This window comes from Aliiglaciecola aliphaticivorans (genome assembly GCF_054782055.1).
The window spans coordinates 1-57,671 of record NZ_BAAGTF010000003.1; the positions used below are offsets into that span (position 1 = coordinate 1).

Annotated in this window: 37 protein-coding genes and 3 pseudogenes (1 of these 40 running past the window's edge); 16 read left to right on the forward strand and 24 right to left on the reverse strand. The window is 41.0% G+C overall.

Features of this window, described 5'->3' with window-relative positions:
* From ACYVIL_RS01120 to ACYVIL_RS01140, 5 genes and pseudogenes are all read left to right on the forward strand, one after another.
* Positions 1 to 91 (forward strand): annotated as a pseudogene (locus ACYVIL_RS01120) (IS5/IS1182 family transposase); the annotation flags it as partial.
* A gap of 33 nt (positions 92 to 124) precedes the next feature.
* Positions 125 to 1,057 (forward strand): annotated as a pseudogene (locus ACYVIL_RS01125) (TonB-dependent receptor domain-containing protein); the annotation flags it as partial.
* An 86-nt stretch (positions 1,058 to 1,143) separates the two neighbouring features.
* Positions 1,144 to 2,718: a tryptophan halogenase family protein gene (locus ACYVIL_RS01130; RefSeq protein ID WP_460311268.1), complete on the forward strand. Its 1,575-nt coding sequence runs from the start codon at positions 1,144 to 1,146 to the stop codon at positions 2,716 to 2,718.
* A gap of 69 nt (positions 2,719 to 2,787) precedes the next feature.
* Positions 2,788 to 3,510 (forward strand): SapC family protein, encoded by a 723-nt coding sequence (locus ACYVIL_RS01135; protein WP_303474508.1) that lies wholly within the window; start codon positions 2,788 to 2,790, stop codon positions 3,508 to 3,510.
* 6 nt (positions 3,511 to 3,516) lie between these two features.
* Positions 3,517 to 4,533, forward strand: a complete 1,017-nt coding sequence (locus tag ACYVIL_RS01140; RefSeq protein ID WP_460311269.1) for a cupin-like domain-containing protein — start codon at positions 3,517 to 3,519, stop codon at positions 4,531 to 4,533.
* Positions 4,534 to 4,546: 13 nt separating this feature from the next.
* Here ACYVIL_RS01140 and ACYVIL_RS01145 read toward each other — a convergent pair whose 3' ends face one another.
* Positions 4,547 to 6,007, reverse strand: coding sequence for an MFS transporter (locus ACYVIL_RS01145; protein ID WP_460311270.1), 1,461 nt, complete (start codon positions 6,005 to 6,007; stop codon positions 4,547 to 4,549).
* A gap of 350 nt (positions 6,008 to 6,357) precedes the next feature.
* Here ACYVIL_RS01145 and ACYVIL_RS01150 point away from each other — a divergent pair, with 350 nt between their 5' ends.
* Entirely contained in the window at positions 6,358 to 8,592 is a 2,235-nt protein-coding gene (locus tag ACYVIL_RS01150) for a glycoside hydrolase family 3 N-terminal domain-containing protein (RefSeq protein ID WP_460311271.1), read from the forward strand.
* A 137-nt stretch (positions 8,593 to 8,729) separates the two neighbouring features.
* Here the strand turns inward: ACYVIL_RS01150 and ACYVIL_RS01155 are convergent.
* The 6 genes and pseudogenes from ACYVIL_RS01155 to ACYVIL_RS01180 all read right to left on the reverse strand — a co-directional run bounded on the left by ACYVIL_RS01155 (position 8,730) and on the right by ACYVIL_RS01180 (position 17,596).
* Positions 8,730 to 10,033, reverse strand: a pseudogene (locus ACYVIL_RS01155) (methyl-accepting chemotaxis protein).
* A 342-nt stretch (positions 10,034 to 10,375) separates the two neighbouring features.
* Complete coding sequence (locus ACYVIL_RS01160) at positions 10,376 to 11,368, reverse strand: response regulator (protein ID WP_303474513.1); 993 nt, start codon at positions 11,366 to 11,368, stop codon at positions 10,376 to 10,378.
* Between the two features lie 15 nt (positions 11,369 to 11,383).
* Positions 11,384 to 14,722, reverse strand: a complete 3,339-nt coding sequence (locus tag ACYVIL_RS01165) for an MHYT domain-containing protein (RefSeq protein WP_460311272.1) — start codon at positions 14,720 to 14,722, stop codon at positions 11,384 to 11,386.
* Positions 14,723 to 15,165: 443 nt separating this feature from the next.
* Positions 15,166 to 15,471 carry a DUF2845 domain-containing protein gene (locus ACYVIL_RS01170; RefSeq protein ID WP_303474515.1) on the reverse strand — a complete coding sequence of 102 codons (306 nt, stop codon included), beginning with the start codon at positions 15,469 to 15,471 and terminating at the stop codon, positions 15,166 to 15,168.
* Positions 15,472 to 15,575: 104 nt separating this feature from the next.
* Entirely contained in the window at positions 15,576 to 16,409 is an 834-nt protein-coding gene (locus ACYVIL_RS01175) for a nitrate- and nitrite sensing domain-containing protein (RefSeq protein WP_303474516.1), read from the reverse strand.
* Positions 16,410 to 16,867: 458 nt separating this feature from the next.
* Positions 16,868 to 17,596, reverse strand: coding sequence for a hypothetical protein (locus ACYVIL_RS01180; protein ID WP_460311273.1), 729 nt, complete (start codon positions 17,594 to 17,596; stop codon positions 16,868 to 16,870).
* Between the two features lie 334 nt (positions 17,597 to 17,930).
* Between ACYVIL_RS01180 and ACYVIL_RS01185 the strand changes: the two genes are divergently transcribed.
* From ACYVIL_RS01185 to ACYVIL_RS01205, 5 genes are all read left to right on the forward strand, one after another.
* Complete coding sequence (locus ACYVIL_RS01185) at positions 17,931 to 18,938, forward strand: 5'-methylthioadenosine/S-adenosylhomocysteine nucleosidase family protein (protein WP_303474518.1); 1,008 nt, start codon at positions 17,931 to 17,933, stop codon at positions 18,936 to 18,938.
* Positions 18,939 to 19,249: 311 nt separating this feature from the next.
* Positions 19,250 to 19,849: a PepSY-associated TM helix domain-containing protein gene (locus ACYVIL_RS01190; protein WP_303474519.1), complete on the forward strand. Its 600-nt coding sequence runs from the start codon at positions 19,250 to 19,252 to the stop codon at positions 19,847 to 19,849.
* Positions 19,850 to 19,861: 12 nt separating this feature from the next.
* On the forward strand, positions 19,862 to 20,392 hold the full coding sequence (locus ACYVIL_RS01195) for a DUF2271 domain-containing protein (RefSeq protein WP_460311274.1): 531 nt from the start codon (positions 19,862 to 19,864) through the stop codon (positions 20,390 to 20,392).
* 21 nt (positions 20,393 to 20,413) lie between these two features.
* Positions 20,414 to 21,247 carry a DUF4198 domain-containing protein gene (locus ACYVIL_RS01200; protein ID WP_460311275.1) on the forward strand — a complete coding sequence of 278 codons (834 nt, stop codon included), beginning with the start codon at positions 20,414 to 20,416 and terminating at the stop codon, positions 21,245 to 21,247.
* A 21-nt stretch (positions 21,248 to 21,268) separates the two neighbouring features.
* The gene (locus tag ACYVIL_RS01205; protein WP_460311276.1) at positions 21,269 to 22,726 is read left to right on the forward strand and encodes an NADPH cytochrome P450 oxidoreductase family protein; all 1,458 of its coding nucleotides are present in this window, start codon (positions 21,269 to 21,271) and stop codon (positions 22,724 to 22,726) included.
* A 242-nt stretch (positions 22,727 to 22,968) separates the two neighbouring features.
* On the opposite strand, the gene ACYVIL_RS01210 is transcribed toward ACYVIL_RS01205, so the two are convergent.
* From ACYVIL_RS01210 to ACYVIL_RS01225, 4 genes are all read right to left on the reverse strand, one after another.
* Positions 22,969 to 24,363 carry an NAD(P)(+) transhydrogenase (Re/Si-specific) subunit beta gene (locus ACYVIL_RS01210; RefSeq protein ID WP_303474523.1) on the reverse strand — a complete coding sequence of 465 codons (1,395 nt, stop codon included), beginning with the start codon at positions 24,361 to 24,363 and terminating at the stop codon, positions 22,969 to 22,971.
* A 29-nt stretch (positions 24,364 to 24,392) separates the two neighbouring features.
* Positions 24,393 to 24,674 (reverse strand): NAD(P) transhydrogenase subunit alpha part 2, encoded by a 282-nt coding sequence (locus tag ACYVIL_RS01215; protein ID WP_303474524.1) that lies wholly within the window; start codon positions 24,672 to 24,674, stop codon positions 24,393 to 24,395.
* Positions 24,674 to 25,837: an NAD(P) transhydrogenase subunit alpha gene (locus tag ACYVIL_RS01220; RefSeq protein WP_303474525.1), complete on the reverse strand. Its 1,164-nt coding sequence runs from the start codon at positions 25,835 to 25,837 to the stop codon at positions 24,674 to 24,676. The genes ACYVIL_RS01215 and ACYVIL_RS01220 overlap by 1 nt, the downstream gene beginning before the upstream one ends.
* Positions 25,838 to 26,142: 305 nt before the next feature.
* Entirely contained in the window at positions 26,143 to 26,739 is a 597-nt protein-coding gene (locus tag ACYVIL_RS01225) for a YigZ family protein (RefSeq protein ID WP_460311277.1), read from the reverse strand.
* Positions 26,740 to 27,229: 490 nt separating this feature from the next.
* Between ACYVIL_RS01225 and ACYVIL_RS01230 the strand changes: the two genes are divergently transcribed.
* Positions 27,230 to 29,134, forward strand: a complete 1,905-nt coding sequence (locus ACYVIL_RS01230; protein WP_460311278.1) for a propionyl-CoA synthetase — start codon at positions 27,230 to 27,232, stop codon at positions 29,132 to 29,134.
* A 225-nt stretch (positions 29,135 to 29,359) separates the two neighbouring features.
* On the opposite strand, the gene ACYVIL_RS01235 is transcribed toward ACYVIL_RS01230, so the two are convergent.
* From ACYVIL_RS01235 to ACYVIL_RS01245, 3 genes are all read right to left on the reverse strand, one after another.
* Positions 29,360 to 31,291: a putative bifunctional diguanylate cyclase/phosphodiesterase gene (locus ACYVIL_RS01235; protein ID WP_460311279.1), complete on the reverse strand. Its 1,932-nt coding sequence runs from the start codon at positions 31,289 to 31,291 to the stop codon at positions 29,360 to 29,362.
* Between the two features lie 222 nt (positions 31,292 to 31,513).
* Positions 31,514 to 32,383: a tetratricopeptide repeat protein gene (locus ACYVIL_RS01240; protein WP_460311280.1), complete on the reverse strand. Its 870-nt coding sequence runs from the start codon at positions 32,381 to 32,383 to the stop codon at positions 31,514 to 31,516.
* Positions 32,384 to 32,580: 197 nt separating this feature from the next.
* Positions 32,581 to 35,259: a bifunctional acetate--CoA ligase family protein/GNAT family N-acetyltransferase gene (locus ACYVIL_RS01245; protein ID WP_460311281.1), complete on the reverse strand. Its 2,679-nt coding sequence runs from the start codon at positions 35,257 to 35,259 to the stop codon at positions 32,581 to 32,583.
* A 69-nt stretch (positions 35,260 to 35,328) separates the two neighbouring features.
* Here ACYVIL_RS01245 and ACYVIL_RS01250 point away from each other — a divergent pair, with 69 nt between their 5' ends.
* The gene (locus ACYVIL_RS01250) at positions 35,329 to 36,258 is read left to right on the forward strand and encodes a histone deacetylase family protein (RefSeq protein WP_303474531.1); all 930 of its coding nucleotides are present in this window, start codon (positions 35,329 to 35,331) and stop codon (positions 36,256 to 36,258) included.
* Positions 36,259 to 36,341: 83 nt separating this feature from the next.
* On the opposite strand, the gene ACYVIL_RS01255 is transcribed toward ACYVIL_RS01250, so the two are convergent.
* The 3 genes from ACYVIL_RS01255 to ACYVIL_RS01265 form a co-directional block, all read right to left on the reverse strand.
* Positions 36,342 to 37,289: a carbohydrate kinase family protein gene (locus ACYVIL_RS01255; protein WP_303474532.1), complete on the reverse strand. Its 948-nt coding sequence runs from the start codon at positions 37,287 to 37,289 to the stop codon at positions 36,342 to 36,344.
* Between the two features lie 84 nt (positions 37,290 to 37,373).
* Positions 37,374 to 38,888 carry a mannitol dehydrogenase family protein gene (locus ACYVIL_RS01260; protein ID WP_460311282.1) on the reverse strand — a complete coding sequence of 505 codons (1,515 nt, stop codon included), beginning with the start codon at positions 38,886 to 38,888 and terminating at the stop codon, positions 37,374 to 37,376.
* 10 nt (positions 38,889 to 38,898) lie between these two features.
* On the reverse strand, positions 38,899 to 40,623 hold the full coding sequence (locus tag ACYVIL_RS01265; RefSeq protein WP_460311283.1) for a purine-cytosine permease family protein: 1,725 nt from the start codon (positions 40,621 to 40,623) through the stop codon (positions 38,899 to 38,901).
* Positions 40,624 to 41,251: 628 nt separating this feature from the next.
* Here ACYVIL_RS01265 and ACYVIL_RS01270 point away from each other — a divergent pair.
* Positions 41,252 to 42,256, forward strand: coding sequence for a YHYH protein (locus ACYVIL_RS01270; protein ID WP_460311284.1), 1,005 nt, complete (start codon positions 41,252 to 41,254; stop codon positions 42,254 to 42,256).
* A gap of 1 nt (position 42,257) precedes the next feature.
* The gene (locus ACYVIL_RS01275; protein ID WP_460311285.1) at positions 42,258 to 42,824 is read left to right on the forward strand and encodes a hypothetical protein; all 567 of its coding nucleotides are present in this window, start codon (positions 42,258 to 42,260) and stop codon (positions 42,822 to 42,824) included.
* 86 nt (positions 42,825 to 42,910) lie between these two features.
* Here the strand turns inward: ACYVIL_RS01275 and ACYVIL_RS01280 are convergent, their stop codons facing one another.
* Together ACYVIL_RS01280 and ACYVIL_RS01285 are read right to left on the reverse strand one after the other, a co-directional pair.
* Complete coding sequence (locus ACYVIL_RS01280) at positions 42,911 to 45,316, reverse strand: efflux RND transporter permease subunit (RefSeq protein ID WP_460311286.1); 2,406 nt, start codon at positions 45,314 to 45,316, stop codon at positions 42,911 to 42,913.
* Complete coding sequence (locus tag ACYVIL_RS01285) at positions 45,306 to 46,214, reverse strand: MlaA family lipoprotein (RefSeq protein WP_303474538.1); 909 nt, start codon at positions 46,212 to 46,214, stop codon at positions 45,306 to 45,308. Before ACYVIL_RS01285 ends, ACYVIL_RS01280 begins: the two co-directional genes overlap by 11 nt.
* Before the next feature lie 625 nt (positions 46,215 to 46,839).
* Between ACYVIL_RS01285 and ACYVIL_RS01290 the strand changes: the two genes are divergently transcribed.
* Positions 46,840 to 48,909: a response regulator gene (locus ACYVIL_RS01290; protein WP_460311449.1), complete on the forward strand. Its 2,070-nt coding sequence runs from the start codon at positions 46,840 to 46,842 to the stop codon at positions 48,907 to 48,909.
* A gap of 6 nt (positions 48,910 to 48,915) precedes the next feature.
* Here the strand turns inward: ACYVIL_RS01290 and ACYVIL_RS01295 are convergent, their stop codons facing one another.
* The 5 genes in view from ACYVIL_RS01295 to ACYVIL_RS01315 are tightly spaced (at most 11 nt apart) and all read right to left on the reverse strand, a layout consistent with a single transcriptional unit that may run on beyond the window.
* Positions 48,916 to 51,945 carry a sigma 54-interacting transcriptional regulator gene (locus tag ACYVIL_RS01295; protein WP_460311287.1) on the reverse strand — a complete coding sequence of 1,010 codons (3,030 nt, stop codon included), beginning with the start codon at positions 51,943 to 51,945 and terminating at the stop codon, positions 48,916 to 48,918.
* A gap of 11 nt (positions 51,946 to 51,956) precedes the next feature.
* A complete protein-coding gene (locus tag ACYVIL_RS01300; protein WP_460311288.1) occupies positions 51,957 to 53,252 on the reverse strand; it encodes a putative bifunctional diguanylate cyclase/phosphodiesterase in 1,296 nt (431 codons plus the stop codon).
* Positions 53,253 to 53,258: 6 nt separating this feature from the next.
* On the reverse strand, positions 53,259 to 53,726 hold the full coding sequence (locus tag ACYVIL_RS01305; RefSeq protein WP_460311289.1) for a response regulator: 468 nt from the start codon (positions 53,724 to 53,726) through the stop codon (positions 53,259 to 53,261).
* Entirely contained in the window at positions 53,716 to 56,307 is a 2,592-nt protein-coding gene (locus ACYVIL_RS01310) for an ATP-binding protein (RefSeq protein WP_460311290.1), read from the reverse strand. Before ACYVIL_RS01310 ends, ACYVIL_RS01305 begins: the two co-directional genes overlap by 11 nt.
* Positions 56,223 to 57,671: the 3' portion of a ligand-binding sensor domain-containing protein gene (locus ACYVIL_RS01315; protein WP_460311291.1), read on the reverse strand. Its footprint extends 597 nt past the window's final position; only the last 1,449 of its 2,046 coding nucleotides appear in the window; its start codon lies off the right edge, out of view — the gene reads right to left on this strand; its stop codon occupies positions 56,223 to 56,225. The genes ACYVIL_RS01310 and ACYVIL_RS01315 overlap by 85 nt, the downstream gene beginning before the upstream one ends.

Genomic DNA, 57,671 nt, shown 5'->3' on the forward strand with positions numbered 1-57,671 from the left:
AATATCAACGAGGTATGAAAAGTTAGCAAGGAATTATGCCAGTATGGTTTCACTGGCATTTTCGATGATGTGGTTGCCGATGTATTGCTGAGTGAAATATGTACAGCAAAGATCAACAGGCCTTAGATTCTCAGCAAGTAAAACCATCACTCGAGCCCCTCTTGGTAACTTAATAGGCGCAAGATCACTATCTGGCAGCCCCAAACCTGGTGGGCGCACAGGCTCTTCGGGAAATACTAATTTACTACCGTTTGAATCTACCAACTTAGATGTCAGTTTTGAATACTACTATGATGAAGGCAGTTACACCTCCATTGGTTACTTCCGTAAAGATGTGAAAAACTTTATCCAAAACACCTTCACCACTATCACAGTAGATGGCTTACGTGACCCCTATATTGGTCCTAGAGCGATCCAAGCAGAAGCGGACTTAGTGGCTGCAGGCATACAAGCGACAGATGGTGCGATTTGGCAACAAATTATTGATAATGGTGGCGGTATAGATGATGATTGTTGCGAAACTCAAATTGTACGTCAAAGCGATGATGATCCCCTTGTTGAATGGCTAGTCAGCCAGCCTTCAAATGGTGAGAAAAAGATGGTGGACGGGATTGAATTCGCTATTCAACACTTGTTTGGAGAAAGTGGTTTTGGCGCTGGCTTCAACATGACCTTGGTTGACGGTGATGTGAATTACGACACTGAAAACTTCTCGGTACAGTCTCCGTTAAACGGACTCAGTGATTCTGCAAACGTACAAATTTTCTATGAAAAAGACGGTTTGTCAGCAAAACTCACTTATGCTTGGCGCGATTCGTACTTAATTGGGGTTGGTCAAGACCAAGGCACCGCTGAAGCGCCTCCTCAATTTTTTAAAGAATATGAGCAGTATGATTTAAGCATTAACTACGATGTAAACGACAATCTCACGGTATTCTTTGAAGGGTTAAACCTAACCAATGAAACTGAAGAGGGTTACGGACGTTACGAAGAGCAATTCTTATTTGCTCGTCAATACGGTACACGTTATAACTTTGGCGCGCGCTATTCATTTTAAGCGCCAGCCCGAACAAAAGCCGCTTTATTAGCGGCTTTTTGTTATTATTTTGTAAATTAAGTTCTAGAATATAAATCAATGGGAAAATGGCAGGAGGTAAGGTGTCAGATAATCCAATTCGTAATATTGTCATTGTAGGAGGTGGAACCGCTGGGTGGCTCACCGCTGGCGTCATTGCGGCTGAACACATGGCCCATTCGAAACACGGCATATCTGTTACCCTAATTGAATCTCCAGATGTGAAACCTATTGGCGTTGGCGAGGGTACATGGCCGACTATGCGTGGCACTTTGCGTAAAATGGGGGTCACCGAGACCGATTTTATTCGTTGTTGCGATGCAACCTTCAAGCAAGGCGCTAAATTTGCTAAATGGGTGACAGGGGCAAAAGACGATGCCTATTACCATCCCTTGGTTTTACCCCAAGGTTACGAGCAAATCAACTTAGCACCATTTTGGCAGCAACAAGCCGATCATATCCCCTTTGCCGATGCAGTCTCATTCCAAGGTCAAATATGTGAACGTGACTTAGCACCGAAACAAAACACCACGCCAGAATTCGCCCATGTAGCCAACTACGCATACCATTTAGATGCAGGTAAATTCGCCGCTTTCTTGCAACAACATTGTACTGAAAAGCTGGGCGTGAAACACATACTTGATACCGTTATTGCCATTAATAGCCATGATAGTGGCGATATATGCAGCCTTTCAACGAAACAACACGATGAAATAAATGGCGATTTATTCATCGACTGCAGTGGATTTCATGCATTATTAATTGGTAAACATTACCAAATTCCCTTTATCAACAAAAAACACATTTTATTTAACGATGCCGCCTTAGCGGTGCAGGTTCCCTATTCTGATCCCCAAAGCCCCATTGCCTCTCACACTATTTCTACCGGACAAAGTGCTGGCTGGATTTGGGATATAGGTTTACCTACACGGCGCGGCGTAGGCCATGTTTATTCCTCGGCCCATATTAGTGACGACCAAGCTGAAATGGAACTACGTCAATATATTCGTGATAGCATAGGCGATAAGGTGGACGACCTTAAGGTACGTAAAATTCCCATAGAGCCTGGACATCGAGAAACGTTTTGGCATAAAAACTGTGTAGCCGTTGGTTTATCTGCTGGATTCTTAGAGCCTCTAGAAGCCTCTGCATTGGTATTAGTAGAATTGTCGGCGGCCATGATCAGCGAACAGCTTCCGGCAACACGCAAAATCATGGATATAGTCGCAAAACGATTCAATGATAAATTCCGTTACCGCTGGGATAGAATCATCGATTTTCTCAAATTACACTATGTGCTAACCCAGCGCACGGATTCCGACTATTGGCTTGATAACTGCCAAACAGAGACGATTCCAGACGGCCTCACTGAGCTATTGGAGTTATGGCAACACCATTCTCCCTGGCACAGCGATTTCACTCAAACCGATGAAGTCTTCCCATCGGCGAGTTATCAATATGTGTTATATGGAATGGGCTTTAAAACCCAGCAGCCAAAGACCAGTAGACGCTCAAACAATCAAAATATAGCCTTGGAAAACTTCAGAAAAAACCAGCAAATGACCGAAAAGTTGCTCAGGGGATTACCCACTAACCGAGAGCTGATTAATAAAATTCAGCAGTTCGGGTTACAACGAATTTAAGGGTGATTTCATTGCTGAAAACTCAACAACTTTATACATTTATAATTAGCAACTTATTAGGAACTCCCCATGCCCAACCATCAATTACTGGATAACATTACTCACAAAGATTTACAGGTGATCACTGATTTCCTGCCCAATCTTGGGGATGATATAAGTTTTACCAATGTATTTGTATCTGAGTTTCGTGAAGCTCAGGGCTTGTATCCGTTATTTTTTCACAAACACACGGAAACTGGAAAGTTTGAAGCTATCGCACTGTTCGGCTTTGCGCCATTTGAAAATCTCTATTTAAATGACTCAGGCTGGCAAGGGAATTATATTCCGTTAACCATTCGCAGACGCCCTTTCCTTATTGGTTTTCAAAATGTTCAGGTTGATGGTGTTTTAACACAAGATCCAGTGGTGTTCGTAGACATGGACAGCCCACGAGTGAGTCAAACCACTGGCGAGAAAGTCTTTCTTGAACAAGGGGGCCAGAGTGATTACCTGCAGAATATCAACTCAATCTTGCAGACCATACATCAGGGGCATAGGCAAACTGACGAATTTATCGATACCATTCTTCAACACAATTTGGTTGAACAAGTCAGTATTAAAGTTCAGTTGAAAGACGGCTCAAATCATGAATTAAACAGCCTTTATACCGTCAATGAAGAAAAAGTAGCAGCATTGCACGGAGATGTTCTGCAAAGCTTGCATCAACAAGGATACTTACAGATGATGCATATGATGGAGGCATCCATGTCGAACTTGTCGCTGCTTATTGAAAAGAAAAATGCCACCCTATAAGCCTTTATGAATTTACCATTTACCTCAAACAACAACATAAAAGAAATACGTAACAGTACAGTCGCAGACTTAAACCAAGGGCAATTATCTAGTTCTCATCCCTGTGTTTTTAGAGGCTTAGTGTCTCATTGGCCAATTGTTCACGCTGCAGAACAGTCAACTAAGGTGGCGGTTGACTATTTACAGCAATGGGCTAATGATAACCCAGTACAAGCATTTGAGGCTCCTGCAGAAGTGGCAGGCCGTTTTTTCTATAATGATAACCTCCAAGGGTTTAACTTCCACCCCAAAACAACGACCTTTAATGGGGTGATGAAACAGTTAATTGAACTTAAGCATCACCAAAAGCCACCATCTGTTTACCTAGGTTCAACCTCAATTAACCACATTCTCCCTGGGTTTAGACAGCATAATGATTTAGAGGCTTTGCAGGACGCACCATTAGTGAGTATTTGGGCCGGTAACCGTTCCCGAATAGCTGCCCATTATGACATTCCAGACAACCTTGCATGTAATGTGGCAGGCAGGCGTAGATTCACCTTATTCCCTCCGGATCAACTTGCTAACCTTTACATAGGTCCGTTAGATTATACGCCCGCAGGACAATCAGCTAGTTTAGTGGATTTCCAGCAACCGGATTTCACTAAATTCCCGCAATTTGCTGAGGCAATTAAACACTGTTTCATTGTAGAACTTGAGCCTGGAGATGCTATTTTTATTCCTAGCATGTGGTGGCATCATGTTGAAGGACTTACAGATTTTAACGTTCTGGTGAATTATTGGTGGCGTCAAGTACCTGATTTTATGGGCACACCTCTGGATGCTCTCAATCACGCCATATTAGCCATCCGAGATTTACCTGAGTCTCAACGCAAAGTCTGGCAGGATGTGTTTCAACATTATGTTTTTGCCCCTGCAGACAACGCCCATATTCCAGCTTCTAAAAAAGGAATTTTAAATCCCTTAGATGAGCGTTTAGCACGACAGCTTCGCAGTCAGTTACTAAATAAACTAAACCGATAGGCCAAAGACGCAGCTAAACTTTACCTCTACGGGTTTCTAACTGGTCTCTAACTTCCCGGGCCGTCCCTTCAGTAATCGGGTAGATAACAATTAACCCTATTGCAATAAATGAACATATAATGGGGATACCCACATCAGCTAAGCGCATCAGGGTGATAGTGGACTCTGATTGTTCTCCACCAAGGGCGACGTCAAATCCAGTCCCATTAAGGATAAAGCCACCAGCAGCGAGCGCCACAGCCATGCCTAACTTAACGACCCACCAATAAATAGAACCAAACATGCCTTCCCGGCGCGCAAAGGTCTTTAATTCGTCAAAATCACATACATCAGCGATCATCGACCCCATCAGGGTAAATAACCCACCTAAACCAAAGGAAATAAATGGCACAGGGAGCAAAATTAACCAAGGATTTTCTGGGGAATAACAAAACCACTTTAATCCGTAACCCACAATGGATAACCCAATGGCGATAAAAAATGCATGACGTTTACCATATAAAGTAGAAAGTTTTGCGGTGATAAATATGACACAAAAAGTTGAAAATGCGGAGAGGGTTCCTGCCCAGCCCGCATATTCTGAACCAAGGTCGGTATCCCCCGCAAAAACGTAATAAATAATCACGTAAAATTGGAAAGACGACACCATCATAAAGCCGTTAAACACCAAAAAAGTCGCGCCACATAATGATAAAAAAGGTTTATTTTTTAAAGCCTCAGCAAACCCTTGAAAGAAACCTTTTAAACCTGGACTGAGGGTTTCAGTGTCAGTTGTCGCCGGTTTATCCAAAATCGCTAAATTTGGCTCTTTGAGAAATATCGCCGGTAAAATACCCACGAAAATAGTGAAGGCACCAATGATGATAGCTAACCAGCCTGCACCTTGAATCATGTCATCGAAGAAGTTATCGTTTTGCATGAACCATAAAAACCAGGGTGCTAATAAGTAAGCCATTTGCCCCATGAAATTTTGCACCGCCATCAGGCGAGTTCGTTCATGGTAGTCTGGAGTTAATTCATAGCCTAGGGCAATGTAAGGCGTGGCAAATACGGTATAAGCCAAATAAAAAAACAATGAACCAATAAGAAAAAACCAAAAGTAGAACATTTCACTTTGTTCTCTTGGTAGTTGCCAAATCAAAGCATAAATAATTCCAGCAGCAATAGCCCCCCAAAAAATATAAGGTCGCCGACGTCCCCATTTGGTTTTTGTATTATCGCTGATATACCCCATAAGCGGGTCAGTTAGGGCATCCGTTAACCGCGGCAATGCGCTAATTAATCCAACCAAGGCAGGATTCATTGCCAATCCCAGGTTTAACACTATGACCATGCCGCCAATTGCCGCACCTAACAAGTTATTAACCAAAGCGCCTAAACCATAAATGAATTTCCGCGATAACGGAATTTTGTCGTGTTCAGCAGTGACCTGCGTCGGATTTTGCTCACAAGTTACGACATTACTCTTGGTCATTTATAGGATTCCGCTGTTTACCAGGTAAAAATAAGCGCTGTATTTAACGCGCAACATGAAACTAATTAACAACAAAGTTACATTTTATTGGCAAGCAGACAAACCAAAAACGATAAGTTGTGACATTACACACGGTAAAGCGGTCAGTAGGTAAATCATCTGGGGTTAAATCAGTGTAAATACGAAAATATCTGTCTGCCCTATTTAACTCTTACCAAGTCCACTTTAGCTTGTTTAATTTGAATTGTGATATCTGGACGTTAAGGTTAATAGCGAAGGTTTAATGAATATTCCTCAAGGGATAATAGTATCTCAACTACGAATATTGCTTTACAGGATCACGCTAATTTATGTTTACCTCAGAACACGCTCACTCACTTAATTCCGTGCCACCTCGTTATTCAGACAGAATTAATCACCTGTTATCTAAAATGCATCTAGTCGAAAAGGTGGGTCAGCTTAGTCAGGTCATGGGCAATAATAGTGAGGAATTAGAACAGGATGTTAGGCAAGGTCTTGTTGGTTCAGTGATTAATGAGGTAGATGTAAACACACTGGCTAAACTGCAGCACATAGCCACACACCAAAGTCGATTAGGAATTCCGCTGCTGGTGGGGCGGGATGTTATCCACGGTTTCAAAACCATATTTCCTATTCCCTTAGGTCAGGCAGCAAGTTGGGATCCTGAATTAGTTAAAAAAGCAGCAAAAATTGCCGGTAAAGAAGCGTCGTTTGTTGGAATAAATTGGACCTTTGCGCCTATGATCGACATTAGCCGTGATCCTCGCTGGGGACGTATTGCCGAAAGTTTTGGTGAAGATCCTGTGCTGTCTTCAATTATGGGGGTTGCAATGGTTGAAGGTTTTCAGGGCGACAACTTTCAAAACCCTAGTGGTATAGCAGCCTGCGCTAAACACTTTGTTGGCTATGGTGCGTCTGAAAGTGGCAGAGATTATTGCACCACCAATATCCCTGAAAACGAATTGCGTAATATTTATTTACCCCCCTTTAAGGCCCTAGCTGATGCTGGGGTAGCAACCTTTATGTCATCTTTTAGTGACCTTGATGGTTTACCAGCCAGTGGCAACAAATGGCTAATGGATTCAATCCTTCGAAAAGAATGGAATTACCAAGGTTTTGTGGTGAGTGATTGGGAATCCATTGCTCAACTGCAAATACATGGTCTTACCGAAAGCCCAGAACACTCAGCGTTGACTGCTTTCGATGCAGGTATTGATATGGAAATGGTTAGCACCACCTATCGGCAAAACCTTGCAACATTGGTTGAAAACAAGCAACTAAGTGAACATGAGATTGATCAAAGTGTATTGCGAATACTCCATTTGAAAGAAAAGTTAGGGTTATTCGATATTGATTACCCAATAGAAGATGGGCAATCGTCGGATGCTCGTAAGCAGGCATTTTACGCCAATGAAGATCTAGACGTGGCTAAACAACTAGCGTTAAAAAGTTGTGTGTTACTGCAAAATAAAAACCGGACTCTCCCCCTCAATTCTGAAGCTTTAAACGCTATAGGATTAATCGGGCCTTTGGCGGATGATGGCTATGAACAATTGGGAACATGGATCTTTGATGGTGAAGAAGAAGCGAGCATCACCCTGAAACAGGCCCTTCAAAATGACTTAGGTAAATCAGTCACACTAAATTATGCCAAAGGGTTACAAAATACTCGAACCGACAACACTGATTTAGTAGAAGAAGCTATACAGGTGGCTCAAAGCTCTGATGTGGTTGTCTTGTGTTTAGGCGAAGAGTCTTTTTTATCAGGGGAAGCGCACTGCCGTGCAGAGCTGGACTTACCCGGTAAACAGCATTGGTTAATCGAACAAATCGCAGCCACAGGCAAACCTATTGTGTTGGTCATTATGGCTGGCAGGCCACTCACTTTAGAACCTATTCTAAATATGGTCGATAGTGTACTCTATGCTTGGCACCCAGGTACTATGGGCGGACCCGCTATAGCTGATTTGATTTTAGGTAAATCATCTCCTTCAGGTAAATTGCCAGTCACCTTTCCGCGTAAAGTGGGACAAATTCCAATTTATTACAATCAAAAGCATACTGGTAAACCGGCAACAGAAGAACAATGTATCCATATGGATGACGTACCTGAGCGTTCCCCACAGACATCTTTGGGTATGGCTGCCACCCATTTAGATACCCACTTCTCTCCCCTTTATGAATTTGGATTCGGTTTATCCTACGGAGAATTTGAATACACCCATTTAGTTCTCGATAAACATAGCTACGCACCAGGTGAGTCCATCAACGTCAAAGTGACCATTAAAAATGTTGGACGTTACGACGCAGAGGAAGTTATACAGCTTTATATTCGCGACTTAGTAGGTAGTGTTACTCGCCCGGTAAAAGAATTAAAACAGTTCAAACGAGTTTTGATATGCGCAGGTAAAGAAGCGGTGATCTATTTTAAGTTAGAGCAATCTGAGCTGGCATTTTACAATCGCAATATGCAATTAGAGGTAGAAGCAGGGACCTTTCATGTATGGGTTTCAGGCAGTTCAAAATCGAACTTAACAACCGAATTCATCGTTACTAAATCCTAAATCACCTAGTAAATATAGTCAGTCGCTAGTTCGTCGTTTAATGGGCGACAATTTGAGTTACAAAAAATATCGAGGAAATACCTCGATACTCAAAAAATGAAAAACAGCGCCAAATTTAGGTTGATGGGTAAATAAAACTATTGGGTATTGCTGGATAAACCAGCGACTGAATTAGATACATTTTCAGCTCCCAGCTTAATTTCTTGGATGGATATTTCAACTTCCTGCAGCAAGTCTGAACCTTTTTTAGCGGTATCGGACACCGAGGATATATGCTTAGTCACGTCATCCGTTAATTCTTGGTTAAGACGCACTACGTCACCAATTTCATTGGTGGAATTACTAGTCCGAGCGGCGAGTTGACGAACCTCATCGGCAACCACTGCGAACCCTCTGCCAGTATCACCCGCTCTTGCTGCTTCTATTGCAGCATTGAGGGCCAATAGGTTAGTTTGGTCTGCTATGGAACTGATAGTCGAAACAATAGTACCGATCAAGTTAGATTGTTTACCCAGATCTTCGATTAATGCAACAGATTCAACTACCAACTTCTCAATTGCACTAGCGTTTTGCACCGCATCTTTGAGTCTATCTGTGCCTTGTACTGCTATTGATGCGGTCTGCAACGCAGTGGAGTAAGCAACTTCAGCAGCTTCAGAAACGGCCATATTTTGCTTTACTCTATCTGAGATATCAGCAGCAAACTTAATGACTTTAATGACTTCCCCTGTTTCAGATTTAATGGGATTATAAGACGCTTCTAGCCAAACCTCTTTACCAGTAAGCGATTTTCTCACAAACATACCTGAGGTAAGTTTCCCGCTTTCTAACTCAGCCCAGAAGTTAGGATGCTCTTGATAGAACCTGTCTGAGCAAAATATTTTATGATGTTTCCCTCTGATCTCATCGAGGGTGCACCCAATGGTGTGCAAAAAATTCTCATTTGCATATAAAATGTCGCCTTGAGGCGAAAACTCAATGACAGCCATGGATAAACTTAAGGCTTTGCTAATGGCAAGTTGAGTTTGCAATGACACATACTTTTGGGTGACATCTGTCGCTATTTTAACTATTTTGGTAACTTTTCCGTTGTGCATAATTGGAAAATAGGTAGCATCTAACCAAAGTAATTCACCCCTTTTATTTAAACGCGCGAAAGTTCCTGAAAAACTCTCCCCTGATTGTAGCTTCTGCCAAAACTCGTAATACTCCCTTGAATTAACATACTCCGGGCACAAAAAATACGATGATGTTGGCCGCTAATTTCCTGACTAGTAAATTGAACGACGGAGAGAAACAACGAGTTGGCGGTTAAAATAATACCTTCAGGGGTAAATTCGATGTAAGCGACATTGTTTTTAATTGAATCCACTAAAGAAATTTGCTCTTGTAGTGACTCTTCTAATTCTAGTACTTTTTGTTTTAAATTTCGGTTAAACATTACAACTTCTCTTTTTTTAACTATCAATATGACAGTCGACAGCCCGCTTTTAAAACGGAGTTAGCTGTATAGCCAGATTAAGTAAGAGTTTTGATTCTGTCCATCTATGAAATTCAATCACCTCGATAAATCATTACATTCTATATAAAAAGTAAGACTTATTAATACCACTATACAATTTGTGTTACTCAAATAAAGTTAACATAAAAACCACGTGAAAAAACGCTAAAAACACCAAAAAGAGCAAAATATGACGCCAACTTTCTACATTGGTAAGGAAAAGTGCCTTGGCCAGATAGAGAGAACAATTCCCAATTCCCAAGTCCCGTTGTCTTCCAGCACTTAATCTTCTTGGAAGCGATTTTTTACTTCTAACATCTGATCAAGGTTTTGTTGAAATAACTCCACAATTTTAGGGTCAAAGTGTTTGCCCTTCTGTTCTTGCAAAAACCCCATGGTTTTATCAATTGACCATGCCTCTTTATAAGGACGCTTACTGGTTAGGGCATCAAAAACATCTGCTAGGGCAACAATACGACCGTGAATAGGAATATCTTCCCCGGCTAACCCTTTAGGATAACCACTACCATCCCACTTTTCGTGATGAGTTAACGAAACAACTTTTGCCAAATCGATAAGCTCAGAGTCCGATTCCCCTAAAATTTCAGCACCAATTTCAGGGTGCTTTTTCATAATTTCGAACTCTTCGGGGGTCAATCGCGCAGGTTTAAGCATAATATTATCTGGAATTCCGATTTTTCCAATATCATGCATTGGGGCAGCGTGAAATAAATCATCAGCTGCGCACTCTGAAAAGCCATAAGCCAAAGCGAGCAATCTAGAGTAATGGCTCATACGCACCACGTGCATGCCAGTTTCGTTGTCTTTGTATTCTGAAGCTCGCCCGAGACGTTGAATAACCTGCAACCGGGTGCGACGCAGTTCGTCTGCGTCAACCAATGATAAATGAGTGGCAACGCGGGCCTTCACCACAGCAGGAGAGATGGGTTTTGAAATATAGTCAACTGCACCTACCTCAAATCCCTTAGCTTCATCTGTGGCATCGGCAAGAGCAGTGACAAAAATAACCGGTATTTGCTTGCTCAGCTTATTTGATTTTAGGGTGCTACATACTTCATAGCCAGTCATGCCAGGCATCATTACATCCAATAATATCAAGTCTGGTTTGATTTTTTGCACCAACTCTAGCGCTTCGACTCCACTTTTCGCAAAAGTAAGAGAATAATGCTCCCTGAGAACTTGGTTTAGCACTCTTAAATTGGTTGGTTCATCATCTACCACGAGTAGCTTTTGCCGTTTAATTGTTTTATTCATGGCCTATAGCCTTCCCTAACTGTCTCGCAATTCAGTTTGCAACTTCTCAATTAAACCCAGGGTTTTCTCAAACTCGAAATCGTTTAAGGCTTCGACTATTTCAATCATTTTTGAAAACAGTGGATGATTGGTCTGTGTTGACAATTTATCTATCAATGATTCATCAAATTCATTTTTTCTAACATATTCGGCTAATTCATCTAATAGTAACAATACAGAATCATTACTTAATAATGGGTCTTCTGAAATTAAACTTTGGTTTAATGATTGATTTCGCATACCTATAATTTTAGCGATCTTATGTAGCTCTTCTTTCAACAGCTGAATCATAGTTAACACACTTGTCGCAGGGTGTTGTTCAAGGTTTTTTTCTAATTCAGCCGCAATACTAGCGAATCGAGCTAGGGATAAATTGCTGGCCACACCTTTTAATGCATGCACACTGTTTTCTAGTTCTGACCACTCTTCAATTTCAACAAAAAAAGTCAACTGTTCTAATTTAGCTTCACAGTCTCGAATAAATTCACCAACTTGTTTAAATAAAGTCGTTTTTGACCCCCACATATTAGTGCCGTTTTCTATGTCTATTGATAACAAATGCTCAACTTTTTCTGCCACGGACTTGTTCGCATCTTCAGCTCGGTGCAATTTAAGCACTTTAGCAATTTCAAATGAGAGCAGGTCAATATCGACTGGCTTGTTGGCAAAGCCCTCCATTCCTGCTTCCAATGCCGATAAACGGTCTTTTTCCAACACGCTAGCGGTTAATGCAACGATGGGAATATGTGGCAGCTTTTCTGTTTGCTCTTGTTCTCTGCGTTTTTGCGCAGCACTGAGTCCATCCATAACGGGCATCTGAATGTCCATTAACACCACATCTGGTTGATCATTGCGCATTCGAATGAGTGCCTGCTCGCCGTCTCGAGCAGCAAAGACAGTATGTTCTGCTCTGGTTAGAAGAATAGTCAACAAATCTATATTTTGTTGTAAATCATCCACCACTAAAATACGCAACTTGGGAAGTTTGGTTGGAGCGCGTTTTTCCGACTTTTGGCTGTTGCTCTCTACTTTTTTGAGAGGAAGAATAAAACAAAAAGTTGATCCTATATTAAGTTGGCTGGTTGCATAAATGCTGCCCCCCATTAACTCAACTAACTGTTTACTGATTGTAGTACCTAGGCCAGTGCCACCAAATCGGCGACTCATTGACTCATCCGCTTGCTCAAAGGCTTCAAAAACATTTTCCAGCTGGACATTAGACATCCCGATACCGGTATCTCTAATTTCAAATCGAACCATATCGTCGGCATGTTTAGACAACTTAATGGTTATATTTCCTTTTTCTGTGAACTTAACTGCGTTGCCCACGAGATTAGTTAAAATTTGTCGAATCCTATCCGGTACACCATGATAATTCCCTTTTATTTCATTGGCGATTTCAAGGTCGATTGACAGTCCTTTTCGCTGAGCTTGTAACCATAATGTGGATACAACAGCATCAATTTCTTCCACTATTGAGAAGTCACGATATTCTAGTTGAAATTTGCCTTTATCCAACTTGGCACTGTCCAAAATATCATTCAAGATATGCATCAAAGACTTAGCCGATTGATTGATAGTGCTGACATGTTTTTTCTGAGTGGATGACAATTCACTGTCAAGGAGGATGTCACTAAACCCAACTACGGCATTCATTGGTGTGCGAATTTCATGGCTCATATTGGCCAGAAAAGCCGCGCGTGCAGACGCGGCTTGCTCTGCCTTGTTTTTCGCCTGTAGTAACTCTTGTTCAATGGTTTTTCGCTCAGTGATATCCATAATAAAACCATCTAGATAACATTCACGGCCATCTTCGCTTTCAACTGCGCGGCCGTATCCAAGCATCCACTTCGTTTCGCCAAATCTATCAATAATACGGTAATCGATAGTGTATCCATCGGGAGCATTGAAATCAGTCTGTATAACATGGTCTAAATCTTCAGGATGAATAAAGTCAGCAAATGCGACCTTATTATTAGGTGCAATAAAGTCTTGAGGAGGATGACCAACAATATTTTCCACTTCATCACTGATAAACAACATTGGCCAGCCTTCCCCGTTTATGCAGCGATAAGCAATACCAGGTAAGTTTCCTAACAATGAGCGAAAGCGCGCTTCGCTTTCACGTATCTCCGATTCCATTTGCAGTTGACTACGCAGATCCGTTATGAAGGCCACAAAAAGATGCTGCTTTTCCATTTCAACATGTCCAATGCGCAACCTTACAGGAATAGTTTGGCCTAGTTTAGTGAGCGCCTCAACATCTCTACTGGCACCGATAATTTTAGCTTCTTTGGTACGCAAATAATTGCTGATGTAGCTATCATGGGCATCATGGTGAGGGGCTGGAACGACTTTATTAACATTATTTCCAACCAAATCTTCAGTTGACCACCCTAGTAACTTTTCAACTGAGCGATTCACGCTAATAACCTTACCCCATTCATTAATGGTGATAATAGCGTCCAGCGCTGTATCCATTGTTGCCACTAGTCGCTTTTCATTCTCTAAGGAACGTGCTGAAATATCTTTATACTTGAAGACAAAATTGAGGGCGATGACGAGCCCTATAATGACGAATGTAACCACCGCAATCGCTAGGGCTAAAAACATCGAAACGTGCTCAGACTGTTGTGATAACTCCATCCCCTCAGGCAAAACGAAACGCGCTGCCGCCATTCCAGTATAGTGCATACCAGAAATAGCAATCCCCATGACCACACTTGCCATCCATATTTTAGCAATGCGACTAAATTTTATTAGGTTAAACTTATCTAAACCAAAGCGAACATAAAGGGCTAGTATGGCCAAAATAACGGCAACTAAGATGGAAAGCATAAACATGGATAGGTCATAACGTAACAGTGGAGCCATCTCCATAGATGCCATACCGATATAATGCATAGAGCCTATGCCTGCCCCGATCAAGACACCACCTAGAATTAGTTGATTGGCCGTTAAATTTTGTTTGATAAGAAGGTTTAGAGCGACCCACGAGGCGGCTATAGCGGGGATCAATGAAACCACTGTAAGGGTCATACCGAAATACACGTCAGTGCATAGGTCAAATGCTAGCATGCCAATAAAGTGCATTGACCAAATACCGCCTCCCAACGCAATACTACTCACCATCAAGGCTAGCTGTCGCCGTTTTTTAGATAAGGTTTTAGAGGCTTGGTGACTTACCTGGAACGCCATATAAGAGGCAAAGATGGCAATAGCGACCGAGAGTAAGACCAGCCCCAAATTGTATTCGCCAATGACCAACAAATTGTTTGGTACTTCTTCAAAAACAGTTTTTATTTTGTTCGTCATTCCAATAGACCCTTTGGTTTAAAGCATTTAGCCTTTGCTAGAAGGTTTACTTAATAAGCGTTTTTTTGCCTAACATGCATGAAATACAGCGTTCGAAAGTCCTTCACTTATCCGAGACTAGCGCTTTTGTATAGAGGGGTAAGGTGTATAAATTCTAGTTTGTGTTTTCATCATTATATTGTTTAAGAAGACGATTTGAGGAAACGTACCCCCCACCCTTGTCAGTTACTTGCTAAAAAAGGTAAATTACCCCCTCCAACATGTCAACTTTACCGCGTAAACGGTGTGTATCGGCGTGAATCATTAAAAGTTAACGGGAAATTTTAAACCCGGCACAAAAAGATGGGGTGGGACGCTAAAACTGTGACAAAGCTTAGCAAAATCAAATGATTATTTTCGTTTTAGGGCCAGTAATATCAATTTTGAAGGGAGGAAGTGCAGCCTTAACTTCTTGGTCCATTCTCGATTTTGATAAGCACACCGTCATGGAACTCCAGAATTTTGTGGAATTGACCTTTAGGTTGAACATATAAAAACCGCTCCACTTTTACTCCCCGGTGCTTTCTTTGTTGGGTAGTTAGGTCTTCTTTATAGGTAGGTTCGCCGCAGATTAAAATGACATCGATGCTAGTGTCACCGGTCTTAATTAATTTAGAACCGCAGCGTAAGGTATCGGCATAGACTGAATGGCTCAATATACTGATGGTTAATAACAACCCAAAGCCTATTGTATTGCGAAATTTAAGCATTTCTACTTCCCCATATATTGACATCATAAAATGCAACATCAGTCACTGTAACAATTCACAGGGGAATAGCAACGCGAGCATAGGTATTTCACCTAAAATACGCGTTAAGTGTAAGCTTTGATTCGCTTAATCTCGTTATCTAATAGGCTATTCATTGCTTCCATAGTATTACTTGCCAACATAAAATAATTATCGCTATCAATATTTATTTCTTCTGGTGCTATAAGTTCTTTTTTAATGGTTTCGTTAAATAGTTTACAGGCGTTTCTTGCATCGATGATTAATCGTTTGCTCTCTTCATTAGAAAGGCCTGCCAGTAAACTAAAAGAAGTCATAGAATATTCTTGAATTTTTTGTTCTAAATATTTCAATTTATTCCTATCTTTATTGTTTATCTCTCTCGATGTGGCTGCTGCCATACCAATTGAGCGTGCTTGTCCAATAAATTCCACGGCCATAGGTAACTCTTTCCAAATGCATTGCAGATCGAGTATCTCTCGAGGTAACTTATGTGTCTTTTTCCAATCATCTGCAGCTACTTCCATTAGCCTTAATAGGTTCTCTATTAAATTTGTATGTTGGGTGAAGCTATCTTTAGAGGTTAACTCAAAACACTTTTTTTCAAGCCTTGGCCAGTGATCAATAAAACTCAGCCAACGAGATTGTTTTCTGAACACTTCATCTTTGTTTAAACCTAAGATCCCTATATTGATTTTTTGGCGCAACTCAACAATTAATGGCTCAACACGAAGATTGCCATTTAAATAGCCTGCAGATAAGCCTCTGTGCCTTTGCAAATTACCAATTAAAACCTTTAATTGGCTAATAACATCGAGGGCACGAATTAACCTAATACGGTCAGTTAGTCTCGTATAAGCTCTCACGAAAACCAAAGAAAATATCAAAACGGTTAATATGATGGTAAATGTTTCTATCATGTATCTCCTAATTGAAGCGTAAGGTGGGTAGTCGCATTCAAACGTTACGTTGATCATTAGATTTTCAATTGATTATGCAAAGCCAATAGCGCTAATCACAATGATAAGAATGACGAAACTTGTTTTAATGTTTGAAAAGCAAATATTGAGCCACTAAAGAAGATTAAGAGGGGAGGTGTGTATTAAAATGTTTCAAACACACTTTACACAATGATTTTTAGATCTATTGCCTAATTGTTGTCGATATTGGCTATATTAATCCTACTCTTTGTTGTGATAGACGTTACTTCTTGCACACTATTAATACATACGCCCCTTATCGGTGCGCCCACCTCATTTTTTACTCACTTTGATTATTCCAGCTCAACTATCTAACACAAGCCGAAAAAGCTTTAGACTATACATTTTTCGGTCATAATTAAGAAGAGAATACCTCAGTAAAAGTCGCCAAGACTAATTTATGACGCAGTAACTTTAACGTTCTTTCCACAACTAACATTAGTTAGTTTATCGTCGGATGAAGTTATGCCAACTTTGCCATTATTTTTTGCGTCAAGTATAGACTTTTCTAATTTCTCTTTTAAACCTAAGTGCCGTTTATTCACGTAGTGAAACAGGGGTAATTTATGAGAACGGCGAGGGAGAAATTGAAACGAATCTAACTTAGATGCACAAATTATTCGCTCGGCTTCAACGTCTGTAGCAAAAATCAGATCCACTAAACCAGTGTCTAATTTTTTCGCGATTGAATTCATATTCTTAATAAAATGGCATTTAATATTAGATTCAGCGCATAAATCAACTGCGCCGCGAAAACTAGACAGAACCCCGATGACAGACGAGTCATCAGCAACACAATCATTCTTAGCTAAACAGATATAACCAATCTGTAAGTGCCCAATTGCTTCGTCAATTTTAACTAATTGACTGAAATGATTGCCCACTACATTGAGTCGAAATGCCTCTGCATCTAATTCACCTTTATCGACCATATTTAAGCCACGCTTAGATGGATAAAATGTGAAAGACGGCGTTATACCAACAGCCTGATAAATATCTGTATAATATTGAATGAGATGTGTAGTATCTTTTTCATCTTTTAAAACATCGACAATATTGACGGTGTAATTATCAGATCTCGCTGAAAATGCGATAAACAGAAGCATGAAAATCAATAGTAATTTCATAATCTACCAATTCATTTTAATTAATTTAAGTTTAGCAGAAATACACTTAATGTAATCACTATTTGCCAACCTCTCGATATACTCAATGTTTTAAGCTCATAACTTCAACTTGGTGTAATTATTGCTTTTAGCCATTCCAAATAACTGTGCTGAATCATCATACTGAGTAACGATACTCAGTAGGTAATTAATGCTGATAACATTGTACTTTTGCCGCAAATAATTTTCTTGTTCAACCCCTTTGCTGCAACTGTCCTCTGCTTTGATTCTAACGACCCCCAATCAAATAGTGATTTAGTACTTTTCAGACGAGAGCACTCTTACAGGAATAAAAATGACAAAAATTATAACTATATTTACGCTAATATTCAGTGTTAGTAGCCTTGCTTCTTCACAGAGTGCGGATAAGTATGGACCTAAAGATTTCCCTAGTGAAGAAAAATGGACTGCCATTGTCGCGGCCTATTCGCCCGAAATTAAAGCCATCGACATGGCTTTCTCGCAAATCAATGATGCCCAAATTGAACAGACACTGACGATTAAAGGAGTGAAGTATCAATTAGGACATTTTAAAGGTGAGCCTATAGTGATCTTTACCACTGGGATCAGTGTGCCTAACGCGGCAATGACAATGCAGATGGCATTAGACTACTTTCCAATTGATAGAGTGGTAATGATGGGCATTGCCGGTGGTGTCAATCCAGACTTTCAACCAGGCGACATTGCGATTCCAGAGCGCTGGTATTTTCACGATGAATCTGTATACGCCAACCCTAAAGCGGGTAGTAAAAACGCTTATATACTTCCTGATTATTACGAGCAGGCGTTAGCCCATTATCAGAAGCGTCAGGAGAATGATCCAAACGCGCCAAAATACGAAAACTTTGGTTTTATCCACCCTGAAGAAATGTCCGTTATTAAACAAGGTTGGTCAGAGCCTCAACAAATGCCTTACTTCACCGTCACACCGGAGCTTTTAGACTTGACCGAAAAAGCACTCGCTTCAATGGCAACAATTAAAATGCCTTCAGGACAACCCATTGACATAAAAATTGGCGGAAATGGTGTGACTGGCTCAGTGTTTTTAGATAACGCAGATTATCGCAATTGGCTTCAACGAGTTTACGATGCTCAGGTGGCTGAAATGGAGTCAGCTGCGGTTGGACAAGTATGTTTTGTCAATGAAGTTGATTGGATTGTGATCCGTTCAATCAGCGATTTAGCTGGCGGACAACAAGGTAAAAATGTTGAAAATGTATTTGATGCCATCGCCTCAGGAACCGGTGCTCAACTCTTAGTCGGTTTATTGGATCAAATCGTCAAGTTCCAAGCAAAGCAATGAAAAACCATAATATTTTCATTAACGAGTAGATTCTAATGACCTTCACTCGAAGGTCATTTTATTCCCCTTTTATAAGCAACTAACTAAATTCGACTTTACAACCTCCCAAGCTCTTTCCAGCCCCTTCTTGAGAATGGTTCTTATTAATATTTACATTCCAATTATTTTTATGTAGTATTTCTGCGGTCAATTTTAGCCTTTACTGAGTTATCGCAAAAAGCTGAAACAGGACAATATAACCCCGAAAGGTTTAGATAGCGTGAGTCATAAGTGTAAGAACATTAACGTAGCGGTAAATTAAAAGGTAAGAAATGGGGTTTTCATTGGGTACAGTTAGACAATGGCACTGGATAAGCGCCTCTGTTTGCATGGCAGGTATGTTACTTTTTGCGGTGACAGGAATTACCCTTAACCATGCTGCCGACATATCAGCCGAACCCATTTTTATCAGTGTTGAAGAACAATTACCCGCGCCTCTCTTACAAGAGTGGCTGAAAACAAATTCGGCCCCTAAAAACCTTTCCAGCCAAATAGTTGATTGGCTCAGTTCTGAGCATCAAATAGCCCTTCCCAGGAATTACAATAGTGAATGGGATGGCAGCGAGTTTTACCTCCCCTTAGCAAGACCAGGAGGAGACGCTTGGTTGGCTATCGATACAGAAACTGGAGACTTTATTTACGAGGATACAGATAGAGGTTGGCTAGCGTATTTCAATGATTTACATAAGGGGCGCGATAGCGGCACCGTATGGCGTTGGTTTATCGACATATTCGCCGGTGGTTGCATTATTTTCAGCGTCACAGGTTTAATTCTATTATGCCGCCAATCTTCCCATAGACAAGCGACAGCACCATTAGCGGCCTTAGGCGTGTTAATTCCGCTAGTGCTTATGCTGTTATTTATTCACTAAAAGAGTAACCATATGAATACACCCAAAGTTTTATTAATTTTCAGCACTATTTTTAGTGTTTTTTCAACTTGTGCAAATAGCGAAACCCTGACCCTTGATGTTCAGATCCCCCAACTAAAGGTAGCTGAATACCACAGCCCTTACGTCGCGGTTTGGTTGGAAAGTAAATCACGAAAATCTACCCAAATAGCCGTTTGGTATGACGTAAAAATGGCTGACAATGAAGGGCAGGAATGGCTAAAAGATATTCGTCAATGGTGGCGTCGAGGTGGACGCAGTTTAGATCTGCCTTATGACGGCATAACCTCTGCGACTAGAGGTCCAGGTAGTCATCAAATTACCATTGATTTAAATAGAGCTGAATTAAAAGAGCTCAAACCGGGTGATTACAAATTACGCATTGAAGCAGCGCGAGAAGTGGGCGGCAGAGAATTAATCGAAATACCGCTAACTTTGCCTTTAGACAAATCTGCTCTGCCTATTTCTAAAAATGGCACCTCAGAGCTAGGTAAAATTAGCTTGAGTTTACAAACCAACAATTAATTTTTTACTGGAGTAATCGATATGAACACCTCAAATTTATTAAAAGTTATCACTGCAGGCATTCTAACTGCTTCAGTCGCCATGCAAGCCCAAGCTCATAGAGCATGGATGCTACCGAGTTCGACAGTATTATCAGGTGATGCGCCATATGTCACCTTTGATGCTGCAATTTCAAATACCTTGTTTTATCCAGATCACGTAGCGATGAACCTTGCTGGAGTAAAAGCCTATGGCCCTGAAGGTAACTCTGTAGAACTTTTGAATACCGCCAAAGGCAAATATCGCAGTACCTTTGATATTCAATTGAATGACGAGGGCACATACAAAATTGCCACCAGCGGAGGCGGTTTGCGCGCTAGGTGGGAGGATGAGAATGGCAAACGTAAAATGTGGCCAGGACGCGGACAAACCGCTCAAGACTCAGAATTTGACTCAGCGGTTCCCCAAAATGCGAAAAAACTCCGAGTCAGTCGTAGTTACCGTAGAGTTGAAACATTCGTCACCTTAGGCGCGCCGAGTGATAAAGTCTTTGCTCCAACGAATCAAGGCATCGAGATGATCCCTCAAACTCACCCTAACGATTTATATGCCGGTGAAACCGCCACTTTCACCCTGTTAATTGAGGGTGAGCCGGCCAAAGGTGCAACCATCGAAGTCATTCCTGACGGCATGCGCTATCGCAATCAGCAAAATGAAATTAAGCTAACTGCCAACGAAAAAGGTGAGTTTGAAATTACTTGGCCTACAGCTGGACGATACTTTTTAGAAGCAGAGTATGAAGACAACAAGGTTGCTTTACCAGCGACTAAACGCACTGGCAGTTACGCTGCAACATTTGAAGTGTTACCTATGTAACATAAATAGGAAGATACTCTTTTGAATGAAACAGTGCGAATTAGTGTAGCTTGCGTTTTAACATTAGGGTGGTTAATTTGGTGTATTGGTTTGTACGTTCGACATAAGCGCGCGCAACCTAAAATCAATTTAGCAGCATCTACGTTAATTGCCTATGCCAGCCAAAGTGGCTCAGCCGCTGCACTAGCAGTTAAAAAAGCACAACAACTCGGCTCTCAAGAGGCAGTTAATTTACTGCCTCTTGACCGCGTTGACTCTCAAACTTTGTTAGCCACTAAACGAGCCCATTTCGTTGTGAGTACCTACGGAAATGGCGAACCACCAGACAATGGTCAGCGCTTTTACCATGACATTTTGTCCAAAAGTTCAGCTATTGATTTGTCACATTTGCATTACTCTGTAACGGCTCTAGGCGATAGCACTTATGAACACTTCTGTGCATTTGGCCACAATTTACATAGTGGTTTAGCTAATTTAGGCGCAAAATCTAAATCTGCCGTCATTGAACTTGATAGTCAAAACATGCAGAAAACGGAAGCTGAGGAGTCCACATCTCACCTTTGCGACTGGCAATTAATCGACCGCCAATGTCTCAATCCTGGCAGTGATAATCCTCCTTTATATTTGCTCACTTTTGGTATGCAATCAGAACTACCTCGCTGGCAAGCAGGCGATGTGATTTCTATACAGCCATGTAATGATGAAAAACGTGTGGATGTTTGGTTACAAAAACATCAGTTGGACGGCAATATGATTGTCGATAAAGATGGCAACCAACAATCCCTAAAATACCATTTGGGTCGGTGTCAGCTACCTGAACATTTTGACCCACATAATAGCAACCCAGCGCGTTGGTTAAACTCAATCAAACCATTACCCTACCGAGAATATTCAGTCGCCTCGGCCCACCATGAAGGTGTTCTGAAGTTAATTGTAAGGTTACAGACTTGCACCAATGGTAAGCCCGGATTGGGTTCCGGTTGGCTTACTCAGTTCAGTAAAATTGGGGATATTACCTGTGGCATGATTCGCAGTAATATTCGTTGTCACATTGAAAATGCCGTGCGACCACTCATACTCATCGGTGCTGGCAGTGGAATTGCCGGTTTACGGGCCCAGTTGGCACAAAGAGCGGCTTACTCGAAAAGTGCGCCTGTATGGCTTGTTTATGGTGAACGTGATCCAAAACACGACACCATGCTCAATGATGAATTGGCCGCTTGGCAGCAAAGTGGCGTAATTTCAGAACTGCATTTTGCATACTCAAGAGACCCTCAAAAAAAGGCTTATGTGCAAGAAATTTTACATATGAAATCAGAAAAACTGAAAGCCATGGTGCACAAAGGCGCAGACATCTATGTTTGCGGAAATAAAGCCGGAATGGGTGATGGCGTACACCAAGTATTAACGGAATATTTAGGCCAAGAAAACATTTCAGCCTTATTAACAAATGGACGTTATCGAAGAGATTTATATTAAGATTAAGTCTACAGATAAAAGGTGAATGAAGGTAAAACTTAATTCCCTTCTAACTTCTTACTTCCGCTCACTTCCCTATCATTCACTCGGTTCCACTACTTCATTATTTTGTAGGTTTATTTACGATGTGCAAGAAGAGCATTGGCGGAATGTGAAGCGACATTTAAAAAACTAAGCTGATAATAAAATGCACTTTTCATCTGAAAAGTGCATTAAATAAATTCCTCAGCGTGATGATGAGATTAGTCAGCAAATTGCCTTATGATCGAACCTAAGGTTTCTTTCGCATCACCAAACACCATGCGGCAATTAGGTTTAAAGAATAGAGGATTATCTACTCCAGCAAAACCCGATGCCATGCCTCGTTTAAGTACAAAAACATTTTTCGCCAAATCTGCGTTAATAACTGGCATCCCATATATAGGACTGCCCTTCATTTCACGTGCTGCGGGGTTTACCACGTCGTTCGCGCCGATTACCATTGCCACATCAAAGTTTTCAATGCGTTTATTGATTTCATCCATTTCAAACAATTGCTCATAGGAAACATCGGCTTCTGCTAAAAGAACATTCATGTGTCCAGGCATTCTCCCTGCCACAGGGTGAATGGCATAAGCCACTTCTGCACCATTTTCTTCAAGCAACACTTGTAGTTCCTTCATCGCATGTTGCGCTTGCGCAACAGCCATACCGTAACCAGGTATCACCACGACTGATTGAGCCGCTTCTAACACGTAATAAGCATCATCAGCAGACAAAGGTTTTACTTCACCTTCAATTACCATATTGGATTCAACAACAGGCATAAACCCGCTAAATAACACATTCGACAATGAGCGGTTCATTGCTTTACACATTATACTGGTCAAAATAATGCCACTGGCCCCTACTAGCGAGCCTGCCACAATAAGAATGTTATTCTGTAAGGCAAAGCCTGCTGCACAAGCTGCCAGCCCTGAATAACTGTTTAGCAACGAAATAACCACTGGCATATCTGCTCCGCCAATGGGCAGAACCAGCATAATTCCAAACAGTAACGCTAATCCCATCAAGCTATACAGAACAATACTGAAACCAGGGGAAAATTCAGGTTGGGCAACAAATAAATAACCGCCAAATATAATAGTGGCAACCAATAGCAGGTTAAAAATCACCTGACCTTTGAAGGTAACCGCTCTACCGGTGATCCTTTCACTTAATTTTGCCCATGCAACCAAGCTGCCTGAAAATGTCACTGCGCCAATAAGTAGCGCCAGGAAGGTAACAAACATGATGAAAGCAGAAAATTGACTGTTTGATTCAACCGTTGACCAAGCCACAAATACACTGGCGAGGCCCCCCACTCCATTTAACAACGAAACGAGTTCGGGCATTGAGGTCATCGCGACTAATCTGGCCGCAAAAAAGCCAACAATACTGCCGGCAAGAATAGCAATGGCTATCCATTCAAAACTCACAATATTCTTATCGAACATTGTTACAACAATAGCTAAAAGCATCCCCACTGCAGACAATAAATTACCTTTTCTTGCTGAAGATGGGTGTCCTAGTAATTTTAGTCCAAAAATAAATAACGCGGCTGCCAGCACATAAGTCAGGTTAATCACCAATGCTGAAGTCGAAGTAGTTTCTATCATTTTTAAATCCTCTTAATCTTCAGTTTGGGTTATTTCTTTTTCTTAAACATGGCAAGCATGCGATCAGTAACCAAGTAACCGCCAACCACGTTAATGGTGGCAAGGAAAACCGCCACGGCGCCCAAAATTTCGGCATATTGACCTAGGCTGTCATCGCCAGCTAACGCAAGGGCTCCTACTAACGTAATACCTGAAATCGCATTAGCGCCAGACATTAAAGGGGTGTGTAGAGTAGCCGGTACTTTTTGAATTAGTTCAAAGCCAACAAAAATTGATAACAACAAAATAAATAATAAATATATGGCTTCCATTATGCTTTCTCCTGCTGACTATTGGTTTGCTCATAAAAGGACTGAATCATTTTATTTACCACCTGACCTTGATGGGTAATGATGCAACCAGACTGCACTTCATCCTCAATATCTAGTTCGAAACGATTGCTTTCTTTTGACCAAAACTCGCTGATTAAATTGTATAAGTTACTGGCATACATTTGAGTGGCATGTTTAGCCACTCCGTTAGCCCAGTTACCTGTTCCAACCAAGCTAACGCCGTGTTTAACGATAGTTTCTCCAGCGACTGAACCGGCCACGTTCCCACCCGTTTCTGCGGCCATATCAACTATAACGCTACCAGGTTTCATCATTGCAATAGTGGCATCATCGATAAGCTGCGGAGGTTTGCGCCCGAACAATTGCGCGGTAGTGATAACGATGTCTGAATCAGCAATACATTTAGCTTGTTCACGCTGTTGAATTTGCATTTGCTCCGGCGTCAACGCTTGGGCGTAACCTTGTCCGGTTTCACCTGTTTGGCCTAAGTCTATATCAAGAAATTTCGCACCTAAGGATTGAACTTGTTCAGCCACCACAGAACGAGTATCAAACGCCGTTACACTTGCCCCAAGACGTTTAGCGGTAGCGATTGCTTGTAGACCAGCAACACCGGCTCCGATGACAAAGACTTTAGCGGGTTTCAAAGTACCTGCCGGAGTCATCATCATTGGTAAGACAGAATCGAGGGTATTCACAGCTTGCATGATCATTACATAACCCGCCAAACTGGCCTGAGAACTCAACGCATCCATCTTCTGACAACGACTAATTCTGGGGATCATTTCCATACTGATGCTGGTAATTTGAGCTGCACACAATTGCTCAACAAAAGCATGCTCATTGAAAGGATCTAAGTAACTGACGATGAGGGTTTCAGGTTTTAGCAAACCTATCTCTTCAGCGGTCAATTTGTGTAAGCTCAATACAATATCGGCTTTTTTTAATAGATCGTCTCGGCTAGTGATAACGTTTGCACCGGCGGCTTGATAATCACCATCCTGAATGTTAATCGCCGCCCCTATACCAGACTGAATACACACATCAGCACCTAACAAGGTGTAAGCTTTCACATTAATAGGCATTAACGAACAACGCTTCTCTCCAGGCTTTGTCTCAGCTGGAAAAGCAATAACAGGCATATACCCTCTCCTAATTTTAATAATTTAATGTGGTTACTATGCCCGCATATGTTAGTAAACAGTTATTCATATTGTTTATATAGAATATCAAATTAATAATTTACAGGTGATAAATCAGTAAGATGAAACTTATATTAAATGGGACAAATGGCATCAAATTGCAGTGACAGCAAGGGCCATAGGGCCATAAAAGGGGAAAAAGGCAATTTATTCAGCTGTATTCACACAGGAAAACCCTAAACAAATATCTCGTTTTTGGTTTTCTATATGAAACACAATTATGAATGGATTTAGATAAATTTCTATTATGGTTGAACCACTTGGATACCAATATTATTACAACTAGCAGTGAAAGCCGCTATTTCTGCTTCAGGAAGAGAAATGTGAATACCGACCATTTCAGCATAATTACATTGATCAATAACACCTTGGTGTTGGTTGGCTAGATGCCGAATGAACTGTTCATGTTTGAAGTCGGCCCGAAGCGTTAATGGCACCAATCTTAATTGCTCTTTCACAGGTAAGATATCAATCACTTGTTGTGCGGAACTCGAATAGGCCCTAACTAGGCCTCCAGCCCCTAATTTAATACCACCAAAATAACGCGAAACAACCAACATAATGTCGCCAATATTTTTATGTTGAAGTACATTTAAAATTGGTTTTCCCGCGGTCCCGCTTGGCTCTCCATCATCCGACATTGCTGCACTAACAGGTGAATTAGGGTTTCCTAGCAAGTAGGCCCAGCAGTGATGTCTTGCGTCAGGATATTGCTGTTTTATAGATGCAAGCTCGGCCAAAGCCTGCTCTCGACTGCTGGAAAAACTAGCACAGGCGATAAACTTACTTCTTTTAACCTCATAGGTTATTGCAGTGGTTTTTGATGGAATAGGATAAGACATAAGCTGGATATTATACCCAACTATGCTAAAAGGTTTAATAAAGAATTGATTATTCTCAGAGTGGGTCGGTTAAATGGCCGAGGTAAAGCAGCCAAAATAAAAGTGAAAACTTTCAACATAGACCACAAACCCAAGGCGCTTATCGTGTATTTTTTAGGAAAAATCACTATTGCTCCCTTAAAAAACTGTATGTGGTCATTTTTAAATCAATAGCTAAATCTAAGTAGCTGCGTGTAACACAACCGCACAAAAAGATAATAAATAATTGTATAATATACAATTTAATTTATTTCAGGGAATTCTGCTTTGGCAGCCTCATAAAGCATAACAGCGTAGAAACAATACTTACTATATAAGCCCAAGGTCTTATCTACATTATATTGGTTTTTTCGTATGATCAGATAACTGAAAGCTTTCAGACCCAATTACAACAAATTCAAAAGAAGTGGCGAAGCTTGATACAAGTTAACTTACAAATGCGAGAAACAACATGTCTTATAAAAGTGAATATGAGCAGTCAATTAATCAGCCAGAAACATTCTGGAAGGAAAAAGCCGCGAAGTTACCTTGGTACAAAAAACCGCAAAACATTTTAAGCAAAGATATCAACGGCATTCATCGTTGGTTTGCTGACGGTTTGATGAACACCTGTTATATGGCAGTGGATTATCATGTTGAGCAAGGATTAGGCGAGCAGATAGCGATGATCTATGACTCCCCTGTGACGAACTCAAAAGCAAGCTACACATACAAGCAACTACAAGAAGAAGTCGCTCTTTTTGCAGGTGTGCTGGCTAATCAGGGAGTAAGCAAAGGCGATCGTGTGGTAATTTATATGCCAATGGTAGCTGAAGCGGTAATAGCAATGTTAGCTGTAGCCCGTTTGGGCGCTATTCATTCCGTTGTATTTGGCGGATTTGCGCCACACGAATTAGCCATGAGAATCGACGACGCAGAGCCCAAAGTGCTGGTAACGGCTTCATGTGGAATTGAAGTATCTAAAATAATCAAATATAAACCCTATGTGGACGAAGCAATTCGACAAGCCAAGCATAAAGTTGAGCACTGTATTGTTCTACAACGAGAACAATGCAGAGCTGAATTAATTCCGGGTCGCGACATAGATTGGCATACAGCCATTAAATCAGCTTCAGCAGCAGATTGTGTGCCAGTCAAAGGCACAGATCCCTTATATATTCTGTACACTTCTGGCACAACCGGCAAACCTAAAGGTGTAGTGAGAGATAATGGCGGCCACGCCGTTGCATTGCACTACTCAATGGAAGCCGTTTATAACATGCAACAGGGCGACGTGTTTTGGGCTGCCTCAGATGTTGGTTGGGTAGTAGGCCATTCGTATATCGTATACGGACCGCTTCTTAAAGGTTGTACGACCATAGTTTACGAAGGCAAACCTATTAAAACCCCAGATGCCAGTGCTTTTTGGCGAGTTGCTCAGGAATACAACGTAAAAACCTTATTTGCTGCACCAACGGCTTTTAGAGCAATACGTAAAGAAGATCCAGAGGCCAAATTATTAGCAGATTATCCTTTACAAAGTTTACAAACTATTTTTATGGCTGGAGAACGACTTGATCCCCCCACTTATCAATGGACCTGTGAAAAAACCGGAAAACCTGTCATCGACCATTGGTGGCAAACCGAAACAGGCTGGGCAATTTGCGCTAATTTGCTAGGCATAGAGGAAAAAACGCCCAAACCAGGATCGGCAACCTTAGCAGTACCAGGATTTGATGTACAGATTTTGGACGTAGAAGGAAACCAAATGCCAGCATCTAAGCAGGGGGCAATAGCGATTAAACTGCCTTTGCCACCGGGCTGCTTGCCCACAATTTGGGGAAATCAAGAGCGTTTCATTGCTGGTTACCTTAGCCAATATCCAGGGTATTACTGCTCAGGTGATGGTGGATACAAAGATGAAGATGACTATGTATTTATTATGGGAAGAACAGATGATGTGATCAATGTTGCAGGTCATCGTCTTTCTACCGGGGAGATGGAAGAGATCTTAGCGTCTCACCCTGCCGTAGCTGAGTGCAGTGTGATTGGCGTTCACGATAACTTGAAAGGTCAAGTTCCTATCGGAATGGTGCTGCTTAAAGACGGAATAGAGATAGATGAAAGGCAACTTCAAGCTGAATTGATAGCCAATGTAAGACACGAAATTGGTCCAATTGCATGTTTTAGCCGCGCGATTGTTGTGCAACGTTTACCTAAAACTCGATCAGGCAAAATATTGCGCAAACTATTACGACAAATATCAGCCGGTGAATCTTACGATATACCTTCCACCATTGACGATCCTGAAAGTGTCACTGAAATAGCTGACATCATGAATAAACAAGGCTTAATTAATATGGAAGAGGCGTCTTAACCTAAAAACCTATAACTTAACTGCGGTCGACGACATTCCCCTAAATGGTTCATCACCGCAGTTTTCATTAATTTTTTGGTGTAATTCCCAACGCACCCTTGCTCACTTTTAGTGAGCTTTTTTATGGGCGAGAAAACATCAGCTAAACATCCATTACCTTACTAGTTGAACGGCTTCCGTCACTGAAACAACATCCCAAAACGGAATAATCAATAGTGGGTAATATCAGTGAAGACTCGGGGTAAACTTTTTGAAAATATCAAATTGATCAGCTGGAACCGGCTTTTGAAAAAAGTAACCTTGTCCATATTGGCAGTTTAAATGTTTTAAGAATTGATAACATTGAAAGGTTTCTATGCCTTCAGCAATGATTTCCATATTCAATTCGTGACCCATAGCGATTATGGTCGATGCAATGGTATTGTTCGCCGGCATAAAACTTTTATCAATTTTTAAAACATCAAAGGGTAAATTTTGCAGATAACTCAGACATGAGTACCCTGTACCAAAGTCATCTAGCAGTAATTTTGCACCTAACTCTGATAATTCATGTAGCGTCTGTACACTGACCTTGTCTTCGGTAATCGCACTATTTTCGGTAATCTCTATATGCACACTCTGAGCAGAAAGTGCATGCTTAGTTAAGGCATCCGATAAGCGTTTAGTAAAGTGTTTATCTTTCAGTTGGTAAGTAGATACGTTAATCGCCATTGCGTGTTCAGTTGCCCCCGCATCACGCCAAATTTTGCATTGCTTGCATGCCTGCTCTATTACCCAACCTCCAATATCAATGATTAGCCCAGCGTTTTCAGCAATAGGAATAAATTCATCTGGCCCAATAACCTCATTTTCTGAATTAGTCCATCGCAATAGTGCTTCACTACCGATAGTGCGATTATCTGGTAAATGCACTATCGGCTGATAAACAAGGCTAAGTTCGTCATTTTTAATTGCCTGATGAAGTTGAGCCGCCAAAGTAAGCCTTCGATTAAGTTTGCTGCCAGACTGCATATCATAAGATTGAAATTGATTTTTCCCTGCATTTTTGGCTTGATACATAGCGGCATCAGCATGCTTTAACAGGGAGTTGCAATCTACACCATTTTGAGGATAACAGGCAATACCGATACTGCCCGTGACAAAAGACTGCATATTTTCTAATTCGATTGGTATCCTAACGGCTTCAATAATCCGATGGGCTATATTGTCTATTGTTTCAATGGATTCAAAACAATCAGTCACGGCAACAAATTCGTCACCGCCAAAACGCAGCACTGAATCACACTCTCTAACGGTCTGAGCTATTCGCTTAGCCATCTCAATTAACAACTTGTCCCCCACTGAATGGCCGAGGGTATCATTGATATCTTTAAACTGATCTAAATCGATAAACATCACTGCAAATTGCGCATTTTGTCGCTCTGCTTTTGCAATGGCCGCATCAACGGTATGACTCAATAGATTTCTATTGGGCAAACCCGTTAAGGAATCTTTGTAAGCTAACTGTTTGATGCGCTCTTCACTTTTAGCAAGCGCCTTGATTGCTTCTGCCCTTTTATTGAGAATAGCAGTCACTGCCGTACCTATTTTATGGGTAAAAATCAGCACTAAAATAGAGGTAAATAATATGATTAAAATAGTTAAATGGGTGACGAATTCTACGGTTTTTTGAACCGGTGCTTCAAATAAGATGGAGTTTTGACTAAATCGAGTCAGAGACAGAATTAATTCATTTTGCAAATATTGTGCGCTAATTTCCCCATTTTCATATTGTGATATTTTTGACAAGGTATCATTCGCGATAGCTAAATCAGTTTCACACAAGGTAATTATTGCCTCAGTATTGATAACACGCATAAAAAATCGTTCGAACAAACCGATCATATTTAAGCAGGCTTGAGGTTGTTCACGAATTTTCATAATAACGTTGCGCACGTCGTTAATAAAATAGAGGTTTTGCTCAGATACAGTCCTTTTGGGAGTAGAAACTAACCCATTTAATTCCAAGGTATGTTTAAAGTGGCGAATATTTAATTGATGGAAATGGCTACTTTTATCGACCTTAAAGAAACTCCAAATCATGACAACTGAAAATAAAAAGATGATCGCAGTGAGAAAGCTTAATGCCTTTTTGACCTTACTATCTTCAATAATCATTATTTAATGTGCTCTTAGAGCTACTTCCACGAGACGACCATTGGCGATGTCAAATGAAGGTCGCTTGCCTTTTTATGAAATCAATTAATATTAAATTTATGTATAGCACAATTCGGCGGTTAGTGAAGTTAATAGTGATTATAATATCAACAACTTGGATGTGTTTTTGCGGTATGAATCGCTTTCTAGAAAGCGATTCATACCGCAAAAAGTGAACTCGCTTTATTCTAATCTGAATTTACTAGCGATAAGCATTCCAATAGCACGTTGCATTTCAGTGTGCATCCGCTGTGCATCTTCTCCAACAACGGAGTTACAAGACATCATTTTTGCACAAGTTTGGCCAGAAATACGGCTTCCAGTTCCTACTTTAGGAGCTTGTGTATGGCGCAATATTTCTAATTGATCAATAAAGAAATGCTGTAAATCTTGCGGGGTCACGACAATACGTTCAATACTATCATCGCTGCCCGGAGGCATGGGAAGGTTTAATTCAGTAAGTCTTTCTCTAGCCGCTTCAACTTTGTATGCCGCCTTGTTGTAATAAGCAGTGGATTTGTCTTGTTGCTCTGCTCCAAAAAATTGATTGTCATACATCTGGCCCAACAAATAACTCGCTTTATGCAGGTTATTTTCTGACGCTAAAGTTAACCATTCCTTTGCTTCATCATAGTCCTTCTCGACTATTTCCCCTTCAATATAAACAACACCAAGAACATAAGCAGCCTCATATACTTTGTTTTTAGCGGCCTTTTTGAGGTAACTGATCCCCCTACTTGGATCATCATCTGTCGCTTGTGATATATACATTAACCCGGCTTTATATTGGGCAGTTGCCTGATTCCACTTGGCCGCCTTTTTGTACATCCTAAGGGCCCTAGAAGTACTTTTTTCGGTGCCGTACCCGGTAATATAAAAATTGCCCAATGCTTCCATCGCACTGGGATGGCCTTTTTTAGAATATTTTTTGAATTCCTTAAAGGTTTTAACACAATGCTCTTCACTGCACTCTTTGAAATCAAAGGCCAATGAAACAGGTGCAAATACGATGACACTTACAACTAATACAATCTTTTTGAGCTGACTAAACATAGTTAACACTCTCCATGTTATTTAATAATGACTAATTCATACACAAACTATTTAACTCGACAGTACAACAGGTTATCGACATTACAATACCTTACTAATAGTAGTTGTACTTAAGTTTTTAATACTATGGACTGTTATAAAATAGTTGTCATCTGTTAATTTATTATACAAAGTCAATCAGGGGGTTTCTGCCCAGACTATTGCTGAAGATATTTCACTACATTAAAAATAGACCGATCTTCAGTATCTCGTTTGATGTCAAAACCTAGACTTTCGCAAAAACCCAACATACCGGTATTCTCAGCTAAAACCATGCCTTCCATACGTTCCAATCCTTTTTGTTTGGCACTTTCTATTAGTGCCTTCATCAAACGCACGGCAATGCCTTTACGATGCCAATCGTCGGCCACCACTACCGCAAATTCGCAACTTACTTTATCAATATTGGTAATATATCGAGCAACGCCTATTTCCCGTTCCATCTTGCCACTGCTCACTACAGCCAGTAGCGCCATCTCAAGATCGTAATCGATTTGAGTAAATCTAACTAACATGCTTTGTGGCAATTCTTTAATGCTTTGCATAAAACGGAAATACTTAGCTGTAGGCGATAATGAGCTCACAAATTGACGTTCTAGATTAGCATCCTCAGGTCTAATGGGCCGAATTTCTAATTCCACGCCAGAACTGAGCATTTCTGTTGTCGCCAATTCCATAGGGTAGGGATGAATTGCCATATGATCATAACGCCCAGTCTGCGAGTGCTCAGCAATCAAAATTTTAGCATCTAAAGCAATAGCGTCATATTCATCTACCACCAGCGGATTAATTTGCAGTTCTTTAATCCAAGGAAGCTCACAAGCCATTTCAGATAGACGCAATAGAACATGCTCAATGGCCCCCATATTACATTGAGGAAGTTGTCTAAATGAGCCTAGCATTTTGGCAATACGGGTATTGTTCATCAACTCACGGGCGAGGGTTTTATTAAGTGGTGGGATAGCAACTTCGCGATCACCCATAATTTCTGATGCGATGCCCCCCGCTGCAAACGTAATAATCGGGCCAAAAACGGTGTCATTGGATATGCCAACCAACACCTCTCTGCTGCGTTTTTTAATGTACATAGCTTCTACAGTAACGCCATCTATTTCTGCTTCGGGGAAGTACTCGGACACCGAATCAATAATATCCTGATAAGCATTTTTAACCGCTTCCACATTTGAAATACCTAATCTCACCCCCCCAACGTCAGATTTATGTGAAATGGTTTTACTGTAAACTTTCATCACAACAGGAAAACCGATGGATTTGGCAAGCATGATCGCTTCATCTAAATTGTGTGCCAAACTAGCCCGTGTTGTAGAAATATGGTACGAATCAAGGATTGCCATTGACTCTAAATCTGTCAAAACTGAGCGCCCTTCGTTTAACGCCCCCTCAATGATTGATTTAGCATCTTCCGTATTTACTTTTTCCTCTTCTTGCAATGGCTCTGGGGCTTGCAACAATAGCCGTTGGTTTCGCGTAAAGTTACGTAAATATGAAAACGCCTCAATTGCCGCTTCCGGAGTATTAAATGTAGGCACTTGATTGTCTTCAAGAAATGTTCTTGCCTCCTGCAGCATTTCCCCGCCCATAAAACAGCAAATAATGACTTTTGAAGAAGCTTTAGAGGCGCTTACAATTTCCTTGGCGACTTGCAAAGGTTCAGTCATAGACTGGGGAGATAAAAGGACAACAATACCGTGCATATTTTTATCTTTTAGACAAATGGACAAAGTTTGTTGATACCGTTCTGGAGGAGCGTCTCCAATAATATCGATGGGGTTATCTTTCGACCAATTGGCCGGGAGCAATTCATTTAATTGAGTTTGCGTATCGTCACTTAACGAAATTAAATTCAAATTTAGATCCGTAGCGCGGTCCGCGGCAATGGCTCCTGGTCCACCGCCATTGGTGATAATCGCGAGATTCTCACCGGCAAGGCGCTTGTTGGTTGACAATACAGTCGCCCCCACAAACAGATCAAACACCCGATAGCCTCTTACAGCACCTGCCTGACGTAATACGGCATTAAATACGTCATCTTCCCCCGAGGTAACACCAGTGTGCATTTGCGCTGCCATGGTACCTTTGTTGTGGCGGCCAACTTTTAGGACCAATACCGGCTTCACCCGAGACGCACGTTTCAACTCGCTTATAAACGAGCGGGCATGATTGATACCCTCAATATACAAAAGAATACTTTTGGTTTGTGAATCGTAAGTTAGGTAATCGAGTAATTCACCAAATTGTACGTCTGCAGCACAGCCAATAGACACAACTGCAGAGAAACCTAATTTACGAGACTTAGCCCAGTCCAGAATAGACGTACACAAAGCACCTGATTGAGATACGACGGCTAAACTTCCCTTATGGATGTCGCCACTATGAAACGTTGCATTAAGACCCGTTATTGGACGAGCCACACCTAAACAATTAGGACCGATAAGACGAATTTTATGTTTTTTAGCAGTGTGTTGCACTGCTTGTTCAAGTTTTTTGCCCTCTTCATTAGCTTCCCCAAACCCCGCCGACAAAATAATCACTGCTTTTACACCGTGTTTTCCGCAGGCGTCTATAATGTCATTGGTCACTGACGCTGGTGCTGCAACAATAGCCAGCTCTATGGGCTGATGGATCTCTGAAATGCTCTTAAAACAACGTTGCCCTAACACTTCTGCATGCCGAGGATTAATGAAATAAATTGGCCCTTTAAAGGTACCCGAGGTTAAATTTAGTGATACCGTCTTTCCGATCGTTGATTCACGCTCGCTGGCACCGAACAAAGCAATCGAACTTGGGGAAAAAAACGAATGTAAATAATGTTTCATTTAAAATCTCTTAAATGTTGACGCGATTGTTTTGTTACTATTATCCCATACAACTAATAGGGTTATTTTATGTCTTCAACGGCTTTTATTACACATCCTAAATGTTTACTCCATGAAATGGGAGATGAACACCCTGAAAGTGCTGCTCGCTTGCATGCCATTCAAGACGGTTTAATCCAATTTGGATTAGCAGACTTCATACTGAATATCCCTTCTCAAAAAGTGTCTAAGGATCTGTTAAAAGAAACTCACACACCAAACCATGTTGAACTGATTGAACAATTTTCACCGGTAAAAGGCCAGTACTTTCCCATAGATGATGATACTAAAATGAATCATGCATCTTTTGAGGCCGCTTTATTCTCTGCTGGTGCAGGTATAGTTGCTATTGACGGTTTATTCAACCATCAATTTAAAAATGCATTTTGTGCTGTTCGGCCTCCAGGCCATCATGCTGAAAAAAAACAAGCTATGGGATTCTGCTTTTTTAACAATATTGCAGTCGCTGCTACCTATGCTAAACAACAATATAATCTTACACGTATTGCCATTCTAGACTTTGATGTACATCACGGAAATGGCACTGAAGATATTTTGAAAGATGATCCCAAAATACTATTTTTATCTTCCTATCAATATCCTTTTTACCCGTTCACTATACCTGAAAAGGCCGCCGAAAATTGCCTGCATTACCCGTTACCAGCAGGTACAGACTCCACGGCATTTCGTCAATGTTATACTGAACGAGTACTACCCGAATTGAAAAAGTTTAAACCCGAATTAATTCTGATCTCCGCTGGTTTTGACGGTCACCATAGTGATCCCATGGCAGATTGGGACTTATTAGATTCTGATTATAGTTGGTTAACTCAGCAACTTGTGGATATTGCCGAGAGCTGTTGCGACGGCAAAATAGTCTCATTCTTGGAGGGAGGCTATAGCTTACCGGCACTAAGAACGGGAGCAATAGCACATATTAAAGCTTTGATGAAAATATAGACAATAGACAACTTGATGGATTAATTGGGTAACCACAAAAACGTGACTTTGTAGCTACCCTGAATACGTATGAAACCGGGTAATTAATCTTGTAAGGTTTTTATCAGGGTTTCAACTTCTTCGAATGTAGGCGGATTGCAACCTATCTTTTCAACATTTAAACCCGCAGCGACCGCACCAAACCTCAAACCATCCTTCAACGTACTTTCTTCAGCAGATGGAGAAAGCGCATTATTTTTTAATAATCTAGCAAGCATGGCAGAGAAGAAAGTATCTCCAGCCCCTACCGTGTCACCAAACACCGCAGGTTTATGAACAGCTTGAAATAAATTGTGTTTGTCAGTGATTAAATGAGAACCACCTTCACCCAAAGTTAACACTACCATGCCATTTTCCATTCTATCTAACATAGATTTGGCATGAAATTCAGGTTTACCATAAAGGCCTTTGAGTTCAAGATCTTCATCACTCACTTTGACGATATCGGCAAACTCGACAAACCGCCAAATTGAGGCTACATATTGGTGATGATTAACTTCAACCCCTTTACGCACATTCACATCAATACTGATTTTCACACCGCGAGATTTAAGGGTGGTAATAACAGGGATCAGCACTTCCAACATTTCGGGCACTATGGCAAGGGAACCGGTATGAAAAAGCTCTAGATCCTCTGGCAACATTGACAATAATTTTTCCGAGGTGATATCCAGATCTGCTACGCACTTTCGATATAAACGATAGCTAGGCTTGCCGTCTTCGGCTTTGTAAACCAATGCCAATGACGTATTCTTTTCCGAACGGTTATTGTCGGGAATTTGAATTCCTTCGCTTGTCACTGAACTGAGGATTTTTTCACCCAAATAATCCGTGGAAATAGGTGATAAATAAGAGCAGTTAATGTCTTGCTTCACGAAGCTTCGGGCGACATTGAACGGTGAGCCGCCAATGAAGGGTTGATAACTACCATCTTGCTGCTGAATCATGTCAAACAACGCTTCACCAAATACAGCCACTTTAGGATTAGCCATAATCACTCCAAATTTCTAAAAATGAGCCAAGTCGACTAAAACTAGACGACCTTTGGCAATAGTACAAATAATAACTCTAATACCTTAAGACACGGCTAACGTAGCGTTGTCCACAATGCATTGCATGTGCTTTTTGATATTTGCGTCTGAATAAATCTGTTTAGTCTGTTTTCTATAAATATCTAAGAAATCTTGATTTTTGTTTAAATCACCAAAAATTGAAGTGAGTTGCAGAAATGCGTCAGGATTTAGTGAATATTTAGCAGCAGCGATGTGCAAATCTTCCGACATCACATCTATGATTGTGATCTCTTTATTATGACGGTTAGTTTGCTTATCGCTGTAGTAACACCATGCAGCCAACACTAATGTAGCACACTCAATATTACCTTTATTTTGCAGATTGTCATTAATCGTGGGGATCAAAAAGGTAGCGAGTTTAGAAGCGCTTTCTGAACAAATGCGGGTTAAATGATCTTTGATATTCGGATTAGCAAAACGCTGAAGTAGAGTTTGCTTATAATCATCTAAATCAATGCCATCAACCGGAGGCAAAATTGGCGTGACCTCAGTATCCATAAATAATTGCAAGAACTGACTAAAAGTCGGATCCTTTACGCTTTCGTCTATGGTTTCAAAGCCATGAATGGAACCCAAAATCCCCAATACCGAATGGCCCGCATTTAGTAATCTTATTTTCATGTTTTCGTAGGGTGTGACATCCGGCACAAATTGCGCACCTACCTTTTGCCACTGCGGTCTGCCGACGCTAAATTTATCCTCAACGATCCATTGATGAAAAGGTTCGCAAGTAACAGGCCATTCATCTTGCAAGCTCAACTCTGAGCTTAAATAGTCAATATCTGCTGATGTAGTGACGGGTGTAATACGGTCAACCATTGCATTTGGGAACGGGACTTCCTGTTCAATCCATTTTGCCAGCTCTAGATCAACTTTTTGGCTATAGGCCAACAGCATTTTGCGGGCAACATCACCATTGTGTTGAATATTGTCACAAGATTGCACAGTAAAAGGCGCTAATCCCCTCTCCATACGAAGCTTGAGTGCCGCGGTTAAAAACCCAAATACTAATCGAGGCGTGTGCGGATTAGCGAGATCATGGATGACATCTGGATTATCAAAGTCAAATTCATTTGTCGCAGGGTTAAAGTTATATCCCCCTTCAGTAATCGTCAGTGAAACAATCTTAGTACTGGCATCTGCCATTTTTTGAATGACCGCATTTGGCTCATCACACCCTAACAAGAAATCGGTCATGCAACCTATAACTTGGTTTTCAATGGTCCCATTAGGATGTTTGACAATTAACGTATAAAGATAATCTTGCTGTTCGAGAATCGATTTCATTTTACGATCGGCATCTCTTAATCCGACCCCGCAAATCCCCCAATTTAGATCACCTGTTTGATTCATATATTCGTCAGTATAATAGGCTTCGTGGGAGCGGTGAAAGCCGCCCACACCCACATGTACTATACCTGCTTGAACGTTTTTGCGATCATAATTGGGCACCGAAATAGTACTTGGCAATTGATGAAGGTTTTGTTCATTAAGACGAAGTTTGGATTGAGTATTCATTAACCTTCCCCTATTGCGCTTGCGCAGCTAATTGTTTTTTACGCTGCATATTCCAATATGCAGTGATGAAATAAATGATGGTGCAAATAAACCCTACAGTTTGGAATAAATCTCGATTAGCTTCATAAGCAGGTATTCCTGAGCTGAAAAACATGGTGTTTATTGCAAACAAAGTAGTGATTAGCAAACTGCCAATAGACACAAACTGAAGCACTTTAGAGAATAAGCTAGTATCAATATGCACTTCCGGCTCAAGGTCAGCTTGTTGAGTTTGATACTCTTCTACGCGTTGCTCAAAGGCTTCCATTTTCTGTTGCTCATGAGGATACTCTTCAGACGCGCCATGATATTTTGCCAGCACGATATAGCACAAGGTAGTAAAGAACCAAGTGGGGATGAATAAATAATAGAACGACAGAATATCAAGGGCATTTAAACCAAACCCAAAAGTTAAACCAAGTCCCCAGGACGCCACTGCAGGTACACTGTGAGTAAGGTTTCTGAACGTCACCCAATAACGCGTAAAGCCAATACGTGGAAAGATAAAATGTTCAGCAAACACAATCGCCCCAACTGGCACGACTAATAAACCAGCATAGGTCAATAGCGGCAGCATTTTGTTAAACACAAATGGGAAACAAGCGATAATCACTGCCACAATTCCAACAATTAACGTGGTTTTATTTCTTGATTGATTTTTGAAGATAGCTTGAGCAGCTAAGCCTGAGCGATAGAGGTTTGCATTCGCTGTTGTCCATCCAGCCACAATAACGATAACAAGGCCAGATAAGCCCAGAGCTTGAAACGCCACGTCACCTGGATCTAATTCAATAATTGATTTTTTAACAATTACCGCAGTACCTGCTCCCATAATACCAGCAGAGATCCAAGCAATATAATGGCCAAACAACATACCTGCAGAAGTACATAAACCATAAGCGCGTTTTTTCGCATAACGCAATAGTGCCATATCAATTAGGCCTACATGGGTTATGGTATTAGCCGCCCATGAGAAACCAATAACTTCAAGTAAACCAATTCCGGGTTCGCCATTTGCATTTAAACCTGTCCATACCGACAAACTGCCAATTTCCATAAAATCGGCCCAGCCGCTTAAACTTGTATCACCCAACACGTGTTGAGACAGGGCAGGTAGCAGAACTAAAGGACCACACACAAACATAACAAACAACCAAGGTGCGCAAATTCGTGAGAAATTTGAGACTGCTGTAAAGCCGTACATGGCAACTAAAACCACAATTGTTCCTACCGCCAAGACAACACAGACAAACCACAAATTAGTGGGGTACCAATCTAGTTGCGCAGGAATATTCAAAGCAAATCGCACCGCAGTGGCAGAAACAGTAATCATAGCCGCGGAGATAACCGTAAAAATAACCACATTGACCCAGTTATAGAGGGTAGTCATTGAATTACCAGCTATTTTTTGCAAGTAGGTGTATAAGCTCAAACGCGTTTCAATGGCAATGGGAGTGGTTATTAAGGTCCAACTTAACACGGCAAGAATGTTACCTATTAATAAACCAAGTAGAATATCTGACATGGTAGCGCCAAGGGCAACAAAGGTAGCCCCAATAACAAATTCCGTCGCTGCAACATGCTCACCTGCATATAAACCTAAAAAATGCGTCCATCCCTTTAACTTATGTTTAGGAATAGGTAATTGTTCTTCATCAACAGTATCTAAACTAATTTCATATTTATCAGGTGTCATAATTATTACCTGTTATTAAGTTGTAATTGTGGGCGAGTTGGGCCCTAAAAAATTCATGAATCAATATAATAATTAAAATATCGCATTGTTATTTTGATTCGATTCGACTTAGTTATCATTTCGCGTTCTCAATTGAAAACACCAAATATGCGCATATGCTCACTATGTGGGCATATTCCCACAAACTATCTACAAAGGTCAATATATTGTTAATTAAATAAGCTAAAAAAGTGGAGTGTTTATTATTTTGTTAAAGTTAAAAATCCACCCGACAGGTTTAAAACACACCAAAAATTTAAAATATAGTCGATAATATTCAATAGGTTAAACATTTTAAAAATAGAATAAACCTGTATACCAACTGCTCTTAACTAACCGCTTGAATGTTAATTAACTTTGATGAATTGAATGTTAAAAATTTAATTCGTAACAAAAATATAGAAAGTTGTATATGCCATCTGGCTACGAAATATTGCGTTTCATAACTTTTAATCCACGTTTTTAGTAACTTCCACATTCATTTCGCGATTTGTGCACCGTTTCTGCACATTGGTTTTTTATACTCAGGGAACAAGAATTATGGCGATTCATGATTACCCACAATCGTAAACTTTTAGGAATCTGACTGATGGTAAAGCTAAAATGGTTAAAAACTTGTTCGGTAAATTTACTGATCGTATCAGCACTAGCATGCTGGTTATCGGCATGCAATGGCGAGAGCAGCGACACAACTGAGCAAAATTCAGAGGAAACGTCTTCCGACCAAGATACTGCGGGTAATGACAACGGAACGGCATATTCAAGCGACTCAACCGATGGTGTGCTCTGTACTTATTTTTATAATGAATACAACGACTCAGAATCAGTCTCCGCCACCAGTTATGCTGACTGGAGTTGCGATGGCACAAATCGAAGCCTTACCGCCAATGGTATTCCCGACCACGTTGTAGGTACTTTCCCGAACCCTGACAATCCCAATACGATTTCCGAACAATCAGTGTCTGTGAGCTACACGTTAGCACCTACAGAGACCACCCAAGCGACGCAACTTGGTGGCTCCAGAGGAGCGGTTGGATATGTACTCAATGGAATCAAAATTGACGCAGGAACTGGCGGAAGTTGTGACGATTCTGGAGAATCATGCAGCCTAGGTAACAACAGTGGCAATTGGAATATAGAAGCATTGAGCCAAACTGTGTTTGATTTTGGTACCGATGACAATAACGCGCATGTGCAACCTGATGGTGCATACCACTATCACGGAATGCCTGAAGGTTTTATTGATCTTCAAAACGGAAATAGCAATTCTATGACCCTAATTGGTTGGGCGGCAGATGGCTTCCCAATTTATGCTCGCTATGGCTTTAGTGATGCTACTGACGCCGAATCAGAACTAGCAATTATGACAGGAAGCTACCAATTGGTGGATTCTGTCAGTGACAGTCGCCCCTCTACTGACACCTATCCTCTTGGTACTTTCTTACAAGATTGGGAATATGTTGAAGGTTCAGGTGACTTAGATGAATGTAATGGTCGTATTGGTGTTACCCCGGAATTTCCGGAAGGTATTTATCACTATTTCGCCACTGATACCTATCCGTTTTTTCAACGCTGTATAAAAGGAGCTCTATAACATGTTAGATATGGAAGCCATTACAACTGAAAGCAATAGCAAATCACCCGCAGTCTTATTTTTAGGCTTTATGTTACTTTGCTTCTGTATATTACAACCAGTGCATGCCCACTTAATGGTTGCTCAACACGGTACTTTAAATATTATAGACGACGAAATTTATATGGTGCTATCACTGCCCATTTCTGGTTTTGAACGTATCGACAACGACGAAGATGGTAAAGTAACAATGATTGAATTTAATCATCAACGAGAAGCTATTACACGACAAATCAATCAGGGAGTGATGCTATCTGATAGCCAACAAAGTTTTAGTTTAGAGTCACTTCTACTTTCACCAGTAGCTGATCATCATGATAAAACCCAATCGTTGACGCAACTGATCATCATGGGAAAGTACACAATTAAAAACGCCACTGACAAGTTAATTTTTCATGTTGATATATATGGCAAAGACAGCGGTGAAAAAAACATAGAAGTAACCGCAAAGCGTGATGCAAAACGTCAAAAACATACGTTTGAATTAACGCCAAAAGCTTCTTCTGCAATTTTGTTTAACTCGTTTTAGATTGCGGTCTTTATTCCCTAATAGTTTAGTATCAATGATCAGCAGGGAGTCTCACTCCCCGCACACAATTAGACTGTACTATTAAGCTAATTTTTTACAAAGCGCTTGAGTAACACCGGCAACAACGTTGAGTCGGTTAACAACGCCATTAACATTGCTAGCCCAGTCAGCAGACCAAACAATATACTCGGCACAAAATCAGAAAAACTCAGCAATGCAAAACCCAAGGTAATGATAGTTGTGGTAAACAACAATGCATAACCAACGCTATTGAAGGTAGCTATGATGGCGTGCTCTGATGCTGTGTTTTCTTTAGCTTCACGGTTTTTGCCCGCTTCAAGATAACGATGAATAAAGTGAATAGTATCATCTACCGCAATCCCCATCGCTATGGCCGATATGGTTATAGTCATTAAATCCAATGGGATACCGAGTAGTCCCATGACACCTAAAATACTCAGGGTCGTTAATATGTTAGGAATAACAGCGATTAAGGCAATTTTTATGGAGCGAAATATTGCCAAAAGCACTAAGAACAAGGCAATAAACACGAATCCTAAGGTCAGTATTTGCGACTTGAACAAGCGCTGCAATATATCTTGGTAAAGAACAAAAAGGTTGGTAACTAAGTAGTCTTGTTCATCAATACCAATTGTTTGCATATCGGCTTTGAGATCCTGCAAAAACTCAGCTCGGTTAAACTCTTTTGTGCTGTCTTTTATTCGTGTACTGATTCTTAATTGGTTTGTTTCTGGATCAAAATAAGCACCTAACAATTTATCTTTAAGGGATTCATCCAGCAAAGTATAGATTGCCGTTAATTCGTATTCGGTAAGGGGTTTGTTATCATTTATTGCCATCGCTAATTCAGTGAAATTAAATACCGAGGTTACATTTCCCATGGCATCAAAACTGGTTAACACTGCTTGTATTTTTTGTAGGCTTTGAATTGATTCAGCCGTTAAAGCTAACTGTTGATCCTGCTGTTCAGGTGGAATGGTATAAACCACATCCATTGGTGTAGAGCCGCCAAACTCTTGATCAATAAAGGTCAACTCCTGACGAACTTGCGTTGATTCTTTAAAATAGTTTAAAAAACTGTTTTCCACATCCAATCGCGTGATGCCAACCACAGATATAGCCACCAGCAGTAAACTGAATAACGCAATGGGTTTCGCATAATTCAGACTTAGGCCGGTGAAGCCCTTAATGATAAATTGAGTAACTCTATTTTCACCGCTTTCATCTTTATGGGATAACACAGACAGAAATGCAGGAAAGAGTAACAAGCTAACTAAAATTGAAATACCCATGGCCACTATCATCATCCAACCAAAGCTCACCACCGGTTGAATCCCGCTAAACAGTAAAGAGCCGAAGCCAACAGAAGTAGTGAGTCCAGCATAAAGACAAGGCTTAAACTTGTTTTTTAGGGTTTTTTCGAGTAACTGAGATTGGCTGTCTTGATTATACTTTTGAGCTAGCTGTCGATATTCAACAATTAAATGAATCATCACTGCTAGAGTGAGAATAAGCTGCAAAGCAATAAAATTAGAGGATATCACCGTGGTTCGCAGATCCAATAAACCAAAAATGCCCACCGTCATTAACACGCTTAAGCCACAGGAAATCACCGGTAATACCACCCAGCGGATCCGACGAAATAAAACAAATAACATCACCACAATGGCGATACCAATGGCACTGCCAAACAACAGGAGATCACGTTGAATAATATCAATCATCTGCTGACCCAAGACATAGGCTCCGCCTAAATAGAAATTGGCATCTTGCTGATAATCATGAGTCATCTCATAAATCTTATCTATTTCTTGTTTACGCTGAACTTTCAGTTCTTGCTCAATAGGATCAGCCTGGGCTTTAAGCTCATATACATCTTCCTGCTCTTTTTCGGTTAACTCCCTTTCCAGCGCTTTTTTTTGGATATTAATAATCTGATTCTGAATCTCAACTAATTGCGGATTCTTTTCGAATACAATTTGAATTGCTGTCGCTGTTTGCTCTTTATTTACCAACAAGTCAGTGAATAAAGGATGGTCTTTAAAGACCTGCTGCATTTGCTGGGGTGAATATTTCACAGATTGCCAACTGTATTGATTTGGATCCAAATCGGCATTCAACGAACTGGCATTGCTGAGCAGCGGAACATTGAGAATATTCGTCACAGATTTGACTCTAGGCAGCTTTGTGAAAGCTTCACTGAGTTGCTCAATTTGCTGAAAGGTTTTAGCTGAAAACAGGTCATGATTTTTTGGTTTGTAAGCCACCAAGATAAATTCATCAGGTGAAAATTGTTGGCTCATGATCTGTGACTGAATATAAAGCTGGTTATCTTTGACCAATAAAGTCTCTGCAGAAGCATCAATGCGGAAGCGTTGGGCAAAATAAGCAGACACTACTCCTAATATAATAAAGGTGAGCAAAATCCATTTACTTTGGCGGATCAACAGTTGTGCTAAGTTACTTTTCACTGCTATTCGTCTCCTGCTGATGATCTACGTTTTTGCCTTGATGACGATTTTTTTCACTGTTTGCCGGCGATGGAGAAAGTTGTTGAACCGCACCATCAAATTGCGCGTCCCTTTCTACACTTTGCAGGTACATGTTTCTAAAAAATGTGTAGGGATCATCGGATTCCAAGCGCAACTCTTCATAGGATGGCGCAGTAGGAACAAAGTCATTGAATCCATCGAGTCCTTGTAAATAGGTAGATTCTGGCGAGTCAGAAATAATATGAACAGGGCTAAGGAGGCTTTCACCTATGGTAGAAAAAGCATTTCTGAAATCCGACTGTCCAAGTATTGGTAACACGAGGTAGTTGCCATAACCAACATCATAGGAAGCTAAAGTATCACCAATGGTGGCAGTTTCGTCAGGCATATCAAACCAAGCATCTGCGGGGTCAAATAAACCCAACAGCCCCACCGTCGAGTTAATCAAGAACCGTCCCAGATTAGTACCTGATTTTTTCCCTTCGCCTTGGGCTAAATTGTTTAATAAATTAAGTGGCTCTCGTAAATTACTGAAAAAATTACCGATACCAGTTTGCACAGGATCTGGCACTACCGCATCGTAGCCTTTACTGACAGGAATGAGGAAATATCGATACACGACATCATTAAAAGCAAATATAGGCCGATTGATGGACTCTAAAGGATCCTCAAAAGTTACAGGATCATAGGTCACCACGGTAGGCGTCAATACCTGCTCGCCTTGGGAAGTGTTAATAACAACTTCTTGGTTATTAGACGGTGTCGTAGCGACTTGTTCAGCGTTGTTGGAACTACATCCACTGACAATCAGGAAACTGATCAAACAGCAGTGTTTAATAAATGTGTCTAATGGATTTAGCTTATTTGAATCCAACATAATGTGCTCTCATATAAATAGAAGGTATGTAAATCAGTTATGCGTCAGTCAATTTTAGCGAAGCAAACTATCTTGCAAGAGCAATTTACTTGCCAAACAATGTGATACCTCAGGTTTGCTAACGAAAACTTGCTGTTTAATGATGTACGCTGGTAGTACAACTAGAGGATCATATGGCAGCTAACGGCCTAGATCAGGTGTTTGGACTGTATTGAAGAGATGATTCATGGATAACCCGAAAATCAATAAATCGTCGCTGTCTTGGTCGATTAGGAAAAGTAAGGATTAAAAATAACGAGCAATCACCAAAATACAATGTGTAAAACTTACCCAAGATTAGAAATTACTACAGATTCTTTTTTACTATTTAATTATTTTCAAAGGGTTATTATTCATTTAAATAACAGTATTTTTCATTTTAGTGATAGCAGACTCAATAACTTGTTAGCGTAAAATTCTTCACTAAGTATTGCATTTATCGCTAGTCCCTTTAATCTAGCTGCAACGCTTCCCACAACAAGCATTATCATTGTTGATTAATTTATTTAATAAACATTTAAGTGTAAGAATACGATATATACTGGCTCTTTTGCTGGTGGGCGCTACCGTGTCAACTTCCGCGTTGATGCTCCGGTATATATTTAAAACACAAATGAATGATGCCTATGTGGTCAATATTGCGGGTCAACAACGCATGCTATCCCAACGTATCGCGCTTTTTGTTACTCGCCTATCTACCTGCCCAACCAATCAGACAGAATTAAATAAGACGCTGCAATCCACCATTGAAAAATTCGAGCGCAATCAAACGTATTTAACTCAACTGCCAAAGCTTCCTTCTAAAATACGGGCAATATATTTTGGAGAAACAGGATTAAATGCAAAGACCCAAAAATATGTAACAGCAGCACGGCAATTTAATAATCAAAATGAGAACTGCGGATTGGTTCCTGCAGACTTTAATGCAAATCAAACAGACGAGCTGCTTTTTTACTTAGACAAAGTCGTACAAGAGTTTGAATTAGATGCCAGAGAACGAGTCGAGCGAGTTGAGAACATAGAATTAGGATTGTGGTTATTTACGCTCATACTACTAGTGCTTGAAGCGCTGCTAATTTTCCACCCCATGGAAACAAAAATAAAAACCTCCATGGCCTCTCTTCGTGAAGCCTTGCGTCAATCTGAAAAATCAGAACAGCAAGCAAACGAGGCGAACAAAGCAAAATCTGAATTCCTTGCCAGCATGAGCCATGAACTGCGCACCCCGATGAATGGGCTGTTTGGCATGATAGAGCTGGCGATAGATAACCCGAACAAAAGCAACGATTATCTAAAAAAAGCCAAAAGTGCCGGAAAACAATTATTAGTACTGATTAATGATGTACTCGACCTGTCTAAAATTGAAGCGGGCAAGTTGCGTATTGAGAGAACGTCTTTCGATTTAATCCAACTATTCGATGATGTATCTTCTGTGCAATCGGCAAACTGTCGAATAAAAAACTTAACGTTCGATTTTCGAAAGACCACAAGTCTGCCTACTCGCATCATAAGTGACCCCACTCGCCTGTCACAAATCATGCACAATCTATTAAATAATGCCATCAAGTTTACTGAAGCCGGAACAGTCAAACTCACTGCTGGGGTGAAAATTGAAAACAAAAAATACTGGTTGTCGATTAACGTCAAGGACACCGGAATTGGCATTGAACAGCAAAAACTAGCGTCTATTTTTAATAAGTTTGAGCAAGCAGAACAATCAACAACAAGACTATTTGGTGGTTCTGGGCTGGGCTTAGCTATAAGCAAACAATTGACTGATTTAATGAAAGGTAAACTTCAGGTAAGTAGTGAAATAGACAAAGGTAGTTGCTTTACATTATCCATCCCCATTGAAATAGATCATGAAAAAATTGAAAACATCGATCCGGAAGTTCATTTAAAATGTGCAGTAGTGGATGACTTAATCACCAGTCGAGAATATATTCAACATATTGCTGAGCAACAAGGCTTGGTGACATCGTCTTTCGATTCAGCTAGGGAATTTTTAAAGGTCGACGATACTGAATTCGATGTTTTAATCGTCGATTTATCTATGCCAGATTTGACGGGTGTAGATTTAATTGAAGAACTCGTTAACCGAAACACAGACAAACTGCCCTATATTATTTTAGTATCGGCGATGATTGAACATCTAGAATGTTCTGATGATGTGAGAAGAGTAATATGGCGTACCCATGGGAAACCTATCCTCAGACAAGAACTCGAAGTTGATTTGCGACAATTACAAAAAATTCATTTGCGCCAAGGTTCAAATATCGTACAACCTCAAAACAAGTTTAAAATCTTAGTCGCAGAAGACAATGAAATAAATGCAGAGGTAGTGAAAACGATGCTAGAAACCGCAGGCTACGATGTTTCGATAGTCGGCGACGGTGAAAAAGCCATTAACGCATGCATTTTTGAAGAATTTGACCTGATATTGATGGACTTGCAAATGCCCGTAATGGATGGCTTAACCGCAACGGGCAAGTTAAAAGCGGAGTTAAACTTTACTAAACCCATTATTGCTCTCACCGCTAACGCTTACGTAGAGGACAGAGAAAAGTGTAAAAATGCGGGGATGACTGACTTTCTCTCTAAACCCATTGATAAAGTGTCACTAATTACCATGATCCAAAAGTACTTAAAAGATTGAGGGAATTCACGTTAAGTATTGCTGGGTTATTTTTCGTAACGTTGGTTGAGTTACATCTAATAGTCTGGCTTTTAGTTGCTGAGTTATTTGTTGCCGCACCACATTTGAATGCAATATAGACTCTAATCTAGGCCATATTGTAGAGGCTGTATCCCGTTCAAGAAAACGCTCAAGCAAGGCCGAGCAATCAGCCGTTAAATTTTCTAACTGGGGATGATCTATATTGATGTTTTTCAATTTTGATGAGCGTCTTCTCAAGGTTGATTCTGACTGCTCAACTTTAAGCGCCACTTGATAAAGGGTACCCCACTTTTGTAAACACAACTCAATCCATTGCTTTTCTAACCATAGACTAACGGCAAACGGCACAGACTGCTGAATAACCACAGTAACGGCTTTATCAAATAAGTTCGACATAGCCTGCAATAATTCTTCATCATTGGGTTGAACTGTTTCGTTAGATTGAGCAGGATGCTCAGAAGATGAGCCTATTGACGGGGCTAGATAGGTAGACTGATCTTGTATATTCAAGTGCTCAGGTTCTAGAGAACCACCAGGACAGGTTATCGCTGCGCGCATAATACAGTTTCTGAGTTCTCTGATATTACCAGGCCAATTGTAGCCTCGTATTTTATCCACGGCCGCCAATGAGATATCGCTAATTTGCTTGTTGTATTGTTGACTAAATTTTTTCAAGAAATGCCGGGCTAAAAGCAAAGCATCATCTCCACGCTGGTTCAATGGCGGTAAATTTAACGTAAAAACATTGATTCGATAGTACAGGTCTGCGCGGAAGCGGCCTGCTTCCACTTCATCCGACAAATTGCGATTGGTTGCTAATACCAACCTTACATCAACCTTTCGAACCCTTTGATCGCCTACGGCCACAAAGGTTTTTTCCTGGACGAAACGTAATAGCTTTGATTGTATGTCGAGGGGCAACTCACCGACTTCGTCTAGAAATAAAGTACCACCATCGGCTTGGGCAATTTTGCCAGGTTGATCACTGGTCGCGCCTGTAAACGCACCTTTTCTATGACCAAAGAGTTCACTTTCAATCAGATGGCTAACAATTGTACTGCAATCTACCGTAATAAAGGGTTTGTCGGGTTGCATACCGTGAGTATGAACTTGCTTGGCAACCACTTCTTTACCTGTTCCCGAGTCACCAATCAACAAAACCGAAGCATCGGTTGGCGCAACTAGTTGAACTTGCTGCATCAACGTTCGCATCGCTGCCGATTCAAATAGAAACGCGTGCTCGCTTGTTTCTCCCACCGCTTGATGTTCTATTGGTTTTTGTGTTTGCTCCAACAATAAAATTCGCTCTATTGCTGCACCAAGATTCGCAGATACCTGTTGCAGCAACTCGGTGTATTTTTCCGCGACAGCTTGCTGTTGCAAAGGCCATCGCAATACCACTGCTCCCTGACAATTTCCCCGCGTAACAAGAGGAACGACACTTTGAGCTTGGGTGGTATTCAGTTTATGTAACTTTTTATAGGAAGCTGTTTCTGCAGAATCAACTAAACGCTCAATGGAAATATTAGACGTTACCCATTGATGGACTTCATTGACATCGCCGGTCATTTCACTAGCCTTACAAGACAAGTTGAGCAATGCCCCACCTTTATTTACATAGAGTCCAGCAAAAACAGTCAGCATCCCGGCACTTAGCAGATGACACACCTGATCTGAAAAGCTTTGCAAGTCATGGGTGTTGCCGACAATACGAATAACATCCCACTGTAAAGTCATGAGCTTAAAGTCTTCGTCTGAGGCATCTGAAAATTTACCACTCATGCGGTCCATATTCGCCAGTATGTTGGCATCGAATTTTGGCTGCCAGCAAACCAAGGTTCCGCCGCCAATACTCCTTGCTGCTTGCAGCGCCGCGTTGGCTCGACGAAAAAGTTCAAGTGGAGACTGTTCATTGAGTTGCTCTTCTGACTCAATGGTGGCTAACCCAAAACTAAAATCCAAATTCACCTTTTTATCTGAAAAGCGTTTTTGCCTGAGCATTTCACGCATCCGCGATGCTAAAACTTGCCCTTGCTGTTCATTTGTATCAGGCAAATGTGCAGCGAAAACGGCCCCACTAAATCGACTAGCAAAATCGGCTGTTCGTAATAAACCAGACATACATTGAATAATTTCAGCTAAGGCTTGATCCCCCATTTCGCGACCGTACTGCTGATTAAACCCAGCGAAATCGTCGGGGTTTATAAGTAAAAGGGTAACAGGTGCATTTTTTGCTACACTTTGTTCTAACCATTCCTGAGTCTGCCAACTGGCGACTTGACGAAAAATCAATAAGGTTTCATCGTGGTGTAACGGGCCGACAAAACCGTCTAGCATCACTACCGCATTTTTCAATTTTACCGGAAAAGGCGGTAATCTAGTCATCGAATGGGTACGACTCATATCGGTTAAAATCTGTAACATTCTGCGTTTGGCAATAGACGAAGGTATATTCAAACAAGAAAACAGCTCTTGACCCATTGCTATTGGTCCAGTATCAGCCATCTCCTCTAAAAGAGGGGCATTGATTTCCACTATACGACCATCAGAATTTAAGGTCATCGACATTTCACCAAGACACTCAGTTAACATCGATAGTTTGCGCTCACTACGCGCAAAACCTTTGTCTGCTAAAGACTTTTGTTGCAATAGCGACAACACGGGCAGCACAGTTTGTGGTTGTTCCCTATCTAAGTACCATTGGCCTTTAACCAACGGTTCTGTGGGAAATTGAATAGGTTGTTGAAATAACCAAAAGACGTGTTGGCTATGCAAATTGCAACGCTCTGTCAGAGACTCTGCGTGGGCGTGATCCTGACAAAGTATTAACATCGAAGGGTATAAATTATCTCTGTGCAAACTGGAAACAACGAGATCATAATGAGAGGCAAAAGTCTGCTGAATCGAGGCTATGCTATGCTGGTACTCTGTGTCTTGAGCCAAATCACCATCTACAAAAAGTGTGATGATGTTGTTATTTTGTTGAACATTCGCATGATGACGAGAGAGTTTCATTATTTTTATTCTTATTGATGCATCAGGTGACTAAAATTCTGAGTTAGCAATGGCGCGATATATTCTGCAGCTAAAGGTCTTGAGAATAAATAGCCTTGTAACAGTAAATGTTGACTATTTTTCAATATTTCAATTTGTCCCGCATCTTCGATTCCCTCAGCGATCACCCCTAAATTTAGACTCTCAGCAAGGGCTAAAATGGCTTCCACTATTGCCACATCATCAGGTGCTGAGTCCAAATCGCACATAAAGGAGCGGTCAATTTTTAATATATCGATAGGGAATTTTTTCAAATAACTCAAGGACGAATAGCCAGTACCAAAATCATCAACCGCTAGCGTTACACCCAGGGTTTTCAATTCAATTAGCCTAGCGATATTCTCTTCTGCATCACTCATTATCACCGATTCAGTCAATTCCAGTTCCAATAGTGAAGCTGGCAGGCCACTCTTACAAAGCGCTTGGGCGACAATTTCCGTGAAATTATGCTGTTTAAACTGATGTCCTGATACATTCACCGCAACTCGAACCGGTGTATCTTGTGTTAACCACGCTTTAGCTTGTAAACAGCTTTGTTCAAGGACAAGTTGCCCCAACACATTAATCAAGCCGGTTTCTTCGGCAATTGCGATAAATTCATCAGGTGGAATCATTCCACCTTGCGCGGGTAACCAACGTACTAACGCTTCGACACCAATTATCTGTCCAGTTTGCGCACAGACTTGGGGCTGATAAAAAGGAACAATCTCATTGTTATCGAGGGCTTGACGTAAATCTTGCTCTAACTGCAAGCGAGCAGCGGCTTTGGCATTCATTGAGTCGCGATAAAACTTATAGCAACAACGACCCGCCTGTTTCGCCGAATACATTGCCGTGTCTGCGTTTTTAAGCAAGGTTTCAGCATCTTCCCCATCATTAGGAAACATGGAGATACCAATACTAGGAGTTATAACGACTTCAAATTGCTCAAGTTGGAAAGGTTTACTGAAACTACGAATCACCCTTTCAGCCACTAAAGTCGCTTCATTGGCACTATTTAACTGGTTTAAAAATATTGTAAACTCATCACCGCCAAAGCTGGAAAGCTGTGTTTGATTTGCAGAAACATCCTCTCCTACTCGCACAAACACATCACTGTCTCGTAAGTTAGTTTGTAATCGTTGGGCCACTTTACGCAACAATTTGTCACCATTACTGTGCCCCATGGTATCGTTAATACGTTTAAACCTATCAAGATCGATAAACAACATTGCAGCTTGATGTTGTTTTCGCCGAGCTAATGCAAGATATCGCTGCAAATCTTGCATTAAGTATTAGCGATTAGGTAATCCAGTCAGAGAATCATAAAACGCAAGTTGGTGAAGCTCTTTTTGCTGTACGACTAAATCTGCAAAAGCTTGACTCGCTCTTAGGATATATTTAACGCGCTCTCCTAATATGGGCCACTTTATGGGTTTAGCAATGAAGTCTGTCGCTCCTACGGCGTAAGAACGATGAATAGATTCAAGGTCGTCAGATCCGGTCACCATAATAATAGGAACATGCTCGCCGTTTTCCAGACTCCGAATTTTTTCGCACACCTCAAAACCATTCATTTCGGGCATGGAAACATCTAATAAAACCAATGAAGGTGAATGGGTTTGAAATTGCTCCAAAGCCCGACTGCCATTTTCCGCTTCTAACACTTCAATAGAGTCACTTGTTAGTGTTTCTTTCATTAAAATTCTTGCGGTGAGATCATCGTCACTGACCAGAACCTTAATTTTCGATTCAACTAACATTTCTAAAGGTCTCCAACTTCTCGCAACTTAATTTAAAAGTCACTTGTATATTTTCTGCTAAAGTCTCGACTCCTTCCGATTCCTGTTGTTTTGACTTGCTCTCTAACTCACGACACATTTCGTATAAAGCCTTAGCGCCGGAGTTTCCAGACATTGATTTTAACGCGTGTGCAATTTCTTCGACTTGATGCAAATTCATTTGCGGGCTGTTCACTTGTTCGAACAACTGTGCAATTAACTTCTCAGCTTCCTGGATAAACGCATCCAAAACTCTAATAAACACTGGATTGCCCGTATCTTGACTGATTTTTAACAAGGTATCTACAGTTGCTGTATCAATTAGCTCTGTTTCAGGATCCTCTTTATTACTGTCCCTAAGTTCTACTTGAGCACTACTATCTTGTGTTTCCAGCCCTTGGCTAGCAAACTCCTCACTGCTGTTCTGCTGAGGTTCAGTGGCTAGAGGTTGTGAGGTTCCCCCTAAAAAGCGAGTCAAGGTCTGTTCCAGTTCCCGTAATGAGAAAGGCTTAGTCATCACGTCATTCATACCCACACCCAAACACTGTTGACGCAGATCATCGCCCATGCCTGCAGTGAGTGCGACTATGGGAATATCTGGCCAATTTTTCCTGATCTCGGTGGTGGCCTGATATCCGTCCATAATTGGCATTTGGCAATCCATTAAGACTAAATCAGGCTGACTTAAATTGATTTGCTCAACCGCTTCAGCACCATTATCGGCTAACCATGCTTCACAACCCAGCATGGCTAACATGCTTTTCGCGACTTCCTGATTGGTTAAGCTATCTTCTGCCACCAGAATATTAGCGTTAAATTTTTGGTGATTAGGGTATTCGCTATTACCTTGTTGTCGCTCGATGGTTTTAACACCAAGGGCTTTATGCAAACTATCCTGTAAATCCTTTAAGTGAATGGGTAATGGTAATATATTGCGATTATCGTTTTCCTGCCATTGTGAAGAGGGCAATAAGCAAATCCATTTCTGCAATGGAATTTGCGCGTTCAGTATGTCAGTTTCATACTCACTTAGACTGATCCATAAACCATTTTTAGCGGATGCCAGTTGGCCGTTAACCCGTTGCACATGTACTGCTTTGGCCCCTAATTTGGCCAACATATTCGTTAAAGCAAGGCCTAAACCTCCTCTAAGATTAACCAAGTGTACCGTTGGAAAAGAAGATTCAACTAGCTCTGAAGTTATCGTATTTTGAGAAATTGGCAAGTCCACTTCCAGCGTAAACGCACTGCCTTCCCCTAAAGTAGACTGCACATCGATGTTGCCCCCCATCAATGTAGTAAGTTGACGGCAAATCGCTAAACCTAAGCCCGTCCCTCCGTATTTTCTGGTAGTTGAGGCATCAGCCTGAGTAAACATTTCAAACACTTTTTGCTGTCTATCGGGTGCCATACCGATACCAGTATCCTGAATCTTTATCTCAAAACCACTCATCTCGCTTGCTTGCTCTGTTGATGGATTATGAGGGTGATAACAAGGCACTCGTCTAATGCTTACATTGACTTCTCCATGCTCGGTAAACTTAATTGCATTACTGGTTAGATTAGCAATGATTTGGCGCAATCTTGCAGGATCAGCATAAACCTCAGGAAGCGGTTCTGGAGACAAAATAGCGTTAACGAAGAGACCTTTGTTATATGCCGATTCGCTAAATAAATCACACACTTCCTCGACTAAAGCCTCAAGATTAACCGGTACTGATTCTAAGGTCGCTTTACCCGCTTCCAGTTTTGAAAAGTCTAAAATATTATTCAGCAAATCCAGTAGCAATCGCCCAGAACGATAAACGAGTTGCGCAAAATGTTGTTGTTTTGGTTTTAACTCAGAGCTTAACAACACCTCCGTCATACCCAGTACACCATTCATTGGAGTACGAATTTCATGACTCATAATGGCTAAGAAATCACTTTTTTCTTTGCTAGCCTGTTCCGCTAATTCCCGTGCTTTTTCGGTTTCTTGCATACTGGTTTCAAGTTGCGCATTAGCATGTCGTAGTTCTTTGGTGCGCTCTTCAACTTTTTCTTCCAGATCTATAAGTTGTTGAATTTCAGCCAAACGCTTACTTCGGTATCGCCAAATTGTATTCAGCACAATCAGCAACACAATTAAGAAATAAATACTGTAAGCCCAAACTGTCTTCCAAGGTGGAGGAAGCACATTGATTGGCAGTACAATCCCTTCTTTATTCCACAAACCTTGGTTGTTACTTGCCTGTACTCGTAATGTGTAATTGCCCGCCGGTAAGTTGGTAAAAGTCGCTAAACGACGGTTTTCGAGTTCAATCCAGTCTGAATCAAAGCCTTCCAATTTATATCGATATTCGTTAAGTCCGGGTGCATTAAAATCCAGAGAGGCAAACTCGAAGGAAATAAAATAATCTTTGTAATCTAATTCAAGTTCCTGCAATTGCTGATACGGCACATCAAACCATACTTGTTCATTCAGCTTTTTAATCCTCACTACCACCACAGGGGGAACGATTTCGCTATCTTTAATATTCTCAGGATGAAAACGAATTGCGCCTGTGGGGCCCCCAAAATACATATAGCCTTGGCTATCCTTAAAACTGGCCCCCAATTTACTTCGCTTTCTTTAAACCCTTGAGAGCGGTCAAAGTGTCTTATCTTTCCTGTCTCTGCATTTAACCGAGTTAGCCCAGCAGGGCTCCCAAGCCACAGATTTTGTTTGTCATCCTCTAAAATAGCGTAGACATGACTGCTGGGAAGACCGCTAAAATTGTCGTACTGAGTGAAACGATTGTTGAATGCCTGCATATCTTCAGGCGACCATTTATTTAAACCGCCACCTTGGGTACCAACCCATAATTGCCCTTTACTATCTTGATAAAATGCCCAAGCCATAGAAGCAGATAAGCTATCGATGGAATCTGGGTCTTGTTCAATACGTTGAAACTTTTCACCTGACGGGTCAAGCAAATTGAAACCAGATACTGTCCCCACCACAATAGTACCGTCTAAAAGTTGATATACCGCTAAAACGCGATCGCTGTTTAGGCTATTGGGATCATTTTCATCGTATCGATAGTGTACAAATTGGTCACTGCCTGCGGGCAAGTAATTCAAACCACCACCAAAGGTTCCTACCCATAAATTGCCAGCTCTATCAGAAAAAACACTGGTCACACCGTTAAAGCTCAAGCTAGTAGGGTTTTCAGGATCATGGGAAAAGAATTCAATTTGATTATTGTCGACGTTAAGCCGACCTAATCCAGCACGGCGGGTACCAAACCACAACAGATTATTTTCCCCTAGAACAGCCGTCACTCTGGCGTCGCGCAACGAGGTTTGCGTTTCCTTGTTAATGATCTGTTTCACTTCCCTATTGCTATCCAATTGCGTCAGACCGCTATAGCTTGCTATCCAAATAGTTGGTTCCCCATTGCTGGAAAAAGTCTCTGCAAAGCCTAAAACAGCGTTGTTGCTTAAACCCTTATCAATATGTTCAAACGGCACCTCAAGACTTTTGGTAATACCATTTAAGGTACCCAGCCAAATTAATCCGCTAGAGTCTTGCTGGATTGATAGAGTGTTATTATCACTTAACCCATCCGCTGTAGAGAAAGTATGAAAACTATTGGCACCGTCCCAAAGGGCGACGCCAGCATCGGTACCAATCCAAATTCGTTGTTGGCGATCTTGATAAATTGTTTGCGCTAGATTTGAAGGTAGACTATCTGTCTGCTCTAAGTCATGCTGCCAATTGGTAAAATTGAGTTTCTGCGGATCAGCTACGCTAACCCCTGCATCCGCACTGGCTACCCACAAACGTTGCTGTTTATCAACAAACAGATGTTTCAAAGAATCGCTAAAAAATGGTGTTGTAGATCCCGAGTAGAGTCGCTCCATAGCACGGCTTTGTTTATTAAATTTAAACAAACCATTCTCGCT

Bases quoted from the DNA above. Each gene is read 5' to 3' on its own strand.
- ACYVIL_RS01160 (WP_303474513.1), bottom strand. From the start codon at position 11,368: ATGAATAAAACAATTAAACGGCAAAAGCTACTCGTGGTAGATGATGAA.
- ACYVIL_RS01275 (WP_460311285.1), top strand. From the start codon at position 42,258: ATGTTAGATATGGAAGCCATTACAACTGAAAGCAATAGCAAATCACCC.
- ACYVIL_RS01210 (WP_303474523.1), bottom strand. From the start codon at position 24,363: ATGATAGAAACTACTTCGACTTCAGCATTGGTGATTAACCTGACTTAT.
- ACYVIL_RS01300 (WP_460311288.1), bottom strand. From the start codon at position 53,252: ATGCAAGATTTGCAGCGATATCTTGCATTAGCTCGGCGAAAACAACAT.
- ACYVIL_RS01265 (WP_460311283.1), bottom strand. From the start codon at position 40,623: ATGACACCTGATAAATATGAAATTAGTTTAGATACTGTTGATGAAGAA.
- ACYVIL_RS01240 (WP_460311280.1), bottom strand. From the start codon at position 32,383: ATGTTTAGTCAGCTCAAAAAGATTGTATTAGTTGTAAGTGTCATCGTA.
- ACYVIL_RS01285 (WP_303474538.1), bottom strand. From the start codon at position 46,214: ATGTTGGATTCAAATAAGCTAAATCCATTAGACACATTTATTAAACAC.
- ACYVIL_RS01175 (WP_303474516.1), bottom strand. From the start codon at position 16,409: ATGATAGAAACATTTACCATCATATTAACCGTTTTGATATTTTCTTTG.
- ACYVIL_RS01190 (WP_303474519.1), top strand. From the start codon at position 19,250: ATGGGGTTTTCATTGGGTACAGTTAGACAATGGCACTGGATAAGCGCC.
- ACYVIL_RS01255 (WP_303474532.1), bottom strand. From the start codon at position 37,289: ATGGCTAATCCTAAAGTGGCTGTATTTGGTGAAGCGTTGTTTGACATG.
- ACYVIL_RS01220 (WP_303474525.1), bottom strand. From the start codon at position 25,837: ATGCCTGTTATTGCTTTTCCAGCTGAGACAAAGCCTGGAGAGAAGCGT.
- ACYVIL_RS01225 (WP_460311277.1), bottom strand. From the start codon at position 26,739: ATGTCTTATCCTATTCCATCAAAAACCACTGCAATAACCTATGAGGTT.
- ACYVIL_RS01260 (WP_460311282.1), bottom strand. From the start codon at position 38,888: ATGAATACTCAATCCAAACTTCGTCTTAATGAACAAAACCTTCATCAA.
- ACYVIL_RS01215 (WP_303474524.1), bottom strand. From the start codon at position 24,674: ATGGAAGCCATATATTTATTATTTATTTTGTTGTTATCAATTTTTGTT.
- ACYVIL_RS01235 (WP_460311279.1), bottom strand. From the start codon at position 31,291: ATGATTATTGAAGATAGTAAGGTCAAAAAGGCATTAAGCTTTCTCACT.
- ACYVIL_RS01185 (WP_303474518.1), top strand. From the start codon at position 17,931: ATGACAAAAATTATAACTATATTTACGCTAATATTCAGTGTTAGTAGC.
- ACYVIL_RS01295 (WP_460311287.1), bottom strand. From the start codon at position 51,945: ATGAAACTCTCTCGTCATCATGCGAATGTTCAACAAAATAACAACATC.
- ACYVIL_RS01310 (WP_460311290.1), bottom strand. From the start codon at position 56,307: ATGTATTTTGGGGGCCCCACAGGCGCAATTCGTTTTCATCCTGAGAAT.
- ACYVIL_RS01200 (WP_460311275.1), top strand. From the start codon at position 20,414: ATGAACACCTCAAATTTATTAAAAGTTATCACTGCAGGCATTCTAACT.
- ACYVIL_RS01180 (WP_460311273.1), bottom strand. From the start codon at position 17,596: ATGAAATTACTATTGATTTTCATGCTTCTGTTTATCGCATTTTCAGCG.
- ACYVIL_RS01165 (WP_460311272.1), bottom strand. From the start codon at position 14,722: ATGACGAACAAAATAAAAACTGTTTTTGAAGAAGTACCAAACAATTTG.
- ACYVIL_RS01245 (WP_460311281.1), bottom strand. From the start codon at position 35,259: ATGAAACATTATTTACATTCGTTTTTTTCCCCAAGTTCGATTGCTTTG.
- ACYVIL_RS01250 (WP_303474531.1), top strand. From the start codon at position 35,329: ATGTCTTCAACGGCTTTTATTACACATCCTAAATGTTTACTCCATGAA.
- ACYVIL_RS01270 (WP_460311284.1), top strand. From the start codon at position 41,252: ATGGTAAAGCTAAAATGGTTAAAAACTTGTTCGGTAAATTTACTGATC.
- ACYVIL_RS01150 (WP_460311271.1), top strand. From the start codon at position 6,358: ATGTTTACCTCAGAACACGCTCACTCACTTAATTCCGTGCCACCTCGT.
- ACYVIL_RS01305 (WP_460311289.1), bottom strand. From the start codon at position 53,726: ATGTTAGTTGAATCGAAAATTAAGGTTCTGGTCAGTGACGATGATCTC.
- ACYVIL_RS01140 (WP_460311269.1), top strand. From the start codon at position 3,517: ATGAATTTACCATTTACCTCAAACAACAACATAAAAGAAATACGTAAC.
- ACYVIL_RS01290 (WP_460311449.1), top strand. From the start codon at position 46,840: ATGCTCCGGTATATATTTAAAACACAAATGAATGATGCCTATGTGGTC.
- ACYVIL_RS01130 (WP_460311268.1), top strand. From the start codon at position 1,144: ATGGCAGGAGGTAAGGTGTCAGATAATCCAATTCGTAATATTGTCATT.
- ACYVIL_RS01195 (WP_460311274.1), top strand. From the start codon at position 19,862: ATGAATACACCCAAAGTTTTATTAATTTTCAGCACTATTTTTAGTGTT.
- ACYVIL_RS01170 (WP_303474515.1), bottom strand. From the start codon at position 15,471: ATGCTTAAATTTCGCAATACAATAGGCTTTGGGTTGTTATTAACCATC.
- ACYVIL_RS01135 (WP_303474508.1), top strand. From the start codon at position 2,788: ATGCCCAACCATCAATTACTGGATAACATTACTCACAAAGATTTACAG.
- ACYVIL_RS01145 (WP_460311270.1), bottom strand. From the start codon at position 6,007: ATGACCAAGAGTAATGTCGTAACTTGTGAGCAAAATCCGACGCAGGTC.
- ACYVIL_RS01230 (WP_460311278.1), top strand. From the start codon at position 27,230: ATGTCTTATAAAAGTGAATATGAGCAGTCAATTAATCAGCCAGAAACA.